The 57,671-nt window shown below is 61.6% G+C and carries 50 protein-coding genes and 1 other RNA gene (2 of these 51 running past the window's edge); 20 read left to right on the top strand and 31 right to left on the bottom strand.

Translation table 11 applies throughout. The features are described from left to right. Positions 1-368, bottom strand: the start of a protein-coding gene (locus HX792_RS04760; protein ID WP_176995009.1) for a LysR family transcriptional regulator. Its footprint begins 490 nt before the window's first position; only the first 368 of its 858 coding nucleotides appear in the window; it begins with the start codon at positions 366-368; the stop codon falls past the left edge of the window. 111 nt (positions 369-479) lie between these two features. On the opposite strand from HX792_RS04760, the gene HX792_RS04765 reads away from it, so the two are divergent. Beyond that, positions 480-1,661, top strand: coding sequence for an MFS transporter (locus tag HX792_RS04765; RefSeq protein ID WP_176995010.1), 1,182 nt, complete (start codon positions 480-482; stop codon positions 1,659-1,661). Continuing rightward, positions 1,658-2,059, top strand: a complete 402-nt coding sequence (locus tag HX792_RS04770; protein ID WP_176995011.1) for a DUF4440 domain-containing protein — start codon at positions 1,658-1,660, stop codon at positions 2,057-2,059. The genes HX792_RS04765 and HX792_RS04770 overlap by 4 nt, the downstream gene beginning before the upstream one ends. A 117-nt stretch (positions 2,060-2,176) precedes the next feature. On the opposite strand, the gene HX792_RS04775 is transcribed toward HX792_RS04770, so the two are convergent. From HX792_RS04775 to HX792_RS04790, 4 genes are read right to left on the bottom strand one after another with little or no spacing between them, the layout of a single operon-like run. Next, the gene (locus HX792_RS04775) at positions 2,177-3,037 is read right to left on the bottom strand and encodes an HlyD family secretion protein (RefSeq protein WP_176995012.1); all 861 of its coding nucleotides are present in this window, start codon (positions 3,035-3,037) and stop codon (positions 2,177-2,179) included. Positions 3,038-3,047: 10 nt separating this feature from the next. After that, on the bottom strand, positions 3,048-3,248 hold the full coding sequence (locus HX792_RS04780; RefSeq protein ID WP_176995013.1) for a DUF1656 domain-containing protein: 201 nt from the start codon (positions 3,246-3,248) through the stop codon (positions 3,048-3,050). Beyond that, on the bottom strand, positions 3,238-5,415 hold the full coding sequence (locus tag HX792_RS04785) for an FUSC family protein (protein WP_176995014.1): 2,178 nt from the start codon (positions 5,413-5,415) through the stop codon (positions 3,238-3,240). The genes HX792_RS04780 and HX792_RS04785 overlap by 11 nt, the downstream gene beginning before the upstream one ends. A 10-nt stretch (positions 5,416-5,425) precedes the next feature. Continuing rightward, the gene (locus HX792_RS04790) at positions 5,426-6,937 is read right to left on the bottom strand and encodes an efflux transporter outer membrane subunit (protein ID WP_176995015.1); all 1,512 of its coding nucleotides are present in this window, start codon (positions 6,935-6,937) and stop codon (positions 5,426-5,428) included. A 182-nt stretch (positions 6,938-7,119) separates the two neighbouring features. Between HX792_RS04790 and HX792_RS04795 the strand changes: the two genes are divergently transcribed. The 5 genes from HX792_RS04795 (at position 7,120) to HX792_RS04815 (ending at position 11,724) form a co-directional block, all read left to right on the top strand. Then, positions 7,120-8,088, top strand: coding sequence for a LysR family transcriptional regulator (locus tag HX792_RS04795; RefSeq protein ID WP_176995016.1), 969 nt, complete (start codon positions 7,120-7,122; stop codon positions 8,086-8,088). A 212-nt stretch (positions 8,089-8,300) separates the two neighbouring features. Then, positions 8,301-9,275: a D-glycerate dehydrogenase gene (locus HX792_RS04800; protein WP_176995017.1), complete on the top strand. Its 975-nt coding sequence runs from the start codon at positions 8,301-8,303 to the stop codon at positions 9,273-9,275. A 208-nt stretch (positions 9,276-9,483) separates the two neighbouring features. Beyond that, on the top strand, positions 9,484-10,386 hold the full coding sequence (locus HX792_RS04805) for a chemotaxis protein CheV (RefSeq protein WP_176995018.1): 903 nt from the start codon (positions 9,484-9,486) through the stop codon (positions 10,384-10,386). 3 nt (positions 10,387-10,389) lie between these two features. After that, a complete protein-coding gene (locus tag HX792_RS04810; protein WP_176995019.1) occupies positions 10,390-10,872 on the top strand; it encodes an N-acetyltransferase in 483 nt (160 codons plus the stop codon). 108 nt (positions 10,873-10,980) lie between these two features. Further along, positions 10,981-11,724, top strand: coding sequence for a YkgJ family cysteine cluster protein (locus HX792_RS04815; protein ID WP_176995020.1), 744 nt, complete (start codon positions 10,981-10,983; stop codon positions 11,722-11,724). 109 nt (positions 11,725-11,833) lie between these two features. Here the strand turns inward: HX792_RS04815 and HX792_RS04820 are convergent, their stop codons facing one another. The 3 genes from HX792_RS04820 to HX792_RS04830 all read right to left on the bottom strand — a co-directional run bounded on the left by HX792_RS04820 (position 11,834) and on the right by HX792_RS04830 (position 14,690). Then, positions 11,834-13,402, bottom strand: coding sequence for a PAS domain-containing methyl-accepting chemotaxis protein (locus HX792_RS04820; RefSeq protein WP_176995021.1), 1,569 nt, complete (start codon positions 13,400-13,402; stop codon positions 11,834-11,836). Between the two features lie 107 nt (positions 13,403-13,509). Beyond that, positions 13,510-14,292 (bottom strand): transporter substrate-binding domain-containing protein, encoded by a 783-nt coding sequence (locus tag HX792_RS04825; RefSeq protein WP_176995022.1) that lies wholly within the window; start codon positions 14,290-14,292, stop codon positions 13,510-13,512. Positions 14,293-14,456: 164 nt separating this feature from the next. Beyond that, a complete protein-coding gene (locus HX792_RS04830) occupies positions 14,457-14,690 on the bottom strand; it encodes a hypothetical protein (protein WP_176995023.1) in 234 nt (77 codons plus the stop codon). Positions 14,691-14,905: 215 nt separating this feature from the next. On the opposite strand from HX792_RS04830, the gene HX792_RS04835 reads away from it, so the two are divergent. The 7 genes from HX792_RS04835 (at position 14,906) to HX792_RS04865 (ending at position 26,064) form a co-directional block, all read left to right on the top strand. After that, positions 14,906-16,072, top strand: coding sequence for an efflux RND transporter periplasmic adaptor subunit (locus HX792_RS04835; protein ID WP_176995024.1), 1,167 nt, complete (start codon positions 14,906-14,908; stop codon positions 16,070-16,072). Next, positions 16,069-19,164 (top strand): multidrug efflux RND transporter permease subunit, encoded by a 3,096-nt coding sequence (locus HX792_RS04840; RefSeq protein ID WP_176995025.1) that lies wholly within the window; start codon positions 16,069-16,071, stop codon positions 19,162-19,164. Before HX792_RS04835 ends, HX792_RS04840 begins: the two co-directional genes overlap by 4 nt. A gap of 9 nt (positions 19,165-19,173) precedes the next feature. Continuing rightward, entirely contained in the window at positions 19,174-19,851 is a 678-nt protein-coding gene (locus HX792_RS04845) for a heavy metal response regulator transcription factor (protein WP_176995026.1), read from the top strand. After that, complete coding sequence (locus tag HX792_RS04850; RefSeq protein WP_176995027.1) at positions 19,841-21,205, top strand: heavy metal sensor histidine kinase; 1,365 nt, start codon at positions 19,841-19,843, stop codon at positions 21,203-21,205. Before HX792_RS04845 ends, HX792_RS04850 begins: the two co-directional genes overlap by 11 nt. Before the next feature lie 393 nt (positions 21,206-21,598). Next, positions 21,599-22,921, top strand: a complete 1,323-nt coding sequence (locus tag HX792_RS04855; protein WP_176995028.1) for an OprD family porin — start codon at positions 21,599-21,601, stop codon at positions 22,919-22,921. 76 nt (positions 22,922-22,997) lie between these two features. Next, a complete protein-coding gene (locus HX792_RS04860) occupies positions 22,998-24,491 on the top strand; it encodes a sensor domain-containing diguanylate cyclase (protein WP_176995029.1) in 1,494 nt (497 codons plus the stop codon). A gap of 76 nt (positions 24,492-24,567) precedes the next feature. Next, positions 24,568-26,064: a sensor domain-containing diguanylate cyclase gene (locus tag HX792_RS04865; RefSeq protein ID WP_176995030.1), complete on the top strand. Its 1,497-nt coding sequence runs from the start codon at positions 24,568-24,570 to the stop codon at positions 26,062-26,064. A gap of 203 nt (positions 26,065-26,267) precedes the next feature. Here the strand turns inward: HX792_RS04865 and lpxC are convergent, their stop codons facing one another. The 18 genes from lpxC to rsmI form a co-directional block, all read right to left on the bottom strand. Next, the gene (lpxC, locus tag HX792_RS04870; protein ID WP_003171886.1) at positions 26,268-27,179 is read right to left on the bottom strand and encodes a UDP-3-O-acyl-N-acetylglucosamine deacetylase; all 912 of its coding nucleotides are present in this window, start codon (positions 27,177-27,179) and stop codon (positions 26,268-26,270) included. A 112-nt stretch (positions 27,180-27,291) separates the two neighbouring features. Further along, positions 27,292-28,497, bottom strand: coding sequence for a cell division protein FtsZ (ftsZ, locus tag HX792_RS04875; protein WP_046070969.1), 1,206 nt, complete (start codon positions 28,495-28,497; stop codon positions 27,292-27,294). A gap of 82 nt (positions 28,498-28,579) precedes the next feature. After that, positions 28,580-29,842: a cell division protein FtsA gene (gene ftsA / locus HX792_RS04880; protein ID WP_137199717.1), complete on the bottom strand. Its 1,263-nt coding sequence runs from the start codon at positions 29,840-29,842 to the stop codon at positions 28,580-28,582. Positions 29,843-29,857: 15 nt separating this feature from the next. Continuing rightward, a complete protein-coding gene (locus HX792_RS04885) occupies positions 29,858-30,727 on the bottom strand; it encodes a cell division protein FtsQ/DivIB (RefSeq protein WP_176995031.1) in 870 nt (289 codons plus the stop codon). 4 nt (positions 30,728-30,731) lie between these two features. Beyond that, positions 30,732-31,688 carry a D-alanine--D-alanine ligase gene (locus HX792_RS04890; protein ID WP_176995032.1) on the bottom strand — a complete coding sequence of 319 codons (957 nt, stop codon included), beginning with the start codon at positions 31,686-31,688 and terminating at the stop codon, positions 30,732-30,734. Then, positions 31,685-33,133, bottom strand: a complete 1,449-nt coding sequence (gene murC / locus HX792_RS04895; RefSeq protein WP_176995033.1) for a UDP-N-acetylmuramate--L-alanine ligase — start codon at positions 33,131-33,133, stop codon at positions 31,685-31,687. The genes HX792_RS04890 and murC overlap by 4 nt, the downstream gene beginning before the upstream one ends. Further along, positions 33,126-34,196 (bottom strand): undecaprenyldiphospho-muramoylpentapeptide beta-N-acetylglucosaminyltransferase, encoded by a 1,071-nt coding sequence (gene murG, locus HX792_RS04900; RefSeq protein ID WP_176995034.1) that lies wholly within the window; start codon positions 34,194-34,196, stop codon positions 33,126-33,128. The genes murC and murG overlap by 8 nt, the downstream gene beginning before the upstream one ends. After that, complete coding sequence (gene ftsW / locus HX792_RS04905; RefSeq protein ID WP_176995035.1) at positions 34,186-35,409, bottom strand: putative lipid II flippase FtsW; 1,224 nt, start codon at positions 35,407-35,409, stop codon at positions 34,186-34,188. Before ftsW ends, murG begins: the two co-directional genes overlap by 11 nt. After that, positions 35,406-36,752: a UDP-N-acetylmuramoyl-L-alanine--D-glutamate ligase gene (gene murD / locus HX792_RS04910; protein ID WP_176995036.1), complete on the bottom strand. Its 1,347-nt coding sequence runs from the start codon at positions 36,750-36,752 to the stop codon at positions 35,406-35,408. The genes ftsW and murD overlap by 4 nt, the downstream gene beginning before the upstream one ends. A gap of 6 nt (positions 36,753-36,758) precedes the next feature. After that, positions 36,759-37,841 (bottom strand): phospho-N-acetylmuramoyl-pentapeptide-transferase, encoded by a 1,083-nt coding sequence (gene mraY, locus HX792_RS04915; RefSeq protein ID WP_123714635.1) that lies wholly within the window; start codon positions 37,839-37,841, stop codon positions 36,759-36,761. After that, on the bottom strand, positions 37,841-39,211 hold the full coding sequence (gene murF / locus HX792_RS04920) for a UDP-N-acetylmuramoyl-tripeptide--D-alanyl-D-alanine ligase (protein WP_176995037.1): 1,371 nt from the start codon (positions 39,209-39,211) through the stop codon (positions 37,841-37,843). Before murF ends, mraY begins: the two co-directional genes overlap by 1 nt. Next, the gene (locus HX792_RS04925) at positions 39,204-40,667 is read right to left on the bottom strand and encodes a UDP-N-acetylmuramoyl-L-alanyl-D-glutamate--2,6-diaminopimelate ligase (protein ID WP_176995038.1); all 1,464 of its coding nucleotides are present in this window, start codon (positions 40,665-40,667) and stop codon (positions 39,204-39,206) included. Before HX792_RS04925 ends, murF begins: the two co-directional genes overlap by 8 nt. Next, complete coding sequence (locus HX792_RS04930) at positions 40,667-42,409, bottom strand: penicillin-binding protein 2 (RefSeq protein ID WP_176995252.1); 1,743 nt, start codon at positions 42,407-42,409, stop codon at positions 40,667-40,669. The genes HX792_RS04925 and HX792_RS04930 overlap by 1 nt, the downstream gene beginning before the upstream one ends. Beyond that, entirely contained in the window at positions 42,409-42,702 is a 294-nt protein-coding gene (ftsL, locus tag HX792_RS04935) for a cell division protein FtsL (protein WP_003188663.1), read from the bottom strand. Before ftsL ends, HX792_RS04930 begins: the two co-directional genes overlap by 1 nt. Beyond that, positions 42,699-43,646, bottom strand: coding sequence for a 16S rRNA (cytosine(1402)-N(4))-methyltransferase RsmH (gene rsmH, locus HX792_RS04940; protein WP_371319325.1), 948 nt, complete (start codon positions 43,644-43,646; stop codon positions 42,699-42,701). Before rsmH ends, ftsL begins: the two co-directional genes overlap by 4 nt. Next, positions 43,643-44,098: a division/cell wall cluster transcriptional repressor MraZ gene (gene mraZ / locus HX792_RS04945; protein WP_004371993.1), complete on the bottom strand. Its 456-nt coding sequence runs from the start codon at positions 44,096-44,098 to the stop codon at positions 43,643-43,645. The genes rsmH and mraZ overlap by 4 nt, the downstream gene beginning before the upstream one ends. Positions 44,099-44,453: 355 nt before the next feature. Beyond that, positions 44,454-44,807, bottom strand: an RNA gene (gene rnpB, locus HX792_RS04950) — RNase P RNA component class A. A gap of 96 nt (positions 44,808-44,903) precedes the next feature. Then, positions 44,904-45,809 carry a 16S rRNA (cytidine(1402)-2'-O)-methyltransferase gene (gene rsmI / locus HX792_RS04955; protein WP_176995039.1) on the bottom strand — a complete coding sequence of 302 codons (906 nt, stop codon included), beginning with the start codon at positions 45,807-45,809 and terminating at the stop codon, positions 44,904-44,906. Between the two features lie 176 nt (positions 45,810-45,985). Here rsmI and HX792_RS04960 point away from each other — a divergent pair, with 176 nt between their 5' ends. The 4 genes from HX792_RS04960 (at position 45,986) to HX792_RS04975 (ending at position 49,432) form a co-directional block, all read left to right on the top strand. Further along, entirely contained in the window at positions 45,986-47,797 is a 1,812-nt protein-coding gene (locus tag HX792_RS04960; protein ID WP_176995040.1) for a penicillin-binding protein activator, read from the top strand. Beyond that, positions 47,797-48,168, top strand: coding sequence for a YraN family protein (locus HX792_RS04965; RefSeq protein ID WP_176995041.1), 372 nt, complete (start codon positions 47,797-47,799; stop codon positions 48,166-48,168). Before HX792_RS04960 ends, HX792_RS04965 begins: the two co-directional genes overlap by 1 nt. Before the next feature lie 92 nt (positions 48,169-48,260). Next, on the top strand, positions 48,261-48,854 hold the full coding sequence (locus HX792_RS04970) for a phosphoheptose isomerase (RefSeq protein WP_024073509.1): 594 nt from the start codon (positions 48,261-48,263) through the stop codon (positions 48,852-48,854). Beyond that, positions 48,851-49,432 carry a BON domain-containing protein gene (locus HX792_RS04975; RefSeq protein WP_176995042.1) on the top strand — a complete coding sequence of 194 codons (582 nt, stop codon included), beginning with the start codon at positions 48,851-48,853 and terminating at the stop codon, positions 49,430-49,432. The genes HX792_RS04970 and HX792_RS04975 overlap by 4 nt, the downstream gene beginning before the upstream one ends. A 65-nt stretch (positions 49,433-49,497) precedes the next feature. On the opposite strand, the gene HX792_RS04980 is transcribed toward HX792_RS04975, so the two are convergent. The 3 genes from HX792_RS04980 to HX792_RS04990 form a co-directional block, all read right to left on the bottom strand. Then, positions 49,498-50,265 (bottom strand): OmpA family protein, encoded by a 768-nt coding sequence (locus tag HX792_RS04980; protein ID WP_176995043.1) that lies wholly within the window; start codon positions 50,263-50,265, stop codon positions 49,498-49,500. Positions 50,266-50,497: 232 nt separating this feature from the next. Beyond that, the gene (locus HX792_RS04985) at positions 50,498-51,142 is read right to left on the bottom strand and encodes an MBL fold metallo-hydrolase (protein ID WP_176995044.1); all 645 of its coding nucleotides are present in this window, start codon (positions 51,140-51,142) and stop codon (positions 50,498-50,500) included. A 490-nt stretch (positions 51,143-51,632) separates the two neighbouring features. After that, on the bottom strand, positions 51,633-51,911 hold the full coding sequence (locus HX792_RS04990; RefSeq protein WP_176995045.1) for a hypothetical protein: 279 nt from the start codon (positions 51,909-51,911) through the stop codon (positions 51,633-51,635). 130 nt (positions 51,912-52,041) lie between these two features. Here HX792_RS04990 and HX792_RS04995 point away from each other — a divergent pair, with 130 nt between their 5' ends. Both HX792_RS04995 and HX792_RS05000 read left to right on the top strand, forming a co-directional pair. After that, the gene (locus tag HX792_RS04995) at positions 52,042-52,713 is read left to right on the top strand and encodes a response regulator transcription factor (RefSeq protein ID WP_176995046.1); all 672 of its coding nucleotides are present in this window, start codon (positions 52,042-52,044) and stop codon (positions 52,711-52,713) included. Next, the gene (locus HX792_RS05000) at positions 52,710-53,972 is read left to right on the top strand and encodes a HAMP domain-containing sensor histidine kinase (protein ID WP_176995047.1); all 1,263 of its coding nucleotides are present in this window, start codon (positions 52,710-52,712) and stop codon (positions 53,970-53,972) included. Before HX792_RS04995 ends, HX792_RS05000 begins: the two co-directional genes overlap by 4 nt. Positions 53,973-53,983: 11 nt before the next feature. Here the strand turns inward: HX792_RS05000 and HX792_RS05005 are convergent, their stop codons facing one another. Together HX792_RS05005 and HX792_RS05010 are read right to left on the bottom strand one after the other, a co-directional pair. Then, positions 53,984-56,713 carry a LuxR C-terminal-related transcriptional regulator gene (locus HX792_RS05005; protein ID WP_176995048.1) on the bottom strand — a complete coding sequence of 910 codons (2,730 nt, stop codon included), beginning with the start codon at positions 56,711-56,713 and terminating at the stop codon, positions 53,984-53,986. Positions 56,714-56,968: 255 nt separating this feature from the next. Next, on the bottom strand, positions 56,969-57,671 hold the 3' portion of the coding sequence (locus HX792_RS05010) for a DUF1329 domain-containing protein (protein ID WP_176995049.1). It continues 662 nt past the right edge of the window; only the last 703 of its 1,365 coding nucleotides appear in the window; its start codon lies off the right edge, out of view; its stop codon occupies positions 56,969-56,971.

Raw genomic sequence — 57,671 nt, forward strand, 5'->3', positions numbered from 1 at the left:
ACGTTGAGTTCCGGGTGCAGGCGGCGGAAGGCTTCAACGGCCGGGGCAACCACCGCCAGCGCGTATTCCAAGGTGGTGGTGATGCGCAAAGTGCCCTTGAGCTGGGCGTGTTCGGATCGAGCTTCTTCCACCGCCAGCCGTGCCTCTTCGAGCATACGCGTGCACCGCAGGTAAAAACGTTCGCCGGCGTCGGTCAGGGCCAGTTGGCGGGTGTTACGGGTCAGCAGGGTTACACCCAGCTCGGCTTCCAGGCGCTTGAGGTTGAAGCTGACCACGGCCCGGGTCTGGCCCAGGCGGTCGGCGGCGGCCGTCAGCGAGCCGGCCTCGACCACGGCCTTGAAGGTATCAAATCGGTCCAGGCTGACCATGGGCCGGGCACTCCTTTGTCAAAATATTTTTGACAAACTAGCAGCAGAATCGGCGTATCCCAAACGGTGTATGCGGCCTACCCTGCCCGCTTCACTCGCAGGATCGCGTTCATGACCTACCGCTCGAAAGTCGCCTGGATCTTTTTGCTGGGCTTCGCCCTGGACCTGGTGAACATGTTTGTCGCCACCGTCGCCTACCCAGATATCGCCCGCGAGCTGCACGCCTCGGTCACGCAATTGGCCTGGATCAGCAACGCGTACATGCTCGGGTTGACCCTGATCATTCCCTTCAGCGTCTGGCTGGCGGCGATCCTGGGCGAACGCGCACTGATCGCCGCCAGCCTGCTGGTCTTCGCGGGAGCGTCCATCATGGTGGGCCAGGCCAGTTCGATAGACGCCTTGATCGGCTGGCGAGCGCTGCAGGGCTTGGGCGGTGGCTTGCTGATTCCCGTGGGGCAGGCGATGGCTTATCGGCAGTTTCCACCGACCGAACGCAGCCAACTGACGGCGCGGGTCATGTCGGTGGCGTTGCTGGTGCCAGCGTTGTCACCGGCACTGGGCGGGCTGGTGGTCGACACCGTGTCGTGGCGTTGGATCTTCTATGCCAACCTGCCGCTGGCCCTGGGCACCCTTGCACTGGCCCTGCTGTGGATAAAACCTGATGGGCCTGCAAACGGGCGCCCGACGCTGGATGTAGCGAGCATTTTCAAACAGGTGCGCAGCCCAATGCTGCGAGTGGCGATGCTGGTGTACCTGTGCATCCCCGGCATCTTTATCGGCACCAGCCTGATTGCCATCCTCTACCTTCGCGACACGGGTTACGACGCCGCCCACACCGGCGCCTTGATGCTGCCTTGGGCACTGGCGTCGGCGTTGGCGATTTATCTCAGCAAACAACTGTTCAATCGCTATGGCCCCAAACCTCTGCTGCTGGCAGGCATGGCGTTGCAATGCATCGGCATCCTGTTGCTCAACACCGACTTGATCATTCCCGCCTACCTGCTGATGGGTCTGGGCGGCAGCCTGTGCAGCAGCACCGCGCAGACCCTGGCCTTCCTCGACATTCCCGCCGAACGCATGGGCCATGCCAGCGCACTGTGGAACATCAATCGGCAAATCAGTTTTTGCCTGGGTGCGGCATTGCTCAGTGCGTTGCTGTCGGCCTTGGATTCCTTCGCCATAACCTTCACGATGGCGGCAGCCCTGACACTGCTCCCTGTTTTCGCAGTGCTGCGCCTGGACACTTCCAGAGTACGGACACTGCTTCACCCTGCCAGCGAGGCACGCCGATGATTGACTACAGCGACTTTTTTGAAGAAGTGATCCAGACCCACGTCGAGATCGAACAATGGTTTGCCGGCGTTGCGCCTGAGGGCACGTTGGAAAACCTGCTGGCGCGCTTCTCCCCCGAGTTCAGCATGGTGGCGCCCGCGACGGGGACGCGGGTCAATGCGGCCGGCGTTAAAGCGCTGTTCACGCGACTAGGCGGCATGCGCCCGGGGTTGAAGATCACCTTGAGCGAGATGGCCGGGATCGACCGCCATGCACGGGGTGCGACGGTGACTTACCGCGAACATCAAGTGGATGACAGCAGCACCCAGACCGATCGCCGCGCCACCGTAGTGTTTGAGAAACAGGCCAGCGGCGCACTGCTGTGGCGCCACCTGCATGAAACCTTCATCAAGGCCTGACACGGTCAAACTGTAGGAGCCGGCTTGCCGGCGATAGCGGTGGGTCATTGACGAATCTGTTGACTGCCCCTGCGCATTCGCGAGCAAGCCCGCTCCCACAAAAGCCGGGGCCCACCATCAATTTAGTGTTGGGTTGACGATAACGGTGCAGGTGATGCCCGCCGCCAGCAATACGCCTTCCGGCACTTCATCAATGTGAATCCGCACCGGCACGCGCTGGGCCAAACGCACCCAGTTGAAGGTCGGGTTCACATCGGCCACCAGTTCGCGACTCTCGGGGTTGTCACGGTCGTAGATGCCGCGCGAGATGCTTTCTACGTGGCCCTTCAAGGTCTCGCCGCTCATGAGTTGCATGTCGGCTTTGTCACCGACTTTAACGTGAGGCAGCTTGGTTTCTTCGAAGAAGCCATACACCCAGAACGAGTTCATATCGACCACGGCCATCTTGGCCTCGCCGATGCGCGCGTAGTCACCTCGATGCACATTCAGGTTGGTGACATAACCGTCCACCGCCGCCACCACTTGGGTGCGTTTCAGGTTCAGTTCGGCCGCTTCCAGTTGCGCCAGCGCGTGCTGGTAATCGGCGAGTGCCGAGTCGGCGATGTTGCTGGCGTCGTCGCGGTTTTCCCTGGAGATCACCAGGGCGTCGAGATCGGCGCGGCGGTGGGCGTTGACCTTGCGCATCTCCCAGGTGGCTTTGCGTGATGCCACCAGTGACTGCGCCTGCTTGACGGCAATGCGGTAGTGCTCGGGGTCGATCTGCATCAGCAGGTCGCCCTTCTTCACCAACTGGTTATCGCGCACCGGCACGTCGACCACTTCACCGGTGACGTCGGCGGCGACGTTGATAATGTCGGCGCGCACACGGCCGTCGCGGGTCCACGGGGTTTCCATGTAGTGCACCCACAACGTGCGGCCAATCCAGATCGCCAACGCCAGTACCAGCAAGGTGGCGAGCAGGCTGAAAAACTTTTTCATCAGGGCATTCTCAACGGTAGACGGTCAGCGCCAGCGCGCCGAACAGACAAACGAACAGGCTCAGGCGCAGCAACGCCGGGTGCCAGAAAAAACGGTACAGGTCGTACCCGGCCAGGAAGCGGTCCACGCCCCAGGCCAGCCCTGCCGCGATCAGGAACATCAGGGTCATGGTCGGCATATAAATGCCGTGGAACGCGATTTCACGGGGCATGCGCAGCTCCTTTGAGGGCAGCGAGGGGCGATTGCGGGTCGAGCAACGAGGTGCGGATAAAGTGCAGGTAGCTTTTCACCCGGCGCAGGGCCGAGGTATCGAAGTGCGGAGCGAAGGGTTCGTCGGTGGCCTGCACGCGGCTGATCGCATGGTCTACGGCGATCAGGCCGCGCTCCAGGTTGCTGGCGCTGGGTTGCAGGAACAACCGCACCAGCGAGCGGCCCATCACGCGGATCGCCTGGCGCCACGGCTGGGATTCGGCATACGCCGGGTGCACCGGCAGGATCGCCTGCTCCTTGCGCAGTTCGATGATCGCGTGGCCGACTTCCAGCACCACGAACATCCAGCGCAGCAGATCGCGCTGCACCTGCGGCTGGCCGACGGCGAGGCCGTAAGCCTGGTGCAGCAGGTCGCGGGTGCGGCTTTCAAAGCTCGACGCCAGGCCCTTGAGCTTGCCGCTGATGGCATACACCACCTGCTCACGCAGGTCCTGCTCCAAGCGGCGCCACAACCAGCGGCTGTTGGGCGGCAAGATGATTGCCCCCGCTGCCGCGCACACCAGCATGCCGATGACCATGGCGATGTAGTCGTTGATGAAAGTGTAGGGGTTGTAGACCGTGAGGTTGTCGGGCACCGAGCCGGTGCTGAAGAAGATCAGCAGGCCCACGCCAACACCGGCGTACTGCGGGCGCGAGGCCAGGAACGAACCGAAGATGATCACCGGCGCAAGCATCACGCACAGCAGCGGGAAGCCGTCGATCCAGGGGAACACGAAGAACATTTCGACAAAGCCCACCAGCGCGCCGATCAAGGTGCCGCAGGCCATCTGGAAGGCCATGCGTTTCGGGTTAGGCGTGGCGGCAGACAAGCCCACGGTGGCGGCGGCGATCAGGGTCATGGTCGCGCCGCTGGGCCAGGCCGTGGCCACCCAGTAACTGCCGAGCACCACCAGAATGAATGACGCGCGAATGCCCGACGCAGCGCAGGCCAGCCAGTTGGTCTTGGGGATAAAGGTTTCGTCCCACTGTTCGCGTTCGTGGCTGTGGTCGGCCAGTGACGCGTGGGTTTGCGCGTAGTTGTGCAGGTCGTCGACAAAGCGGTAAAGCAGCTCGTAGGCGGTGTGGAAATCCAGCTGCTCGGCTTCGCTGGGGTCGCCTTCCTGGAAGGCCGTGCGCAGGGCACGCACCTTGGCGGGCAAGCCGTCCTTGTAGGCGCTGAGTTGGGCCACCAGCCCTGCGGCGTCGGGGCTGGTGAGGGCGCGGCCGGAAAAACCATCGAGCAGTTCGGCCAGGTCCTGCAACCCCGGTTTGATCGCGGCGACCACGTGATCCGCCGCATCGGCGCGCAAGCGTTCGAGCAACTGGTGCAAGGCGTTGAAGCGCGTGGTGATGCTCATGAATTCGCTGTTCAAGCGGCTGAGCCGGCCATTGCGCCGACGCATGTGCGGGTCTTCAAACACCGTGACACTGCGCAGCCCTTCCAGGCCCACGGCTTCAGCGATAAAGCGTACGTTGCTGGCCTCGAAGCCCTCGCGCTGGCTACGCCCACGTAAACCGTCAGTGACGAACAGCGCGAACACGCCAAAACGCTGGTACAAGGCGTTGCGCATCGCGGCGCTGGAGGTCTGCGGCAAAATCGCGGCGCTGATCAGCGTGGAGCACAGGATCCCCAGGGAAATTTCCAGCACACGCCACACCGCCGCCATAAAGGCACCGTCCGGATGGGCCAACGCCGGCAAACCAACCATCGCCGCCGTATAGCCGGCCAACACAAAACCATAGGCGCGGAAGTTGCGGTTACGCGTGGCGCCAGCGGTGCAGATACCCACCCAAATCGCCAATGCGCCGAGGAACAACTCGGTGTTTTGCGCAAACAAGGCGATCAAAAACACCATCACCGCCGACCCCGCCAGGGTGCCGAGGAAGCGATAGAAACTCTTGGCGAACACCTGGCCGCTCTGGGGCTGCATCACGATGAACACGGTGATCATCGCGGTGCGCGGTTGCGGCAATTCCAGGCGCATGGCCAGCCACAGCGTGAGGAACGCGGCGATCAGCACCTTGAAGATATACACCCAGGTCACGCCGTCGCTGCGTGCCCAGTCGAAAAAGCCACGGCGCCACTCAAGGGAATGCAGCCAGCGCAGCGGTGCAGGCAAGGGAGTCATCGACACCTACTCAGTGATCAAACACGGCCAGCGCCGCCGGGGTCTTGCTCGGGAGCGTCTTGGCGTCCTGCGGTACATCGTTGCCCGCTCCCAGGCCGCCGCCCAGGGCAGTGACCAGTTCAGCATGGGCACTCAGCCGCGCGGCCTGCACTTGCTGCTCGATCTGTTGCTGATGGAACAGCAAGGTCTGGGCGTTCAGCACATTGAGGTAATCGGTGAGGCCGCGCTGATAGGCGATCATCGCGATGTCGTAGGTTTTCTGCGCCGAGGCCACCGACTGCGCGGCGAAGGCGGCTTGCTTGTCCATCGATTCGCGGCGGATCAACTGGTCGCTGATGCCCTTGAGCGCATTGACCAGGGTCTGGTTGTACCTGGCGACGGCAATGTCATAACCCGCGCTGGCTTCGCCCAGTTCGGCCCGCAGGCGGCCGCCGTCGAAGATCGGCAAGGTGATCGCCGGGCCCACGGTGTAGTTGAATTTCTTGCCGGCCAGGAATTCCAGCATGCCGCCGCCAGTGGCCATGTAGCCCAGACTGCCGACCAGGTCGACGTTGGGGTAGAAGCCGGCGTGGGCCACGTCGATGCCACGGGCCTGGGCCGCCACCTGCCAGCGACTGGCGACCACGTCCGGGCGTTGGCCGAGGAGTTGCGCGGGCAGGCTCGACGGCAGTGTCAGCGGGGCGGCCAGGGCCAGTGTCGGGCGCTGCAAGTGCGCGCCCTCCCCCGGCCCCTTGCCGGCCAGCGCCGCCAATTGGTTGCGGCTCAAGGCGATTTCTTCGTCGAGGGCGTCCAGTTGGCGATGGGTTTCCGGCAACGGGGTCTCGGCCTGGCTGACGTCGAAGTGGGTGCCGATCCCGGCATTCAGCCGTTTGTTGGCCAGGTCCAGGATCTGCTGTTGCTGGGCCAGGGTGGCGGCGACGATGTCGCGGTTGGCGTAGTGCAACGACAACTGGATATAGGCGCGCACCACGTTGTTCTGCAGCTCGAGCTGGGCCTGGCGCGCTTCGGCGACGCTCATGTGCGCCAGGTCGACGGCGCGCTCGGTGGTGTTACTTTCGCGGCCCCACAGGTCCAGGGCGTAGCTCAGGCCCAGGGACGCATTGTTGTCCCAAGTGTTGGCACCGCTGAGTTCACCCGGGCCGTAGAACTGATCTTTCGGCCAGTTGTGGCGCTTGAGGGTAGTGTCGCTGTTGACCTGCAACGACTCGGCCGACTCGGCAACCCCGGCCATGGCGCGGGCCTGGCGCACGCGGGCGGCGGCCATGGCCAGGCTCGGGCTGTTTTGCGTGGCGAGGTCGACCCAATGGTTCAGTTGCGGGTCGCCGTAGGCTTGCCACCATTGCGCGGTGGGCCAGCGGGCATCGCGGGCGGCGCTCTGGATCGCTTCGTCGGTGGCCAGGGTATTGGCGCTGAGGGCCTGGCCTTGGGGGGCGATTCCTCCGGTTCCGATGCAGCCGCTGATTGCTAACGATAAGGCCCAAACACTGAGAGTCTTCAGCTCTCTGCTGATGCGAAGCGGCACGGCACGCGTATTCCTGAGAGGGTGGAGCGGGAAAGGTGGCGCAATTCTAGGCGGCGGCATGGAGGACGATAAGCTGGCATTCCTGTGAATCTTTGTTACCGTTCAGGCGATAATCCGTTGGTAGGGATCACTGGACGGCGTAACTTTCTGTCACAATTTGTTATCTCCCCTGAGAACACTCCATGGACACTTTGCAAAACATGCGCGCCTTCAGTTGCGTGGCCGAAGCCGGCAGCTTCACCGCCGCCGCCGTGCAACTGGACACCACCACGGCCAACGTCTCGCGCGCGGTCTCCAACCTTGAGGCCCACCTGCAAACCCGCTTGCTCAACCGCACCACCCGCCGAATCGCGCTGACCGAGGCTGGCAAGCGCTATTTGCTGCGCTGCGAGCAGATCCTGGCCTACGTCGAAGAAGCCGAGGCCGAAGCCAGCGACGCCCACGCGCGCCCGGCCGGGCAGTTGAAAGTGCACACCATGACCGGTATCGGCCAGCATTTCGTCATCGACGCCATTGCCCGCTACCGCCGCACCCACCCCGACGTGACCTTCGATCTGACCCTGGCCAACCGCGTGCCGGACCTGCTCGACGAGGGCTACGACGTGTCCATCGTGTTGGCCAGCGAACTGCCGGATTCGGGGTTTGTGTCCCAACGCCTGGGCATCACCTACAGCATCGCCTGTGCCTCGCCGGACTACGTCAAGGCCAAAGGCTGCGCGCAACGCCCGCAAGACCTGCTCAACCACGCCTGCCTGCGTCTGGTGAGCCCGGTGATCCAGCTGGACAAATGGACCTTCAACGGCCCCGAAGGCCAGGAAAGCGTGGCGATCAACACCTCGCCGTTCCTGGTGAACTCCGCCGATGCGATGAAAACCGCGATCACCAGCGGCATGGGCGTCGGCCTGTTGCCGGTGTACGCGGCCATCGAAGGTTTGCGCAACGGCACGCTGGTGCGGGTGATGCCAACCTACCGCTCGCAGGAACTGAACCTGTACGCCATCTACCCGTCGCGCCAGTACCTGGATGCGAAGATCAAGACCTGGGTGGAATACCTGCGCGGCTCGCTGCCGGAAATCCTCGCGGCGCACCAGGCGGAGTTGGCCGCCTATGAACTGAGCGGCGGCCTCGGCGGCGTGCGCATGGCCACCTGATTTTTATCAGGTAACCGAATTCAAATGTGGGAGCTGGCTTGCCTGCGATAGCATCAACTCGGTCTGACTGACGCACCGAGTTGTCTGCATCGCAGGCAAGCCAGCTCCCACATTTTGAGCAGTGTTCACATTGGTTCAGCGGTGTCCTGACAACTCTGGATAAGAATGTTAGCGTGCTTGGCATTCTCCCGTAGTCGATGAGCCCGCCTGCAATGAAAAAGACTGTTCTCGCCTTCAGCCGTATCACCCCGCCAATGATCGAACGCCTGCAACAGGAATTCGAGGTGATCGTGCCCGACCCCAAGCGCGGGGACATCAACGCTCAATTCAATGAAGCCCTGCCCCACGCCCACGGACTGATCGGCGTCGGCCGCAAGCTGGGCCGCGCGCAACTGGAAGGTGCGAGCAAGCTGGAGGTGGTGTCCAGCGTGTCGGTGGGCTACGACAACTACGACGTGCCCTACTTCAACGAGCGCGGGATCATGCTCACCAACACCCCCGACGTGCTCACTGAAAGCACCGCCGACCTGGCCTTCGCCCTGCTGATGAGCAGCGCACGCCGGGTGGCAGAACTGGACGCCTGGACCAAGGCCGGCCAGTGGAAAGCCAGCGTCGGCGCACCGCTGTTTGGCTGCGATGTGCACGGCAAGACCCTGGGCATCGTCGGCATGGGCAATATCGGCGCCGCCGTGGCCCGACGTGGGCGCCTGGGCTTCAACATGCCGATCCTGTACAGCGGCAACAGCCGCAAGACTACGTTGGAACAGGAACTGGGCGCGCAGTACCGCAGCCTGGAGCAACTGCTGGCCGAGTCGGATTTCGTGTGCCTGGTGGTGCCGTTGAGCGAAAAAACCCGCCACCTGATCAGCACCCGCGAGCTGGGCTTGATGAAGTCCAGTGCGATCCTGATCAACATTTCCCGTGGCCCGGTGGTCGATGAACCGGCGCTGATCGAAGCCTTGCAGACCCAGCGCATTCGTGGCGCCGGGCTGGATGTGTACGAGCAGGAGCCGTTGGCGGAGTCGCCGCTGTTCCAACTGAGCAACGCGGTGACCCTGCCGCATATCGGTTCGGCGACGAACGAAACCCGCGAAGCCATGGCCAACCGCGCCCTCGCCAACCTGCGCAGCGCCTTGCTGGGCGAGCGTCCGCAGGATCTGGTGAATCCGCAAGTCTGGAAGGGCTGACCCATACCTCTTTTGGAATGGGGTTTATGTGGGAGCTGGCTTGCCTGCGATAGCATCACCTCGGTGCAACTGAAAGACCGAGGTGCCTGCATCGCAGGCAAGCCAGCTCCCACACATATCTATTCCGCCACAAAATCCGGTTAAAGCCTGGCTTTTCCAAGTCGATAACTCTGTATAGATCGTCATCCCTGATCCACAGAAGGTTTTTATGTCCACCACCAAAGCCCGCGCAGACTCACTCTCGCTTCTGCTCTTTACCTTGCGCAGCGGCAAGCTGATGGCGATCAACCTGCTGAAAGTCAGCGAAATCATCCCCTGCCCACCCCTGACCCGGCTGCCGGAATCCCACCCGCACGTCAAAGGCATCGCCACCCTGCGCGGCGCCTCGCTGTCGGTGATCGACCTGAGCCGTGCCCTGGGGGAAATGCCCCTGCAGGACCCCGACGGCGGCTGCCTGATCGTCACCGACGTGAGCCGCTCCAAGCAGGGCCTGCATGTGCAGGCGGTGAGCAAGATCGTGCACTGCCTGACCACTGACATTCGCCCACCGCCCTATGGGTCCGGTGGCAACCGTGCGTTCATCACCGGCGTTACCCAGGTGGAGGGCGGGCTGGTGCAGGTGCTCGATATCGAAAAAGTTATCCATGGCATCGCACCGGCACCGATTGAAGCAGCGCCCACCGACCTGACCATGGAAGAGGCTGAAGTGCTGGGCAATGCGCGGATCCTGGTGGTGGACGACAGCCAGGTCGCCCTGCAGCAATCGGTGCACACCCTGCGTAACCTCGGCCTGACCTGCCACACCGCCCGCAGCGCCAAGGAAGCCATTGATGTGCTGCTGGAGCTGCAAGGCACGGTGGAGCAGATCAACGTGGTGGTATCGGACATCGAGATGTCTGAAATGGACGGCTATGCCCTCACCCGCACCCTGCGCGAGACCCCGGATTTCAAGGACCTCTACGTGCTGTTGCACACCTCCCTGGACAGCGCGATGAACAGCGAGAAAGCCCGCCTGGCCGGGGCCGATGCGGTGCTGACCAAATTCTCCTCGCCCGAGCTGACCAAGTGCCTGGTGGTCGCCGCCCAGACTGTGGCGCAGAAGGGCCTGTAAGCCTTGGCCGAATACTTCCAGCTGCTGCGCCGCGACCTCATCGGCAGCCTGCCGGCACCGCAGTGGCCGGCAGGTACACAGCTGGACCACTACCGCGAGGAACTGGCCCCGGCAATTCATGCCGTGTTGAGCATGACCCAGGCGCAAGGCGGTGGTCGTGTGGCCAGCCTGGAAGAATGGCGCCAGCAATTCACCACCGATGCCGAGTTCGACCCCAGCCTGTGCCTGGTGGCCAGCAACCGTGACGGTATCCTTGGCGTGGCCCAGTGCTGGACCAGCGCCTTTATCAAGAACTTGTCCGTACACCCCTGCGCCCAAGGCCAGGGGCTGGGTCGCGCCTTGTTGCTGCACACCTTCCAGGTGTTCAAGCACCGGGGCGAACCCTACGTGGACCTGAAGGTGCTGGAGAGCAATCTCCGTGCGCGGCAGTTGTATGAAAGCGAGGGCATGCGGTTTGTGCTGCGCGATGTCGTGCAAGAACACTGACAGGCACTGGCGCACAACTTGCTTCCAGAGAGCCTGAACGGTGGATAGAGGTAAAAACCCGCCGCCGTTCGAGAGTGCCCTCTGACCTTGCCTGGTGACAGATCCTCAATGAATACTCACTTTTCCTGCGTGGGTTGCGGCAAATGCTGCACCGACCATCACGTGCCCCTGACCCTCGACGAAGCCCGGCAGTGGGCGGCTGACGGCGGTAATGTCATTGTTCTGGTGGAAGGTTTCCTGGGCAATGGCCTGGGCCTGCCACAGGCGCAACGCGAGCATGCCGAGCGCCGTTCGGTGGTGGTGCCCAGCGGCAATACCGAGGCGTTTGTGGCAATCACCTTTGCCGCTTACAACGCCGGGCGCTGCCGGAATCTTGACGAAGACGACCGCTGCCGCATCTACGAGCGCCGGCCATTGGTGTGCCGTATCTACCCGATGGAGATCAATCCACACATTCCATTAAACCCGGCCGCCAAGGACTGCCCGCCAGAATCCTGGGAGCAAGGGCCGGCGCTAATTGTTGGCGGCGAACTGATGGACCAGGAGTTGGCGGAACTGATTCGCCGTTCACGCCAGGCCGACCGTGATGACGTGCAAACCAAAGAGGCGGTTTGCGCCTTGCTGGGCATTCGCACTACGGCCCTCAAGGGCGACGGGTTTACCGCCTACCTGCCGGACATGAATGCCTTTGCCCAGGCGATCGCCTTGGCCGTTGACCAGCCCGCTGTGGCCAATGAGTGGGTGTTCCATGTGTCGGGGATGGACATCGCCGAACAGTTGCTGGATGCCGGCGCTCAGATTGCAACGGAGGTGCCGGCCAACTATGCGTTTATTTCGTTGAGGGCTGCGTAAGGCCGACTGGCCTCATCGCGGGCAAGCCCGCTCCCACGGGGAATCGCATTCCAAAATGTGGGAGCGGGCTTGCCCGCGATGAGGCCAGCACACTCAACGCAAACCCGGATCAGTGTCGCTTGCCCCAGAACTCCTGCGCCAGCTGGCGCAAGTCATCGGCCAGTGTCGCCACATCGCCAGAACTGAGCTGGCTTTGCTGACCAGCGCTGACGGTGGCTTCACCGGCATTGCGAATGCCGACAATATTGCGATTGATGTCTTCGCTGACCGCGCTCTGTTCTTCCACCGCCGCCGCAATCTGCTGGCTCATGGCGGTAATTTGGGTGACACGCTGGCTGATACCGTCCAAGGCCGCCGCCGCCCGCTGCGCCTGCTGGACACTCGCCTCGACATGCTCACTGCTGTGGGCCATGGCTTGCACGGCATCGCGCGCGCCGCTTTGCAGGGTGCTGATCATGCGCTGGATTTCGTTGGTGGATTGCTGGGTGCGCTGGGCCAGGCCGCGCACTTCATCGGCAACCACGGCGAAACCTCGCCCCTGCTCACCCGCACGCGCCGCCTCGATGGCGGCGTTGAGGGCCAGCAGGTTGGTCTGTTCGGCAATCGTGCGGATCACTTCGAGCACGCCGCTGATTTCGCCGCTGTGGCTTTCCAGTTGGTGGATCACTTGCGTGGCGCGCGCCAATTCATCGGACAGGCGCAGCACCGCATCGCGGCTATCGTCGACGCGCTGATGACCTTTACGGGTTTCGCTGCCGGCCTGATCGGCGGCCTTGGAGGCTTCCAGCGCATGGTTGGCCACTTCGGCGACGCTGGCGGCCATCTGGTGGATCGCTGCCGCCACCTGGTCGGTCTGGGTCTGCTGGCCCTGGCTGCTGGCCTGGCTCGCGTCCAGATGCTCCACCAGTTGCGCCGCGTGCCCGGACAAGCGCAACGACGCATCGCCGATGCGCCCCACCACCGCGCCCACCTGGGCTTCGAGCATCTGCAAGGCGAACTCGATCTGCCCGCACTCGTCGCTGCGCCCGGTGTAGATCGCCTGGCTCAGGGGGTTGTCTGCAATCAGCCGCGCCCGCTGATTCAACTGTGCGAGCGGGCGCAGGATCACGTTGACCCCCGCTGCCCCCACCGCACACCCCGCCACCAGGGCCAGCAGTTGCCAAGCGAGAGAATAGGTGACCAAGCCCAAGGCCCAGGTCATACCACTGGAGCCAATCACCCAAGCCGATAACTTCACCCCCATGCCGAACGCCGGCAGTTTGCGGCGTTTGCCCGCCCGCAACTGCGCATACGCGCGCTCCGCTGCCGCCACCCGGTGCGTGGCAGGTTTGGTGCGTACCGATTGGTACTCCACCGTTTTCCCCTCGCGCGTCACCGGCGTCGCGTAGGCGCTGACCCAATAATGGTCGCCGTTCTTGCAACGGTTTTTCACCATCCCCATCCACGAGCGACCGCTCTTCAGGGTTTGCCACATGTGCGCAAACGCAGCAGGCGGCATATCCGGATGACGCAACAGGTTGTGTGGCGAACCGAGCAGTTCTTCGCGGGTATAGCCGCAAACGTCGATGAAGTCCCCGTTGGCGTAGGTAATCGCGCCTGTCAGGTCCGTGGTCGAAAGGATGTTGGCGTCAGGGGCAAAGTCCACACCTCGACCGGTGACCGGCAGATTGATCTTCATGGATAAGCGCGCTCGTAATTGTTGGAGGAGTCGGCAGGGCGTCGACTCTAAGCGCACCGAAAGGGCAAAGATTGATCCAGCTCATGTTCCGAGCAATTAATTAGCCATCATGGATGGGCAAGCGGGGCATCGAGACGATAGGGCTGGAGGATGCGTTGGTATTCACCGCTTTGCATCAGTTGTTCAAGCGCGCGGTTGAGCTGTTCGCGCAACGCCGTATCAGGCTTGCGCAGCGCTATCGCCACGCCGTCCCCCAGCAGGTCCGCTGAAACGGCGGGGCCAAGAAAACCGAAATCCTGGCCGTCGGGGGTGTCGAGCAACGCCTCACGGATTTCTACCGTGCCTTGCAGCGTCGCGTCGATATCACCGGCGATCAGACTGCGGATCAATTCCTGATTGAGCCAGAAACTCTTGATGATGACGCCCCTGGGCGCCCATTGTGACTGGGCAAAGGCTTCACGATTGCTCCCCAGCAGCACCCCCACGCGCTTGCCCTTCAGAGAGCGTGCGGTGGGCATCAAGCAGGATGTTCTGCGGCCGACCAGTTGCGTGGTGAAGGGATACAGGCTGTCGGTGAAGCTCACCCATTGGCGCCGCTTCGGCGTAGAGGCAATGCCCATGATCGCGTCGAATTGCCGGGCTTCAAGTGCGGAAAAGTCTTCGACAAGCATCTGGTCGACCCAGGTGCAACGCACGTTGAGTTGCGTGCACAGGGCGTTACCCAGCTCGATGTTCAGGCCAACCAATTGCCCCTGGGGGTTGCGGCTTTGAAAAGGAGGAAAGAGTGCTGCCACGCCGAAACGGATTTCATCACGGTTTTTTTCGGCACAGACAACGGCGTCAGCGCAAAGCAGCAGGGCAAACGCTACACAAATGCGTATCAAGGCCACCGGAACATCCTTTCCCTAAAAGTGCTGCATCACACGCCCCGGTAAAAATTGACCGGAGCGAAGCCAATGCTGCGCAAGCTTTCAAGAAATGGATGCGGCCCTACAATCGGAAATATCGACGGACGACGTAGGCAAAAGTCGACACAGGTTGCGACCTTTTACTCTCAGCGTTTACCCATCGAACGACGAGTACCTGGCGGGGCCATGCCTGGAGTCTTGGTATGACCGTTCTTCGCGCCACCTTTGTACCAAGGCTGAGTGGCATTCTTGGCCCCGGCCAGTTCACCCGGCTTGAACGGAAACTTAAACGCCGGGATCTCGGCTTTTTCAACGCGTTGAGCGTCGGCCGGATCGACGAGGTCGGCCGCTTCAACAGGGGGTTGTGTCGGGGAAGTCATGGAAGCTCCGGGGCGTGCAGAAAATGAGGCGCGGCCAGCTTGCGGGCCGCACTGGGGCGCAGTATACCTGCGCGCTTCAGATCTTTAACCACCGCCTGTACGAATGGTCTTCAGTTTGCTGACAGCCCTGTCAGTTAGCAGTCACCGTGCTGACCGGGTTGGCGGGCTATAAAGCACCTACATTCTCCCAACCCTCTGCCCCGGCGCCCCACCCCATGCACATTCAACGAAAAACCGCCCTTATCGTGGGTGTCCTCGTGGTATTGGCGATAGCTGCCTGGGCGTTGACCCGGCCGGCCAAGACCAAACTGGTTGCGTCCACAGCCGTGCCAGTACGGGTCGTGAAAGTGGTGGAGCAGGACTTGCCGCGTTATGTCACGGGCATCGGCTCGGTGCTGTCGCTGCACAGCGTGGTCATTCGCCCGCAAATCGATGGCATCCTCACCAAACTGCTGGTCAAGGAAGGCCAACTGGTCAAGGCCGGCGACCTGTTGGCCACCATCGACGACCGTTCGATCCGCGCCAGCCTCGACCAGGCCAAGGCGCAGTTGGGCGAGAGCCAGGCGCAGTTGCAAGTGGCGTTGGTCAACCTCAAGCGCTACAAGGAATTGAGCATCGACGATGGCGTGTCGAAGCAGACTTACGACCAGCAACAGGCTCTGGTCAACCAGTTGAAGGCCACGGCGCAAGGCAATCAGGCCGCGATCGACTCGGCCCAGGTTCAGCTTTCGTACACGCAGATTCGTTCACCGGTTACAGGCCGTGTCGGCATTCGTACGGTGGACGAGGGCAACTTCCTGCGCATGAGCGACACCCAAGGGTTGTTCTCCGTCACCCAGATCGCCCCCATCGCCGTGGAGTTTTCCCTGCCACAGCAAATGCTGCCGACCTTGCAGGGGCTGATCGCCGCCGAGCACCCAGCCAGCGTCGATGCCTTTCTCGGTGCCGATACCGAAGGCGAACACAGCGAGCTGCTGGGCGAAGGCCGTCTGAGCCTGATCGACAACCAGATCAACAGCACCACCGGCACTATCCGCGCCAAGGCCGAGTTCCGTAACAACACGCAGAAGCTCTGGCCGGGCCAACTGGTGACGATCAAGATCCAGACCGCCCTCGACCGCAACGCCCTGGCCGTGCCGCCAACCGTGGTGCAACGAGGCCTGGACTCGCACTTCGTGTATCGCGTCAATGGCGACAAGGTGGACATCGTGCCGGTGCAGGTGGTGTACCAGGACAGCGAACTCAATATTCTCAAGGGCATCCAGGCCGGTGACGTGCTGGTCAGTGATGGCCAGTCGCGCCTCAAGTCCGGTGCCAAGGTCGAGATTCTCAAGGAGCCACCCCAGGTGATCCAGACCGCTGACGCCAAGGTGCAGCCATGACGTCGCGGGGGTCGGTTTCCGCGTGGTGCATCGACCGCCCGGTCGCCACCTTGCTGCTGACATTTGCCCTGGTGCTGTTGGGGCTGATCGCGTTCCCCAAATTGCCTATCGCGCCGCTGCCGGAAGCCGAGTTCCCGACGATCCAGGTGACCGCCCAGCTACCCGGCGCCAGCCCCGACACCATGGCGTCTTCTGTGGCGACGCCGCTGGAAGTGCAATTCAGTGCCATTCCCGGCATGACCCAGATGACCTCCAGCAGCGCCCTGGGCTCAAGCCTGCTGACCTTACAATTCACCCTCGACAAGAGCATCGACACGGCCGCTCAAGAGGTGCAGGCCGCCATCAACACCGCGGCCGGCAAGCTGCCCAGCGACATGCCAAGCCTGCCGACCTGGCGCAAGGTCAACCCGGCAGACAGCCCGGTGCTGATCATCAGCGTCAGTTCCCATGACATGCCCGGTACCGAGTTGAGCGACCTGGTAGAAACCCTGCTGGCCCGGCAACTCAGCCAGGTCGACGGCGTCGGCCAGATCAACATCACCGGCCAGCAACGCCCGGCGATCCGCGTGCAGGCCTCGCCCGACAAGCTCGCAGCCATCGGCCTGACCCTGGCGGATGTTCGCCTGGCCATCCAGCAATCCAGCCTGAACCTGGCCAAAGGCGCGCTGTACGGCAAGAACAGCGTGTCGACCCTGGCAACCAACGACCAGCTGTTTCACCCGGATGAATACGGCGACCTGATCATCTCCTACAAGAACGGCGCACCGGTGCAACTACGGGATGTGGCCAAGGTGGTCAATGGCTCGGAAAATGCCTACGTCCAGGCCTGGGCGGTTGACACCCCCGGCGTCAACCTGGTGATTACCCGCCAGCCCGGCGCCAACATTGTCGAGACCGTAGAACGTATCCAGGCCGAAATGCCGCGCCTGGAAGCCATGCTGCCGGCCTCGGTCCAGGTCAGCGTGCTGATGGACCGCACCACCACCATCCGCGCCTCGCTGCACGAAGTGGAAATGACCCTGCTGATCGCCATCCTGCTGGTGGTGGGGGTCATGGCGATCTTCCTGCGCCAATGGTCGGCCACGGTCATTGTGTCCAGCGTGCTGGGCGTGTCACTGGTCGCCAGCTTTGCGCTGATGTACGTGATGGGCTTCAGCCTGAACAACCTGACCCTGGTCGCCATCGTGGTGGCCGTGGGGTTTGTGGTGGACGACGCGATCGTGGTGGTGGAGAACATCCATCGCCACCTCGAGACCGGCCTGGACAAGCGCGAGGCGGCGATCAAGGGGGCCAGCGAGATTGGCTTCACTGTGGTGTCCATCAGCGTGTCGCTGGTGGCCGCGTTTATTCCGCTGCTGTTCATGGGCGGCGTGGTCGGCAGGCTGTTCAAGGAGTTTGCCTTGACCGCCACGTCGACCATCCTGATTTCCGTCGTGGTGTCCCTGACCCTTGCGCCGACCCTGGCGGCACTGTTCATGAAAGCGCCAAGCCATCGCCCCCACGACAAACCCGGCTTTGGCGAACGCCTGCTGGCAGGTTACGAACGGAACCTGCGCCGCGCCCTGGCCCACCAGCGCACGATGGCCGGCATTTTCCTGCTGACCCTGGGCCTGGCCGTGGTGGGTTACGTGTTTATCCCCAAAGGGTTTTTCCCGGTGCAGGACACCGGTTTCATCCTCGGAACCAGCGAAGCGGCGGCGGACGTGTCGTACCCCGACATGGTTGCCAAGCACAAGGCACTGGCCGAAATCATGAAGGCTGACCCCGCCGTGCGGGCGTTCTCACACTCTGTTGGCGTCACCGGCAGCAACCAGACCATCGCCAACGGCCGCTTCTGGATCTCCCTCGTGGACCGGGGTGACCGGGACGTGTCCGCCAGCCAGTTCATCGACCGCATCCGTCCCAAGCTGGCCGCCGTGCCGGGGATCGTCCTGTACCTGCGCGCCGGCCAGGACATCAACCTCAGCTCGGGCCCCAGCCGCAGCCAGTACCAATATGTGCTCAAGAGCAACGACGGGGCGACGCTCAATACCTGGACCCAACGCCTGACCGAAAAGCTGCGCTCCATTCCGGCGTTCCGCGATATCTCCAACGACTTGCAGCTGGGCGGCAGCATTACCCACATCACCATCGACCGCCGCGCGGCGGCACGCTTCGGCCTGACCGCCACCGATGTCGACCAGGCGCTGTACGACGCCTTCGGGCAACGCCAGGTCAATGAGTTCCAGACCGAAATCAACCAGTATCAGGTGGTGCTGGAACTGGACACCCGCCAGCGCGGCAAGGCCGAAAGCCTGAATTACTTCTACCTGCGCTCGCCACTGACCAATGAAATGGTGCCGCTGTCGGCGGTGGCCAGCGTCGATGCGCCCACCGTTGGCCCGTTGTCGATCAGCCATGACGGTATGTTCCCGGCGGCCAACCTGTCGTTCAACCTGGCGCCCGGCGTGGCGCTGGGTGATGCGGTGATCCTGCTCAACCAGGCGAAAAACGAGATCGGCATGCCGACCTCGATCATCGGCAATTTCCAGGGCGCGGCCCAGGCGTTCCAGAGTTCACTGGCCAGCCAGCCGTGGCTGATCCTCGCGGCGCTGGTGGCGGTCTACATCATTTTGGGGGTGCTGTATGAGAGCTTTGTGCACCCGCTGACCATCATCTCGACCCTGCCCTCGGCCGGCCTGGGCGCGCTGATCATGTTGTGGCTGCTGGGCCAGGACTTCTCGATCATGGCGCTGATCGGCCTGGTGCTGCTGATCGGGATTGTGAAGAAGAACGGTATCCTGTTGATCGACTTTGCCCTGGAGGCGCAACGTACGCGTGGCCTGACACCTCATGATGCGATCTTCGAAGCCTGTATCACGCGGTTCCGCCCGATCATCATGACGTCCCTGGCCGCCCTGCTCGGCGCCCTGCCGCTGATGCTCGGCTATGGCGCCGGCGCCGAGTTGCGCCAGCCACTGGGTATCGCCGTGGTCGGCGGCTTGCTGGTAAGCCAGGCGCTGACGCTGTTCACCACACCGGTCATATACTTGTACCTTGAGAAGTTTTTCCACCGGCCCACACCTGCGCCTGCGTTGGCGACCACACACTGAGGCGGTGTCATGCGCGTCCTGATTATTGAAGATGAAGAAAAAACCGCGGACTACCTGCACCGCGGCCTGACCGAGCAAGGCTACACCGTCGATGTGGCCCGTGAGGGCGTCGAGGGTTTGCACCTGGCGCTGGAGAACGATTACGCCGTGATCGTGCTCGACGTGATGCTGCCGGGCCTCGATGGCTTTGGTGTGCTGCGCGCCTTGCGTGCACGCAAGCAGACGCCGGTGATCATGCTCACCGCCCGCGAGCGCGTCGAAGACCGCATTCGCGGCCTGCGTGAGGGCGCCGATGACTACCTGGGCAAACCGTTTTCGTTCCTGGAACTGGTGGCGCGCCTGCAGGCGTTGACCCGGCGCAGCGGCGGCCATGAGCCGGTGCAGGTGACCGTCGCCGACCTGTGGATCGACCTGATCAGCCGCAAGGCCAGCCGCAACGGCCTGCGCCTGGACCTGACGGCCAAGGAGTTCTCGCTGCTCAGCGTGTTGGCGCGGCGCCAGGGTGAAATCCTGTCCAAGACCGCCATCGCGGAAATGGTCTGGGACATCAATTTCGACAGCGACGCCAATGTGGTCGAAGTCGCGATCAAACGCCTGCGCGCCAAGCTCGACGGGCCGTTCGAGCAGAAACTGCTGCACACCATTCGCGGCATGGGTTATGTGCTGGAGAGCCGAAGTGTCGTCTAACTCCATCGCCCTGCGCCTGAGCGGCATGTTCACGCTGGTGGCGCTGTTGATCTTCATGCTGATCGGCGGCGCGCTGTACCAGCAAGTGGACCGTGGCCTGGGGTTGTTGCCGGGTGCCGAATTGGACGCGCGCTACAGCGTGCTGGAGTCGTCGGTGAACCGCTTCGGCACGCCGGACCATTGGGCAAAGATCACCGCCAAGCTCAAGCTGCTCGGCGAAGAAGACAAGCGCATCCGCTTCTGGGTGGTGAGCAGTGACCCGACGTACGAGTACGGCAACCCCGACGCCCAGATCCGCGCATTCGCCGAAGGGCCGACCGGCAAGCGCGACCTGCGCCTGCCCGGGCATGAGTACCCGTTCAAGGTGCTGCTGAGCCAGTTCCCGGCGAAGGAACAACGCCCGCCCCTGCGCTTCATGATCGCCATCGACACCGAGAACTTCCGCGCCACCCAGCACCAACTGCTGATGGCCTTGATCGGCCTGGCCTGTATCGGCGTAGCGCTTGCGGCGCTGCTGGGGTTCTGGGTCTCGCGCATCGGCCTCAAGCCACTGGGCAAACTCTCGGACGAAGCGCAGAAGCTCGCCCCGCCCAAACTGTCCGGGCGCCTGCACTTGTCGCCGCTGCCGCCGGAACTGAGCCAGTTCGTCAACTCGTTCAACTCCACCCTCGACCGCGTGGAACAAGCCTACTCACGCCTTGAATCGTTCAATGCCGACGTGGCCCACGAACTGCGCTCGCCGCTGACCAACCTGATCGGCCAGACCCAGGTGGCGCTGACACGTGGGCGCTCGGCCGAGCACTACTTCGAAGTACTGCAATCGAACCTTGAAGAATTGGAACGCCTGCGTTCGATCATCAACGACATGCTGTTCCTCGCCAGCGCCGACCAGGGCAGCAAGGCCACCAAGCTGATCGAAAGCTCCCTGGCCGATGAAGTGGCAACCACCCTCGATTACCTGGACTTCATCCTCGAAGACGCCCAGGTCAAAGTGCGCGTACGTGGGGATGCCTTGGTCCATATCGAAAAAGCCCACCTGCGCCGTGCATTGATCAACCTGCTGAGCAACGCGGTGCAGCACACCGCGCCCGGGCGGGTCATCGAAGTGAACATTGAAGTGCAGGATCATCAGGTGGCAATCGGGGTCACCAACCCGGGTGACGAGATTGCCAGCGAGCATTTGCCGCGTCTGTTCGAGCGCTTCTATCGGGTGGATGCCTCGCGCAGCAACAGCGGCGCCAACCACGGCCTGGGGCTGGCCATCGTCAAGGCGATTGCGCTGATGCATGGCGGGGATGTGTTTGTGCGCAGTGATGGCGGCGGCAATACCTTTGGCATCACCCTGCCCGTATAGCCCCAAAACACCTTGGCCCAAATGTGGGAGCTGGCTTGCCTGCGATGGCGGTGTTGAATTCACCGACGCTATCGCAGGCAAGCCAGCTCCCACATTTGGATCGCGGTGTATCAGGTAAGCCCTCCACGTCTCTAACTGTTGCGATTTGGGCAACAGTAATTATCTTGTTACACTCTGTATCGCACCGCTCACCTGCGTTAATTTGACGCACCGATGAGCGAGACGGCAAGGCAGCTTCCCGCTCACCCGAATTCCCCTCGACTTATTTCCAGGGCTCTACACTGGGAATCTGTTCAAAGCCGCTGACTTCAGCGGCTTTTTTTTGCCGTAAAAAAGGCCAGGCACACCCCCACGACATTGGCCGTTTTTGATTGACCCAAAGGAGCTCCACCGGTGAAGAACTCGCTGACGTTCACCCCGCTATTCCTCGCTATTGCAGCAACGATTGCCCCTCTTGCCCACGCGGCAGACTCCACCCCCGCCGACGGTTTCGTCGAAGGCGCCCACCTCACGATCAACACCCGCAACTACTACATGAACCGCGACCGTCGCGACATCCACACCGATGACAGCAAGGAATGGGGCCAGGGCTTTCTCGGCACCTTCGAATCCGGCTACACCCAGGGCACCGTCGGCTTTGGCCTGGACGCCCACGCCATGCTCGGCCTCAAGCTTGACGGCGGTGGCGGCACCGACGGTTCCAGCATCCTGCCCGTGGGCTCGGGCAACGGCAAAGCCCCGGGGTCGTTTTCGACCGCAGGCGGCACGCTGAAAATGCGCGCGTTTGACACCGAATTGAAAGCCGGCGACCTGTTCCTCAACAACCCGGTGATCGCTGGCGGCATGACCCGCATGTTGCCGCAGACGTTCCGCGGTGTGAGCCTGACCAACCACAGTTTCGATGGCTGGATGTTCGAAGGCGGCCAGGCCAGCTTCACCAAGCTCTACAACCAGAGCGGCCACCGTCGCATCGGCACCAGCTACGGCACCCTGCCAGACCACGCCGACAGCCAGCACCTGGACTGGGCCGGCGTGTCCTTCAGCGGCATTCCAGGCCTGACCAGCAACCTGTATGCGTCCGAACTCAAAGATGTGTGGCACCAGTACTACTACGACCTGGACTACACCTACGCCCTGAACGACCTGGTCAGCCTCAACCCAGGCCTGCACTACTACCACACCCAGGACACCGGGCAATCGCTGCTGGGCGCGATCAACAACAACACCTACAGCCTGCATTTCACCGTGGGCGTGGGCAACCACAGCGTTACCGCCGCCTACCAGCGGGTGAACGGCAACACGCCGTTCGACTACATCACCCAGGGCGACAGCATCTACCTGGACAACTCCCAGCAGTACTCGGACTTCAACGGCCCCAACGAGCGCTCCTGGAAACTCAAATACGCTTATGACTTTGCCGGCCTCGGCCTGCCCGGCCTGACGTCTGCCGTGTCCTACATCAGCGGCAAGACCGACCTGACCAAAGTCGACCCCAATAGCCGTGGCTACAGCGCCTGGTACAGCGCCGATGGCAAGGATGCCAAGCATTGGGAACGCGACATTGACCTGAAATATGTGGTGCAGGGCGGCAAGGCCAAGGACCTGGCGGTACGCCTGCAATGGGCGACCAACCGGGGTGGCAATGGCTACTCGGCGGTGGACCGGGACGTGGACGAATACCGGGTGATCGTGGACTACCCGATCAACGTATTCTGATTTCCTGTTAACCAATCATTTAATTTTCATCGCGCAGCACTAAACTGCCAGCATCTACTCCGTTGAAGTCTGCGCGATGAGTCAACCCCGTACTCGTAACCTGCCCTCCCGCTCAGAGCTGTTGCTGATGTTGGGCAGTGGCTTCACCGTCCTCCTGATCGTGATCATCGTGACTGCCCTGCTCAGCCGCGAACATGCCAGCACCCTGCTGGCCGCCAAGCGATCGACCACCAACATTACCCAACTGATCAATGCCGATGTGCTGCGCAACGTCGAACTCTACGACCTGGCGCTGCAAGGGTTGATCGCCGCCACCACGCGCAATGACCTTGCGCATGTGTCAGCCGATATTCAGCATCTGGTGCAGTTTGATCAATCCACCGCCGCGCCCTTCAAGGGCGAAGTGCTGTTGCTGGATGCCAACGGTGCGGTCATCGCCGACTCCTCGACGCTGCACCCGACACCGCGCAATTTCGCCAATCGTGATTACTTCCTGGCCCACCAGAACAACAGCCAGGTTGGGCTGTTCATCAGTCGCCCGTTCAAGATTCGCTGCGATTGCGACCAGGTGTGGCGCATTGCATTCAGCCGCCGAGTGTCGGGGCCCAATGGCGAGTTTGCCGGCGTCGCGGTGGCGACCATGCGCCTGGCGTACTTCGATCAACTGTTCAACCGGCTCACCATCGGCAATGGCAGCTCGGTGAACCTGCTGAACACCCACGGCATTCTCCTGGCCCAGCAACCGCTGCTGGAACGCGACATGATCGACAAGGACCTGAGTGATCGGCCCAACTTCAAGCGCATGCTGCACGAAGGTGAAGGGAGTTTTCGCGCGATCTCATCCCTGTCGGGTACAGAACGCCTGTACACGTTCAGCAACGTTGGCGAGCTGCCTTTGATCGTGGTGGTGGCACTGGCCAGCGAGGATGTATTCGCACCCTGGCAACGCGCCGCGCTGCTGACCAGCGGCGCCACCGGCGTACTGTGCATTGGTCTGTTGTGGCTGGCCTGGATGTTGCGCCGGGAGTTGCGCCGTCGCCATCGTGCCGAACAAGTGCTGTCGGAACTGGCCGCCACCGACGCCCTCACCGGCCTGGCGAACCGCCGAACCCTGGATGATCGCCTGCGCCTGGAATGGGACCGCGCACAGCGTTCGACCGAGCCGCTGACCCTGCTGATGATCGATGTGGACCACTTCAAGGCGTTCAATGACCGCCACGGTCATCACGGTGGCGACGCGGCACTGCGCACGGTGGCCCAGGTGATCGGCAGCAATATCCGTCGCCCCGCCGACCTGGCTGCCCGCTATGGCGGCGAGGAGTTTGCGGTGGTGCTGCCCGATACCGACGCCAAGGGCGCCCGGGTCATTGCCGAACACATCCGCAGCAGCATCGAGCTTCTGCCCCGCGTGGCCGGCGCCGACCGGCCGATCACGGTGAGTATCGGCATGAGCACCTGGCATAAACGCAACCGCCAACCGCTCGAGGCGCTGTTGCTCAGTGCCGACCAGGCGCTGTACGAGGCCAAGCACAGCGGGCGCAACCGGGTGGCAGAGGCCGGCGCTTGCTGAATGGGACCATTGGCGTTACCCGGCAAGGTGATTCAAGGGCTACGCTATGGGCATCCTTGCAGCAGAAGTACGCCCGATGAGCCCAAGCCTGCCCCGCCCTACACGTCGCCCGGAACGCTTGCTGATCCTGGGCAGCGTCCTCACGGTGCTGCTGATCGTGGCGATCGTGACGGCCCTGCTGGTCCGCGAACACGCCAACACCCTGCAGACCGCCAAGCGCACGGCGAACAACATCACCCAATTGATCGATGCCGATGTGCTGCGCAATGTCGAGCTGTACGACATGGCCATCAAGGGCCTGATCGCCGCCACCGAGCGCAATGACCTGCAAGGCGTCTCCGCGAGTATTCGCCACCTGGTGCTGTTCGACCGCTCCGCTGCTGCGCCCTACAAGGGCGACATCTTGCTGCTGGACGCCAATGGCGAGGTGATTGCCGACTCTTCGCTGCTGACGCCCAAGACCGGTAACTTCGCCGACCGGGATTATTTCCAGGTGCACCGGGCAACGCCCGATATCGGCCTGTACATCAGCCGCCCATTCATGGCGCGGTGTATCTGCGATGACCAATGGCGCATCGCGTTCAGCCGGCGTATCTCGTCAGCGGATGGGCACTTCCAGGGCGTCGCGGTGGCATCCATGCGGCTCTCATACTTCCACCAGTTGTTCAGCAGCCTGAACATCGGCAGCAACAGCACCATCAACCTGATCAATCACCAGGGCATCCTGCTGGCGCAGCAACCGATGCTGGAGCTGGACATGGTCGACAAGGACCTCAGCCAGCGCCCGAACGTGGCACGCATGCTCAAGGAACGCGACGGCAGCTTCCAGGGCATCTCCAGCGTTGACCGGCAGGAGCGGCTGTACACCTTTTCCACCGTGGGCACCTTGCCGTTGATCGTGGCGGTGGCGCTGTCCAGCGATGAAGTATTCGCCCAATGGAAGCGCGCCGCCGTGCTGATCAGCCTGGCCACCGGGGTGTTGTGTGCGGGGCTGTTGTGGCTGACGTGGATGTTGAGCAAGGAACTGCGCCGCCGCCATCGCGCCGAACAGGTGCTGTCAGAACTGGCAGCCACCGACGCCCTGACCGGCCTGGCGAACCGCCGCACCCTTGATCAACGCATGCGCCTGGAATGGGACCGGGCACAGCGCTCAACCGAACCGCTGACCCTGCTGATGATCGATGTGGACCACTTCAAGGCCTTCAACGACCGCCATGGTCATCATGGCGGTGATGAGGCATTGCGCAGCGTCGCCCAAGTGATCGGCGACAACATCCGCCGCCCTGCCGACCTGGCGGCGCGCTATGGCGGAGAGGAATTCGCGGTGGTGCTGCCACATACCGATGCCAAGGGCGCCTGGGTGATTGCCGAACACATTCGCTGCAGCGTCGAGCGACTGCCCCGGATGGCGGGTGATGCGCAGCCGATCACGGTGAGCATTGGCATGAGCACCTGGAACAAGCGCAGCCGTGTGTCGCTGGAGGCGCTGTTGTTGAGTGCCGACCAGGCGCTGTATGAGGCCAAGCACGCGGGGCGTAATCGGATCGTGGATGCTGCGGCACTAGAGCCTTAAGCAGACTTCAAGTCTTGTGAAATCAAATGTGGGAGCGGGCTTGCCCGCGAAAGCGGAGTGTCAGGCAACAAATGTGTAGCTGACACGTTGCCTTCGCGGGCAAGCCCGCTCCCACATTTTTGATCTTCATAAGCCTGAACTGCAGGCATAAAAAAAGGCCACCCGAAGGTGGCCTTTCAAAACTAAAGAAAGAGAGTTGTTACTTACACCGCCGCAACGGGACGCATGTAAGAGATCGGTGCGGTGCTGGCATCTTCGAAGGTCACGACTTCCCAAGCGTCTGTCTGCTCAATCAACTTGCGCAGCAGCTGGTTGTTAAGGGCGTGGCCCGACTTGAAGCCTTTGAACTCGCCTATCAGGCTATTGCCCAGCAGGTAGAGGTCACCGATTGCATCGAGGATCTTGTGCTTCACGAATTCGTCTTCGTAGCGAAGGCCGTCTTCGTTCAGTACACCATCCGCGTCGACCACGATGGCGTTTTCAACGCTGCCGCCGAGTGCGAGGTTGTGCTTGCGCAGGTACTCGATGTCACTCATGAAACCAAAGGTACGGGCGCGGCTGACTTCTTTTACGAACGAAGTGCTGGAAAAATCCACGCTTGCACTTTGGGTGCGGTCACGGAATACCGGGTGATCGAAATCGATCTCAAAGCTCACTTTAAAGCCTTCGAACGGGACGAAGGTGGCGCGCTTGTCGCCGTCTTCTACTGTCACTTCCCGCAGAATGCGAATGAACTTCTTGGCTGCGTCCTGTTCTTCCAGGCCGGCAGATTGAATCAAGAATACGAAGGGTCCAGCGCTGCCATCCATGATCGGGACTTCGGACGCGGAGAGCTCGACGTAGGCGTTATCGATGCCCAGGCCAGCCATGGCCGAGAGCAAGTGCTCCACCGTGTCCACTTTGACGTCACCGTTGACCAATGTGGTCGACATCGTGGTTTCGCCAACGTTTTCCGCGCGAGCAGGAATCTGCACCACAGGGTCCAGGTCGGCACGAACAAACACGATGCCGGTGTCGACAGGTGCAGGCTTGAGGGTCAGGTATACCTTCTCCCCGGAGTGCAGACCTACACCTGTGGCACGGATAATATTCTTCAGGGTGCGTTGTTTAATCATGGCTTGGACCGCTTGAGCGCAAATTGCGAACTGGTATCAACAAAGGCTGGCGATAATAGCAGACCAGACCTTTGCTGAACACCAATCACCTTCATAGCCCTGATACATTCCATTAATCGGCCTGACGACGCAAGAATGCCGGGATGTCCAGATAGTCCAGATCATCTTGCGGATTCGGGCTACGGGACGCGGCAGCACCGGCCTGAGCCTGGTTGCGCATCACGGTCGGACGGTCCAGGTCACGGTAGTTCACCGACGGCAGTTCCTGGCGCGCAGGCGCTGGAGCGGCAGCCGCTTGGCTGGCGTGGCTGGCTTGGCTGTTGTGCAGGGTGTTATCGATGACCTTCACAGGCTTCTCGATTTTTGCACCCAGGCCGGTCGCAACCACGGTGACGTGCAGCTCGTCGCGCATGTCCGGATCGATCACGGTACCGACTTTGACCATGGCGTGCTCGGAAGCAAAGGCTTCGATGATGCTACCCACGTCGGAGTACTCACCCAGGGACAGGTCAGGACCGGCGGTGATGTTCACCAGGATGCCGCGTGCACCTTGCAGGTTCACGTCTTCGAGCAACGGGTTGCGGATGGCCGCTTCAGTGGCTTCACGTGCACGGTTCGGACCGCTGGCGCAGCCAGTGCCCATCATCGCCATGCCCATTTCGCTCATGACAGTACGTACGTCGGCAAAGTCGACGTTGATCATGCCTGGGCGCTTGATGATGTCGGAGATACCGCGAACGGCACCGGCCAGTACATCGTCAGCCTTGGCAAAAGCGGACAGCAGGCTTGCGTCCTTGCCCAGGATGGTCAGCAGCTTCTCGTTGGGAATGGTGATCAACGAGTCGACGCTTTCAGACAGCAGACGGATGCCTTCGTCGGCGATCTGCATGCGCTTGCGACCTTCGAACGGGAACGGACGGGTCACGACAGCAACCGTCAGAATGCCCATTTCCTTGGCCACTTCGGCAATGATCGGCGCAGCACCGGTTCCGGTACCACCGCCCATGCCCGTGGTGATGAACACCATGTTGGTGCCTTGCAGCACTTCAGCAATACGCTCGCGGTCTTCCAGGGCGGCTTGACGGCCGACTTCCGGGTTCGCGCCAGCACCGAGGCCCTTGGTCACAGCGGTGCCCAATTGCAGGATGGTCCGCGCGCCGATGCTTTTCAGCGCCTGGGCATCAGTGTTGGCGCAGATGAATTCAACGCCTTCAATGTTGCTCTTGACCATGTGGTTGACAGCGTTGCCGCCGCCACCGCCGACACCGATCACTTTGATGACCGGGCTTGCGGGGATGTTGTCTACGAGTTCGAACATGTTCCCTCTCCTTTCATTTCTCTAGTTTTTTCGCCTACTGCTTACAACGGTGTTGCGGTGTGTCGGTGTTGCGGTAAATCGCTTAGAAGTTGCCCTTGACCCAGGCCTGCAAACGCTCGAACAACGGCGCTTTCGCCTCGTCGTCGCTGCGGTAGCTGTCTCGGATGCTCGGGCCCGACAGGGAAATGCCGTCGGTCTGCTTTTGCAGCCCGTACAACAGCAAGCCCACGCCAGTGGAATAAATCGGGTTGCGCACCACGTCGCCAAGGCCTTTGACGCCATGGGGCACGCCCAGGCGAACCGGCATGTGGAAGATTTCCTCGGCCAGTTCGACCGCGCCTTCCATCTTCGAGGTGCCACCGGTCAGCACGATGCCGGCCGGGATCAAATCTTCGTAGCCGCTGCGGCGCAGTTCCGCCTGGATCAGGGTGAACAGCTCGTCGTAGCGCGGCTCGACCACCTCGGCCAGGGCCTGGCGCGACAGCTCGCGCGGAGGACGGTCGCCCACGCTTGGCACCTTGATGGTCTCGCCGGCACCGGCCAGCTTGGCCAGGGCGCAGGCGTAGCGGATCTTGATTTCTTCGGCGTACTGGGTAGGTGTGCGCAACGCCATGGCGATGTCGTTGGTCACCTGGTCGCCGGCAATCGGGATCACGGCGGTGTGACGGATCGCACCCTCGGTGAAGATCGCGATGTCGGTGGTGCCGCCGCCGATGTCCACCAGGCACACGCCCAGTTCTTTTTCGTCGTCGGTCAGTACCGAGTAAGCCGAGGCCAACTGCTCGAGAATGATGTCGTCGATTTCCAGGCCGCAGCGGCGCACGCATTTTTCAATGTTCTGCGCGGCGTTGACGGCGCAGGTCACTACGTGGACCTTGGCTTCCAGACGTACGCCCGACATGCCCAGGGGCTCGCGAACGCCTTCCTGGTTGTCGATCACGTAGTCCTGCGGCAGGGTGTGCAGCACGCGCTGGTCAGCCGGGATCGCCACGGCCTGGGCGGCGTCGAGGACGCGCTCCAGGTCGGCCGAGCTGACTTCGCGGTCGCGAATCGCCACGATGCCGTGGGAGTTCAGGCTGCGGATATGGTTGCCCGCCACGCCGACGAACGCCGAGTGGATCCGGCAACCGGCCATCAGCTGCGCTTCTTCAATGGCGCGCTGGATCGATTGCACGGTGGACTCGATGTTCACCACCACGCCCTTCTTCAGGCCCCGGGACGGATGCGTGCCAATACCGACGATTTCGATCGTGCCGTCTTCCCCGACCTCGCCGACCAGCGCCACCACCTTGGAGGTGCCGATATCGAGACCGACGATCATTTTGCCGCTTTGCACGTTTGCCATGGGTCCTGCCTCTTCTTAATTCTTCGCGACAGCGGGTTGGGCTGCCGTGGGCGCAGCCGGTTCACGCCAGCCGACGGCAAGGCCGTTGGCGTAACGCAGGTCGACGCTCGCAATGTTCGTAATCTGTTCTTTCAAGGTCTTGTCATAGATGGCAATGAAGCGGCGCATCTTTTCCACCAAGCGGTCGCGTCCCAGCAACAACTGGATGCCCGGGCCGGAACTGCCTGCCCCGGTCGTCAAAAACCAGCTACCCCGTTCACGCAGTTCCAGGCGTGCAATGGAGAAGCCCAGCGGCCGCAGCATCTGGCTCAGGGCCTGGTACTGCTGCATCACTTGCTGCTGCGCCCGCTGCGGCCCGAACAGCTGCGGCAGGTGCTCGTAATTGGCCAGCTCACGCGGCGTAAACGCCTGGCCCTGGTTGTTCAACAGCGCTTCGTCACCCCAGCGGGCCACGGGCAGTTGTTCTTCCAGGCGGATCGTCACCTGGTCCGGCCATACGCGGCGGACTTCGGCGTGGGCGATCCACGGCATCTGCTCCAACTCCGAGCGCATGCCGGCCAGGTCGATGGTGAAGAAGCTCGCCGCCAAGTACGGGCCGATGCGCTGTTGCACGGCTTGCTGGCTGATGTAGCTCAAGTCGCCCTGCACGCTGATCTTGGTGATCGGCCGGTCGGCATACGGCAACAGACGCTGCGCGCCCTCGTAGGTTCCGAAGCCCAACACCACCAGCAGCACCGGCCAGAACAGCGCCTTGAGGAAACCAAAATTGGCTTTCGGCAGGCGCGCCGACATCGGCTCTTTAGCCACCATCCGGCTGGCACCCCGGGGCACCGGCTTGCGGCTCGGTGCTTGTGGGGGCTGATGACGAAGCGATGCGCCGTTCATGTGCTTAGCCTCGAGGCTCAATGCTGGCTGCAAGGATCGCCAGCACCAACTGCTGGAAGTCCAAACCGGCGGCACGAGCTGCCATAGGAACCAGGCTGTGGTCGGTCATCCCTGGCGCGGTGTTGACTTCCAGGAACCAGAAATTCCCTTGGTCATCCTGCATCACGTCTGCCCGCGCCCAACCGGCGATACCCAGCGCCTCACAGGCTTTCGCCGTGAGGTCCATCAATTCCTGTTCTTTGGTTGCGTCAAGGCCGCACGGGATCCGGTACTGGGTATCGGAAGCCAGGTACTTGGCGTCGTAGTCGTAAAAGGTGTGGGGCGTGCCCAATGCGATAGGCGGCAATACCTGGCCACGCAGGGTGGCGATGGTGTACTCGGGACCGGAAATCCACTGTTCCACCAACACTTGCGAATCGTAGGTACTTGCCGCTTTCCATGCGTCGATCAATTCGGCGGCCGAGTTCACTTTAGCCATGCCGATACTGGAGCCTTCATGGGCAGGTTTGACGATCAAAGGCAGGCCCAGTTCCTTGGCTGCAGAAATACAATCGTCTTCGCTGCACAGAACACTGTGACGCGGGGTTGGAATGCCCAGGCTGTGCCATACCTGCTTGGTGCGCAGCTTGTCCATCGCCAGTGCCGACGCAAGAATGCCGCTGCCGGTGTAAGGGATGCCAGCGCATTCCAGCAGGCCTTGCATGCTGCCGTCTTCACCGCCACGGCCGTGGAGAATGATGAAGGCGCGGTCGATCTTCTCAGCCTGCAGACGAGCGAGGAAATCATCGCCTACGTCGATGCCGAAGGCGTTCACGCCGGCGCTTAGCAGGGCTTCAAGCACGGCATTGCCGGACTTGAGCGACACTTCGCGCTCAGCGCTCTTGCCGCCGAACAGCACGGCTACGCGGCCGAAGTCAGCAGGCGAAACAGTCGAAAACAGGGAGGCGTAGTCAGTGATCATTTCGACGCTCCCTTTTCAGCCGCGGCGAACAGCGGGCTCGCCAGCAATTTAGGCGCAAGGCCACCAATGTCACCGGCACCCTGGCACAGCAGGATGTCGCCGGCACGCAGCAGCGGTTTGACCAGCGGCGCCAGGTCCACACCCCGCTCGATGTAGATCGGGTCCAACTGGCCACGCTGACGGATGCTGTTGCACAGCTTGCGGCTGTCGGCGCCCGGGATCGGTTCTTCACCGGCCGGGTACACCTCCATCAGCAGCAGTACGTTGGCATCGGCCAATACATTGACGAAATCGTCGTACAGATCGCGGGTACGGCTGTAGCGGTGCGGCTGGTAGACCATCACCAGGCGGCGCTCAGGCCAGCCACCGCGCACGGCCTTGATCACAGCGGCGACTTCGGTCGGGTGGTGACCGTAGTCGTCCACCAACATCACGTCGCCGCCTTCTACCGGCAGTTGGCCGTAGACCTGGAAGCGACGGCCCACGCCGGCAAAGCGCGACAGGCCTTCAACGATGGCCTCATCGCTGACGCCTTCGTCGGACGCGATGCAGATGGTCGCGAGGGAATTGAGCACGTTGTGGTTGCCCGGCATGTTCACCGAAACATCCAGCGGTTCGCGGTCCGGGCGCAGCACGGTGAAGAAGGTCTGCATGCCTTCCTGGCGCACATTGATGGCGCGCACATCGGCGTCTTCACTGAAGCCATAGGTCACGGTCGGACGCTTGACCAGCGGCAGGATCTCGCGCACCACCGGGTCGTCCAGGCACACCACGGCCAGGCCGTAGAACGGCAGGTTGTGGAGGAATTCGACGAAGGTTTTCTTCAACTTGTTGAAGTCACCGTCGTAGGTGGCCATGTGGTCTTCGTCGATGTTGGTGACCACAGCGACCAGCGGTTGCAGGTGCAGGAAGCTGGCGTCACTTTCATCGGCTTCGGCGATCAGGTAGCGGCTAGTGCCAAGCTGGGCATTGGTGCCGGCTGCATTCAGGCGGCCACCGATCACGAACGTCGGGTCCAGGCCACCGGCCGCGAACACCGAAGCGATCAGGCTGGTGGTGGTGGTTTTGCCGTGGGTACCGGCCACGGCAATACCGTGGCGATAACGCATCAGTTCGGCCAACATCTCGGCGCGAGGCACCACGGGAATGCGACGCTCAAGGGCAGTGGCCACTTCCGGGTTGGAGGTGTTCACGGCGCTGGACACCACCAGCACGTCGGCCTCGGCAGCGTTCTCGGCGCGGTGGCCGATGAAGATCTGCGCGCCAAAGGTTTTCAGGCGGTCAGTGACCGGCGACTCTTTCAAGTCGGAGCCGGACACCTGGTAGCCCAGGTTCAGCAAGACTTCGGCGATACCGCACATGCCCACGCCGCCGATGCCGACGAAGTGGATACGACGGATGCGGCGCATCTCGGGTTGCGGCATGGCTTTCTGATTCTCAACCATGGGCCACCTCCAGGCAGATATCGACCACGGTGCGGGTTGCGTCAGGTTTGGCCAGGCGGCTTGCGGTGCTCGCCATGCTGTTGAGTCGTTCCGGTTGCATCAAAACCTCGGTCAGGCGTGCGGCCAAATCGGCGGCGCCAGTCGTTCTTTGCGGCAGCAGGAAGGCAGCGCCCTCCCCGGCCAAATATTCGGCGTTGCGGGTCTGGTGATCGTCGATGGCATGGGGCAGAGGCACCAGCAAGGACGGCAGACCGGCGGCAGCCAGTTCACTGACGGTCAGCGCACCGGAGCGGCAGACCACCAGGTCGGCCCAGCCATAGGCTTGGGCCATGTCTTTGATGAAGGGCTGTACGTTCGCCTCCACACCGGCCTCGCGATAACGCGTGGCGGTGACTTCACCGTGGTGCTTGCCAGCCTGATGAAAGACTTCCGGACGCAATTCCACCGGGAGTTGCGCCAGCGCTTCGGGCAGCAATTTGTTCAAGGGCTCGGAGCCCAGGCTGCCGCCCATGATCAGCAGGTGCGCCTTGCGCCCGGCCAACGCGTCACGGGCGATGTCCATAAACAGTTCAGTGCGCACCGGGTTGCCGGTGGTGCGCAGTTTGTCGGATGCGCCAAAGGTCTTCGGGAAGGCCTCGCACACCCGGGCGGCCAAGGGCACCAACAGGCGGTTGGCGGTACCGGCCACGGCGTTCTGCTCGTGAACGATCACCGGCACGCCGGCAAGCTTGGCGGCAACACCACCCGGCCCGGTCACGTAACCACCAAAACCAAGCACACACACAGGCTTCAATTCACGGATGACCTTGCGCGCCTGCCACACCGCCTTGAGCAACACGAACGGTGCTTTAAGCAGGGACAACTTGCTCTTGCCGCGCAGGCCAGAAACATTGATCAGGTGCAGCGGCAAACCGGCATTGGGCACCAGCTCGTTTTCAATGCCACGGGGTGTACCCAGCCAGTGCACGGTGTAGCCACGGCTCTGGAATTCCCGCGCACACGCCAGGGCCGGGAACACGTGGCCCCCGGTGCCGCCGGCCATGATCAGCACATTAGCGCCCATGGGTCGGCTCCTCGGCGAAGTCGCTTTCGCTGAACTCCATCTCTTCGCTGCCCAGGTGGGTTCGACTCTCCCACTCGATGCGCAGCAACAAGCCCAGGCACGCGCAGCAGATCACCAACGAACTGCCGCCGTAACTGAGGAACGGCAAGGTCAGGCCCTTGGTCGGCAGCAGGCCGACGTTCACACCGATGTTGATCAGGAACTGGCCGATCCACAGGAACGACAAGCCGTATGCCACATACGCGGCGAAATACTGTTTGGCCTTCTCGGCCCACAAGCCGATGTACATGCCACGCACACACACGAATACGAACAGTGCGACGGTGCACAGCGAACCGACCACGCCGAGCTCTTCGGCGAGCACCGAGAACACGAAGTCGGTGTGCGCTTCCGGCAGGTAGAACTGCTTCTGTACGCTGTTGCCCAAGCCCACGCCCAGCCACTCGCCGCGACCGAAGGCGATCAACGCCTGGGTCAACTGGTAGCCAGAACCGAACTGGTCGGACCATGGGTCGGTAAAGGTGATCAGACGAGCCATCCGGTAGGGTTGCGCCTGGACCAGAATGGTCACGGCCGCCACCGCCAGCACCACCATCAAGGTGAAGCGGAACAGGCCCACGCCGCCGAGGAACAGCATCGCCGCCGCAGCGCCCATCATCACGACGGTGGCACCGAAGTCGGGCTCCATCAGCAACAGGCCGGCCATGGGCAGCAGCACGATGAACGGCTTGAAGAAGCCCATCCAGCTTTCGCGCACTTCTTTCTGGCGACGCACCAGGTAACCGGCCAGGTAGATCACCACGAACACCTTGGCGATTTCCGATGGCTGTACGTTGAACGCGCCGAAGCCGATCCAGCGCATCGAACCGTTCACCTCGCGCCCGATGCCGGGCAGGATCACCATGATCAGCAAGCCAAACGCACCGATCAGCATCAACCAGCCCAGGCGTTGCCAGGTGGCGATTGGGATCATCATGGTGACGATGCACGTGCCGAGGCCGATCACCAGGTACACCAGGTGACGGATCATCATGTACAGGGTGTTGCCCGACTGCACCGCGGCCACTTCGGACGACGCCGAGGTGATCATCACCAGGCCCAGGCCCAGCAGCGCGAGGCAACCGGCGAGCATCGGGAAATCCAGGTCGATGCCACGGCCAGTAATGATCGGCGACGGGTAGGGCTTGATGATGTTACGGAAGTTGATACTCATGCCAAGGCCTCCACGCCGCGGGCGAACAGCTGGCCGCGCTCTTCGTAGTTCTTGAACATGTCGAAACTGGCGCACGCCGGCGACAGCAACACGGCATCGCCGGGCTGGGCCAGGGCGTGGCACTGGGCGATGGCATCGTCCAGGGAGGTGGCACGTACCTGAGGCACGCCGTCACCGAGGGCGGCGGCGATCAGGTCGGAGTCACGGCCTATCAGCACCACGGCGCGGCACTGAGCAGCCACCGGGCCTTTAAGGTCTTTGAAGTCGGCGCCTTTGCCGTCACCACCGAGGATCAGCACCAGCTTGCCTTCGATATCGGCACCCAGGCCTTCGATAGCGGCCAATGCAGCACCGACGTTGGTGGCCTTGGAGTCGTTGTAGTAGCTCACGCCGTTCAAGTCGCGCACCCACTGGCAACGGTGCTCAAGCCCGGCGAAGGTGCGCAGGCTCGACAACATGGCATCGAACGGCAGGCCCACGGCATGCCCCAGCGCCAACGCCGCCAGGGCATTGGACTGGTTATGCGCGCCACGGATCTTCAGCTCGCGCACGGGCATCAGGTTCTGGAATTCGAAGGCCAGGTATTTCTCGCCGTTCTCTTCACGAATGCCAAAGGCTTTGAAATCGGGTTTGCCCAGGCCAAAGGTCCAGCACGGCAGGCCTTCGCCCATCAGCGGACGGCTCAGGGCATCCTGGCGGTTGACCACCACTTGCCTGGCACCCCGGAAGATCCGGTGCTTGGCCAGGTGATACGCCGGCAGGCCGCTGTAGCGGTCCATGTGGTCTTCACTCACGTTCAGCACGGTCGCCACTTCGGCGCCGAGGTCGTGGGTGGTTTCCAGCTGGAAGCTCGACAGCTCCATCACGTACAGCTCGACATCGTCGCTGAGCAGGTCCAGCGCCGGGGTGCCAAGGTTGCCGCCCACGGCCACGCGCTTGCCGGCCGCAGCCGCCATCTCGCCGACCAGGGTGGTCACGGTGCTTTTCGCGTTGGAGCCGCTGATGGCCACGATCGGCGCCTTCGCGTTACGCGCGAACAGGTCGATGTCGCCGGACAGCTTCACGCCACGGGCCGCAGCGGCTTGCAGGGCCGGTGTCGCCAGGGCCAGGCCGGGGCTCACGTAGAGCTCATCGGCGCGGCACAGAAACTCGACATCCAGCTCGCCACAACGCACTTCCACGTGCGGGTAGTCACGGCGCAGCGTGACCAGCTCCGGTGGATTTTCCCGCGTGTCGGCCACGGCAAACGACGTGCCCCGGGTCGCCAGGAAGCGAACCAGGGACATGCCGCTCTTGCCGAGGCCGACAACGATGCGGAAGTGGTCTGAAGCGATCAGGGACACTCGTTTCTACCTCAGTTTCAGGGTGGCAAGGCCGATCAGCACCAGAATCACGGTGATGATCCAGAAGCGGACGATCACGCGTGGCTCGGGCCAGCCCTTGAGTTCAAAGTGGTGGTGAATCGGCGCCATGCGGAATACGCGGCGCCCGGTCAGTTTGAAAGAGGCCACCTGGATGACCACCGACAGGGTTTCCATCACGAACACACCGCCCATGATGAACAGCACGATTTCCTGGCGAACGATCACCGCGATGGTGCCCAGGGCCGCGCCCAGCGCCAGTGCGCCGACGTCACCCATGAAGACTTGTGCCGGGTAGGTGTTGAACCACAGGAAACCCAGGCCGGCACCGATCAGCGCGCCGCAGAACACGATCAACTCACCTGCGCCCGGTACGTAGGGGATCAGCAGGTATTCAGCGAATTTCACGTTACCCGACAGGTAGCAGAAGATGCCGAGCGCGCCGCCCACCATCACCGTCGGCATGATCGCCAGGCCGTCGAGGCCGTCAGTCAGGTTGACCGCGTTGCTGGAGCCCACGATCACGAAATAGGTCAGCACCACGAAGCCGATGCCCAGTGGAATGCTGGCGTCCTTGAGCATCGGGATGATCAAGGTGGTTTCAACCGCGCTTGGCGCCGTGGTGTAGAGGAAGATCGCTGCGGCCAGGCCGAACACCGACTGCCAGAAATATTTCCAGCGGCTCGGCAGGCCCTTGGAGTTTTTCTCGATCACTTTGCGGTAGTCATCGACCCAGCCGATGGCGCCGAACAACAGGGTCACCAGCAGCACCACCCACACGTAGCGGTTGTGCAGGTCGGCCCACAGCAGGGTGCTGATACCAATGGACGACAGGATCAACGCACCGCCCATGGTCGGAGTGCCGGATTTGGACAGGTGAGACTGCGGGCCGTCATTGCGAACCGATTGACCAATTTGCAGGTTCTGCAGGGTGCGGATCATCCACGGCCCCAGGAACAGCGACAGAGACAGCGCGGTCAGCACACCCAGGATCCCGCGCAGGGTCAGGTACTGAAAGACCGCGAAGCCTTTGTAGAACTGTTGCAGATACTCAGCCAGCAGCAGCAGCATTAATGTTTCTCCGTACTTGAACCACACAAGGCCGCGACGACGTTTTCCATCACCGCGCTGCGCGATCCCTTGATCAAAATGGTTGTCTGTTTGTCTTGTTCAGCCGCGACCAGCGCCTGGATCAGCTCGGCCTGGCTCGCAAAATGCCGCGCGCCGAGGCCGAAGGCGTCGACGGCATGGGCCATGTTCGTGCCGACGGCGTACAGTGCGTCGACTTTGCCAGCGGCGTAGGCACCCACTTCGCGGTGCCCTTGCTCGGCCCAATCACCCAGCTCGCCGATGTCACCCAGCACCAGCACTTTGCGCCCGGCAAAGGTCTTGAGCAGGTCAACGGCGGCATTGATCGAGGACGGGTTGGCGTTGTAAGTGTCATCAATGACGCGCATGCCATTGCTGGCCAGTTGCGCGACGGTGCGCCCCTTGACCGGCTGCACGGCGCCCAAGCCTGTGGCGATGCCGAACAGCGACACGCCCAAGGCGTAAGCCGCAGCCGCAGCCGCCAAGGCGTTGGCGACGTTGTGATTGCCCAGCAGGTTCAACTGCACGTGCTCGCTGCCTTGCGGGGTATGCAAGGTGAAAGACGGGCAACCACGGGCATCCACGGTGATATTGGAGGCATGGAAATCGGCGGCAGCGTTGAGCACGGCAAAGGTCAGAACCTTGCGCCCGGCTGCACGTACACGCCAGGTTTCGAAGGCCTTGTCGTCCAGGTTAAGTACAGCGGTGCCCGACGCATCAAGGCCTTCGAGAATTTCACCCTTGGCCTCGACGATCTTTTCCGGGCCACCGAACTCACCCACGTGGGCGGTGCCGGCATTGTTGATGATTGCCACGTGAGGCTTGGTCAACGCCACGGTGTAGGCAATTTCGCCGATACGCGAAGCACCCAGCTCGATGACGGCCGCCGTGTGTTCCGGGGCCAGTTCGAGCAGGGTCAGCGGTGCGCCGAAATCATTGTTCAGGTTGCCACGGGTGGCGAGTACCGGCCCGCGCGTACGCAGGACACCGGCAAGCAGTTCCTTGACGGTGGTCTTGCCACTGGAACCGGTAACGGCGGCCACCGGCTTGTCAAAGGCGGCGCGGTTGAGCGCGCCCAGTTGACCCAGGGCCAAACGGGTATCGGCCACCAGCAACTGCGGCAAGGAGGAATCTGCCACTTCACGCTGCACCAAGGCACCCACGGCACCTTTGGCCGCAACGTCATTCAGGTAGTCGTGACCATCGAAACGCGGGCCGGCCAGTGCCACAAACAGCTGGCCCGGCTTGATGTTGCGACTGTCGATACTGACGCCGTCGAAGCTGCAATCGCTCGACTGCGCACGGGCCGACAGGGCCCCGGTCAGTTCGCTGAATGTCATCGCTTTAAGCATGGGCGACCTCCCAGGCGGTCAAGGCGTGATCGGCCTCTACCAGGTCGGAGAAGGCATGACGCTCGCCGTTGATTTCCTGATAGTCCTCGTGACCTTTCCCGGCCAGTACCACCACATCGTCAGCACTGGCGCTGGCGATCAATTGGGCGATGGCAGCACCGCGGCCGGCAACGAAGGTCGCGTGGGAGGCGTCTTTGAAGCCGACACGGATGTCATCGAAAATCTGGCTCGGGTCTTCGCTGCGCGGGTTGTCGTCGGTGACGAGCACACCGTCGGCCAGGCGCTCGACAATCTCGGCCATCAGCGGACGCTTGCCGCGATCGCGATCACCGCCGCAGCCGAACAGGCACAGGAGCTTGCCCTTGGCGTGTGGGCGCAGGGCGACCAAGACTTTTTCCAGGGCGTCCGGGGTGTGGGCGTAATCGACCACCACCAGTGGCTGCTTGCCGCCGCCCAGGCGCTGCATGCGACCTACCGGGCCTTCCAGCTTCGGCAGGACACGCAGGATTTCGTCCAGGGCGTAATCCAGGCCGAGCAAGGCGCCGATGGCCGCCAGGGTGTTGCTCAGGTTGAAGCGACCGAGCAAGGTGCTGCGCAAATGATGTTCGCCCTGCGGCGTTACCAGGGTAGCGAGCACACCCTCGTCATTGAAGTGCGCATCACGGCAATACAGGTACGCACTGGAATCTTCCAGGCTGTAGCTGATCAGGCGCGACTCGCGGTCTTCGGCAGCCAGTTGGCGGCCAAATTCGTCATCCAGGTTCACCACGCGGCACTTGAGGTCATTCCAGGCAAACAGCTTGGCCTTCTCGGCAGCGTAGGCCTCCATGGTGCCGTGGTAATCCAGGTGATCGCGGGACAGGTTGGTCATCACTGCCACATCAAAGGCCAGCGCCGCAACGCGCCCCTGATGCAAGCCGTGGGACGACACTTCCATGGCAACCGCCTTGGCACCGGCCTTTTTCAGGTCAGCCAGGGTCGCTTGCACGGCAATCGGGTTTGGCGTGGTGTGCAGGCCGCTTTGCAGCGCGCCATAGAAGCCAGTGCCCAAGGTGCCGACGATGCCACAGTGCTGACCCAGCAGATCAAGGGCCTGGGCGATCAATTGGGTCACGCTGGTCTTGCCGTTGGTGCCGGTGACGCCGACCAGATTCAGCTGGCGACTCGGGTCGCCATAAAAACGCCCGGCGATATCCGACAGTTGTGCAGCCAGGCCCTTGACCGGAATCAACGGCACGTCAGTGATCGGCAGTACGGTGGCGCCTTCCACTTCATATGCTACGGCAGCGGCACCGCGCTGCAACGCGTCGGCGATGTGCGCGCGACCATCAACTTTACCGCCGGGTACCGCCAGGAACAGGTCACCGGCGCGTACGTTACGGCTGTCCAGGCTCAACTCGCGAATCAGCAGATCACGACCGGCGTGGGCAAAAATCTTATTTAGGCTAAGAGACATCAGCCGCGCCCTCCATTGGCTTTTGCAGCAGCGGCCGGTGGTCCGGCGTTCGCTTGTTGGGTCGGCGGCAGGTTGTCCGGCGTGATGTTCATCAGGCGCAGGGTGCCGGACATCACTTTGCTGAACACCGGCGCCGATACCAGGCCACCGAAGTAGCCCGCTTTACTGGGTTCATCGATCACGACGACGATGGCATAGCGTGGGTCGCTCATCGGGCCGAAGCCGGCGAACAGCGAACGGTAGGAGTTCTCGGCGTAACCCTTGGTGCCCACCGACGTCTTACGCGCAGTACCCGACTTGCCCGCAACGTGATACGCCGGCACCTGGGCACGGAACACACCGCGTGGCGCTTCGATCACTTGTTGCAGCATGCCCTGCATGGTCTTGGCGACGTTTTCCGGAATCACCTGGGTCGATTTCGGTGCTTCGTCAACATGGATCAGGCTCAGGGGAACCATGCGGCCATTGTTCGCCAGTACCGAGAAGGCGTGAGCCAGTTGAATCGCGGTCACCGACAGGCCGTAGCCGTAGGACAGCGTGGCGGTCTCGGCTTTTTTCCAGTCGCGGTAGTTCGGCAGGTTGCCGACGCGCTCACCCGGGAAATCGAGGCCGGTGGGTTGGCCCAGGCCGATTTTTTGCGCCAGGTGGTAGATGGTCTCGCCGCCGATATCGAAGGCGACTTTACTCATGCCCACGTTACTGGAGTTGATCAGGATACCTGTCAGATCCAACACCGGGCCTTCGGTACGCGATACGTCACGAATGGTGTATTTGCCCAACTGCAGGGTGCCTGGGTACACCTCGACTTTGTCGCTGGGTTTCCAGCGGCCGGTTTCGAGGGCGGCGCTCATGGAGATGGCTTTCATGGTCGAACCCGGCTCGAACACGTCGATCATGGCGCGGTTACGCATCATCGCCGGCTGCAGGTTGCGACGGTTGTTCGGGTTGTAGGTCGGCTGGTTGACCATGGCCAGAATCTCGCCGGTCTTCACGTCCATGATCACCAGGCTGCCGGCCTTGGCGCCGTTCTCGATGATCGCGTTACGCAGCTCGCGGTTGGCCAGGTATTGCAGGCGCAGGTCAATCGACAACGCCAAGGGCTTACCGGCCTTGGCGTTTTTGGTGACTTGGACATCCTTGATCAGTCTGCCGCGCCGATCCTTGATGACTTGCCGTTTGCCGGGAACCCCGGCGAGCCATTCATCGTAGGCCAGCTCCACCCCTTCGCGACCGTGGTCATCGATGTCGGTAAAGCCGACCATGTGGGCGGTGGTTTCACCGGCCGGGTAGAAACGACGGAATTCCTCGATGCCATAGACACCGGGGACTTTAAGGTCGAGCACTTGCTGGCCTTGCTCGGGGGTCAGCCCACGAACGAGATAGATGAATTCTTTGTTGGCCTGAGCTTCCAGACGCTCGGCGAGTGCCTTAGGGTCCTGGCCAAGGGCGGCAGCCAGTTCTGGCCACTTGTCCTTGGCCACCTGCAATTCCTTGGCGTTGGCCCACAGGGTCGTCACCGGGGTACTGACGGCCAGGGGCTCGCCGTTACGGTCGGTGATGAGGCCGCGGTGCGCAGGAATAGGAATATGACGCAGGCTACGGGCATCGCCCTGGCCGATCAGGAAGTCGCGGTCGACCACTTGCAGGTCGATGATGCGCCAGGCAATCGCGCCCACCATCAGCGCGAGCAAGCCCAGCACTACGCGGAAGCGCCATGGGTAGAGTGCGCCTTCAAGTTTCATCATGGCGCCACCATGCGGACTTCGGCAGCGCCCGGGATGTGCATTTTCAGCTGTTCGGTGGCCAGCACTTCGATACGGCTGTGGGCCGTCCAGGTGCTTTGCTCGAGGATCAACCGACCCCATTCCGCTTGCGCCTTGTCACGCACACTCAATTCCCCATACAGGGTATTGAGCAACTGACGGTTCCAGTGGGCGCTGTAGGACACCGCAATCGCGGACACCAGCACGCCGACAAACAGCAGCAACATGAAGAAGCTGCCGCCCGGGAGGGGCTTGGCGAAAAGCTTGCTCACCGCAACTTCTCCGCGACACGCATGACAGCGCTACGGGAACGTGGGTTGGCCTTGAGTTCGGCTTCGGAAGCGAACTGCGCTTTGCCATGGATTTTGATTTTCGGCACAAAGGCTTCGAAACGTACCGGCAGGTTGCGCGGCAGGTTGTCGGACTCGCCCTTGACCAGACGACGCATGAACAGTTTGACGATGCGGTCTTCCAGGGAGTGGAAGCTGATCACCACGAGGCGACCGCCCACTTCCAGCGACTCGAGGGCAGCTTCGAGGCCAGCCTCCAGATCGCCCAATTCGTTGTTGACGTGAATGCGCAGGCCCTGAAACGCACGGGTCGCCGGGTTCTTGCCTTTTTCCCACGCTGGGTTGGCGACCTTCAGCACTTCGGCCAGGTCGGCGGTGCGCTCAAACGGCTGGATCTCGCGGCGTTCGACCACGGCACGGGCCATGCGGCCGGCGAAGCGTTCTTCACCGTATTCCTTGAAGACGCGGGCGATTTCTTCCACCGGCGCGGTGGCGATGAACTGTGCAGCACTGATGCCCCGGGTGGGGTCCATGCGCATGTCGAGCGGACCGTCGTTCATGAAACTGAAGCCGCGCTCCGGGTCATCGAGCTGTGGCGAAGACACGCCAAGATCGAGCAGAACCCCGGCCACCTTGCCTGCCATGCCACGTTCGGCCACTTCGGCGCCCAGCTCGGCAAAGCTGCGCTGCACAACGACAAAGCGGCCGTCTTCGGCCGCTAGCGCTTGCCCGGTGGCAATCGCTTGAGGGTCTTTGTCGAACCCGAGGAGTTTGCCGTCGGACCCGAGCTGGCTGAGTATCAACCGGCTGTGCCCACCCCTGCCGAAGGTGCCATCCAAATAGCAGCCATCCGCGCGTACGGCGAGAGCCTCAACGGCTTCGTCAAGCAGTACGGTGATGTGGTTAAAGCCGCTATCAATAGTCACAGGATCAAATCACGCAGTTCATCAGGCATGGCGCCCGGTTGTTGAATAGCAGCCAGGTCCGCTGCAGACACAGCATCCCAGGCATCTTCGTCCCACAATTGGAACTTGTTCAGTTGGCCCACCAGCATTGCGCGCTTATCCAGCCTGGCGTACTCGCGCAAACGCGGCGGCACCAGGAAACGACCACTGCCATCGAGCTCGAGGTCGACGGCATTACCAATCAGCAAACGCTGGAGGCGGCGGTTTTCTTCACGCAATGAAGGCAGCGCGCGCAACTTGGTTTCAATCAACTCCCACTCATCGAGGGGGTAAACACACAAACAAGGGTCAACGGCATCAATGGTGATGATTAACTGTCCGGAACTTCGCGAAATGAGCTCGTCACGATACCGGCTCGGCATGGCGAGACGGCCTTTTGCATCGAGACTGATAGCGTTAGCTCCGCGAAACACAGATGCGTTTCTCCAAATTCTAGCGTTTTACGTTCAAAAAACCCACTTTGTGCCACTTTCCGCCACTTGCGCACACTATAGGAATGCGCCCACCACACCGTCAAGGCGCGGATTCAAGGAAAAGCCTTACAGAACGGAGATTTAGGAGCGTAAAAGGAGGAGAAACCAGAGTTCGGCGATGTTTTTGGCCCAGCAAGCGCAAATAGCTCAAAGAGCTATGACTTAAAGTTAAAGTGATTTATTAAGAGTAAGATCTTTTTGGTATTACGAAGATGCATCTGCCAATGATTCGGCAGGGAGGGATTCTTGCGTTACTACCGGGTTTCTGCTCGAGATTCGGACAGAAGGAAAAAAGGTGGAGAGTCGATCTATAAGCCGGGTTCTGTCTTGAACAGTCATTCGTCTACGATGGCCATCACTGGACATCTTTAGCAACCTACCCGGTCCCAGCGCGGGCCACGCCTTGGGACCCTATTTGGTCTTGCTCCAAGTGGGGTTTACCTAGCCACGAACTGTTGCCAGTCGTGCGGTGCGCTCTTACCGCACCTTTTCACCCTTACCGGCACCGAAGTGCTTAGGCGGTTATTTTCTGTGGCACTTTCCGTAGGCTCACGCCTCCCAGGCATTACCTGGCACTTCGCCCTATGGAGCCCGGACTTTCCTCCCCCCCCTAATTTTCATAGAGGGCAGCGACTGTCCAATCGACTCTCCGCCGCGCAGGTTAACGGCACGGCGGACTTAGGACAAGTAATAAAAGTTCAGATTGGCCATCACGTTCAGACGGAATACCGGTTTAACGCCGGAACTATTCGCCTTTTTGTTTATCCAGCGCAGCTTGATATAAGAGATTCTTGCGCACACCGGTAATTTCCGCTGCCAACGCTGCTGCTCTTTTAAGCGGCATCTCCGCGAGCAATAGATCCAGGATACGCATGGCCTCGCTGCCGACCGCGTCTTCATTCTCGGGAGCGGCCCAGCCCGCCACCAGCACCACACACTCGCCACGCTGCTGGTTGCTGTCCCCCTCGACAAAGGCCCGCAGCTCTTCAAGCGGCAGGCCTTTAAGGGTCTCGAAGGTCTTCGTCAATTCGCGCGCCAGCAACGCCAGGCGCTCACCCCCGAACACCAACTCCATGTCCCGCAGGCATTCAAGGATGCGATGGGGGGCTTCGTAGAAGATCAGGGTGCGCGGTTCTTCCTTCAACGCCTGCAGGCGAGCACGCCGCCCCACCGCCTTGGCTGGCAGGAAACCTTCAAAGATAAAGCGGTCCGAAGGCAACCCCGCTGCCGATAACGCGGCAATCAGTGCGCACGCTCCCGGAACAGGCACTACATTGATACCAGCGGCCCGCGCCTGGCGAACCAGGTGGTAGCCCGGGTCGGAGATCAGCGGCGTGCCCGCATCGGAGATCAACGCCACATCGTCACCGGCCAACAGGCGCACGATAAAGCGGCTGCCTTCTTCACGCTCGTTGTGTTCGTGACAGGCAGCTAATGGCGTGCTGATACCAAAATGCTGCATCAGGCGTTGAGAGTGACGGGTGTCTTCGGCCGCGATCAATTTTACGTCGCGCAACACTTTCAGCGCCCGGGCACTGATGTCGTCCAGGTTGCCAATGGGCGTCGCCACGACAAAAAGCGAGCCAGCAGTGGAATTCAAAGGACCTGGAGCAGTCAAAACGCACACCTCGATGGTTGGCAAAAGCGCCATTGTAGCGCGTAGATGAATTGAAAATATGCCATCACGGCCGATGCCTTTTCAGCCGCCGATCGCCAATAGCAACATTTGCACGACCTAAATCGACGGTTTCACGCCAGTAACATCGCGCCTGGGCCAGTGCTTGGGTACAATTCCACGCTAATTTGATCGGTATCAGGAACACTTACATGATCGCTTGCCTGCGGCTGCTCTCCGCCCTCTGCCTCGCTGCCTTGCTGGCCGCTTGCGCCAGCTCGCCCTCGTCCAGCCTTGGCGACCTTCCACGGACCCCGGATGCCAGTATCGAGCAACTGCTCGAACAGGCTACTACCGCCAAGACGCCAGAAAAGGCCGCCCTGCTGCGCCTGAGCGCGGCAGACATGGCCTACAAACAGAACAACCCGGCCCGCTCGTCGCAGATCCTTGCACAGGTGCCGCTGGATGTTCTCAAGCCAGCTGCGCAAGTCTTTGCCAGCACCCTGGCCGCCGAACTGGCCATGGCGCGCAACCAGCCCAAGGCTGCGTTGACGGCCTTGAGCCACCCGAGCCTGCAAAGCCTGCGTGACCTGCCGGCAGAGCAGCAGGTGCGCACCGGCACTGTGCACGCCCGCGCCTTTGAAGCCGACGGCCAGACCCTGGCAGCCGCGCGTGAACGCGTGGCCATGGCCCCGTTGCTCAGCGGAGATGCTGCAAAAAACAACCATGAAGCCATCTGGGCGCTGATTGCCGCCCTGCCGGCCGAACAGTTGCAAGCCAGCGGCAACCCGACCCTCGACGGTTGGATCACCCTGGCCCAGGCGGTCAAGGGCGCCGGAACCCTGGAACAGCAACAGGCCGCCATAGACACCTGGCGCGCGCGAAACCCAGGCCACCCGGCCGCAGTAGAACTGCCATTGCCGCTGACCAAGCTTAAGGAGCTGGCCAGCCAGCCCCTGAACAAGATCGCCCTGCTGCTGCCACAGGACGGCCCACTGGCCTCCGTGGGCAAAGCGCTACGCGAAGGTTTCATGGCCGCTCACTACCAGGCCGAACAGGCCGGGCAGAAACCTCCGGTCATCGAGTTCTATGACAGCTCGCGCCTGACCTCTCTCGACGACTTCTACACCAAGGCCAAGGCTGCCGGCGTGCAACTGGTTGTCGGCCCGCTGGAGAAGCCGCTGGTCAAACAACTCGCCGCTCGCCCTCAGTTGCCGATCACCACCCTGGCCCTGAACTACAGCGAGACCGACCAGAACCCGGCGCAGCTGTTCCAGTTTGGCCTTGCCGCTGAAGACGAAGCCCGCGAAGTCTCGCGTCGTGCCCGTGCCGACGGCCTGCACCGCGCTGCCGCCATGGTGCCGCGTGGCGAGTGGGGCGAGCGTGTCTACAAAGCCTTCCGCCAGGATTGGGAAGCGAATGGCGGCACCGTCGTCGGCGTCGAGTACGTCGACCAGCCGGTAGCACTCGCCCAGCAGATTGCCGACCTGTTCCAACTGCGCAAGAGTGAAGGTCGCGCCAAGAGCCTACAAAGCACCGTGGGTACCGACGTAGCGGCGCAGCCGTCGCGTCGTCAGGACATCGAGTTCATCTTCCTGGCCGTGACGCCGCAACTGGCTCAGCAGATCAAGCCGACCCTGAACTTCCAGTACGCCGGTGACGTACCGGTGTACGCGACCTCCCACGTGTTCAGCGCCAGCGGCGACAAGAACCAGTACCTGGACATGACCAACGTCATGTTCTGCGAAACCCCTTGGCTGCTGAGCACCACCGACCCACTGCGCAACCAGGTCGCCGCACAATGGCCGCAAGCCAATGGCAGCCTGGGCCGCCTGTACGCGATGGGCGTCGACGCCTACCGCCTGGCGCCACGCCTGGGCCAGCTCAAGGCACTGCCGGACACCCGCGTTGACGGTCTCTCGGGCAGCCTGGGCATCAACGCCAACCAGCGCGTTGATCGCCAGATGCCGTGGGCGAAGTTCGTGGGCGGCGACATCCAGCGCCTGCCAGACACCCCGCGCTGATGCCCGAGCGGTCCAGTGCACAAAGCGGCAAGGATGCCGAACTTCAAGCGCTGAAGCACTTGCAACAACAGGGTCTGCGCCTTCTGGCGCAGAACTGGTTGTGTAAACGCGGTGAGCTTGATCTGGTCATGCTTGACGGCGATACAGTAGTATTCGTCGAAGTCCGCTACAGAAAACACGCACAATGGGGTGGCGCGCTCGCCAGTATCGACGGGCGCAAGCGTCAGAAGCTGATACTCGCCGCGCAGTTTTTCCTGCAAAAAGAGCATCGCTGGGCTGATTCCCCCTGCCGTTTCGATGTGGTTGCCATAGAAAGCACACCGTCTGGTCAGGCTGATCTGAGTTGGCTCAAAGATGCCTTCGACAGCTGATTCACCGGACATCTTCACCACACACTTTTGCTCTTTGCTTTGCGGGCTGCACATTCCTGTGCCAAACAGCCGCGCTACTTAAGGTCACACAGATGGACATGCAATCCCGAATTCGCCAGCTTTTCCAGGCCAGCATCGACACCAAGCAACAGGCGATGGACGTACTTGCACCGCACATCGAGCAAGCCAGTCAGGTCATGGTCAATGCCTTGCTCAACGAGGGCAAAATGCTTTCGTGCGGCAACGGCGGTTCGGCCGGCGATGCCCAGCATTTCTCCTCGGAGCTGCTCAACCGCTTTGAGCGCGAGCGCCCGAGCCTGCCGGCCATCGCCTTGACCACCGATTCGTCGACGATCACTTCGATCGCCAACGACTACAGCTACAACGAAATCTTTTCCAAGCAGATCCGTGCCCTGGGACAACCCGGCGATGTCTTGCTGGCGATTTCCACCAGTGGCAACTCGGCCAATATTATTCAGGCGATCCAGGCCGCACATGATCGCGAAATGATTGTCGTAGCATTGACCGGTCGTGATGGCGGCGGCATGGCGTCATTGCTGCTGCCAGAGGACGTGGAAATTCGCGTCCCGGCCACTGTCACCGCACGTATCCAGGAAGTCCACCTGCTGGCGATCCACTGCCTGTGCGATCTGATCGACAGCCAACTGTTTGGGAGTGAAGAATGACCGTTAACCGCCTCAGCCTTATGGCCATTACCCTGTGCCTCGCTATCAGCGGCTGCAGCACGGCCATCACTGCAACACGTGACACCCCTATCCAGGACGACAAGGGCACCCGCACCTTCGGCAGCAAGATCGATGACTCGTTGATCGAAACCAAGGTTGAAGTCAACGTCGCCAAGGCCGCTACCGACTTGGGCAACGGCGCTTCGCGCATCGTGGTCACCAGCTTCAACGGCGTGGTACTGCTCGCGGGCCAAACGCCGCGCGCCGACCTCAAGGCCCAGGCCGAACAAGCCGCCTCGACCGTGCAGCGCGTGAAAAAGGTGCACAACGAACTGCAGGTCATGGACCCGATCACGCTGCTGGCCATCAGCAACGATGCCTTGCTGACCACCAAGATCAAGGCGCAGATGCTGACCGACAACGCCATTCCCGGCTCGCGGATCAAAGTGATCACCGATAACGGCATCGTCTACATGATGGGCCTGCTGACCCAGGCAGAAGCCACCCGCGCCGCTAACCTGGTACAGGGCGTGTCGGGCGTACAGAAGGTCGTGAAGCTGTTCGAATACATCGACTGATGTAACCGGCAATAAAAAAGGGCGCCGTGCATTGACTGCACGGCGCCCTTTTTAGTGGCCAGCGTTTATTGGTACTGCTGGTACGGGTTGCCCTGGAACTGGTTGTTCTGCTGTGGCGCCTGTTGCTGCTGGGCAGGCTGACCATATTGCTGACCAGGGATCGGGCCCAGGTTCACCTCTACACGACGGTTTTGGGCACGGCCATTGACGTCGGCGTTGCTGGCGATCGGGTTATCCGGGCCGGCACCGCGTGCGCTCAGGTTGGTCGGGCTCACGCCTTGGGACGTCAGGTAGTTGGCCACGCTCTGCGCACGACGCTGGGACAGGTCCATGTTCAGTTGGCGGCTGCCGGTGCTGTCGGTGTAGCCGACGATCTGGATGGTGTTCTGATTGAACTGCTTGAGCGAGTTGGCCAGGTTGTTCAGCGGCTGGTAGAAGCTGCTGGAGATCGCATCCGAGTTGGTCGCGAAGGTAATGTTGCCCGGCATGATCAGCTTGATCTGATCGCCCTGACGTTGAACTTCAACCCCGGTGTTGGCCATGCTGGCTCGCAGTTTCTTTTCCTGCTGGTCGGCGTAGTAGCCATAACCTGCACCACCCAGGCCGGCCACGGCAGCGCCGATCAGGGCACCTTTGCCACGGTTGTTATGGTCGATGGCAGCGCCGGCCAAACCACCGGCCAGTGCAGCCAGGCCGCCATACTTGGCTGTGTTGCTGATACCCGATGAGCCGTTTGCCTGTCCTTGGCTACCATCGTATGGATTAGGAGACGCACAGCCGGACAACAGGGCAACAGCCGTGGCAACGACAAGCAGACGACGCGAAGTGAACATGAAGGAAGCTCCTACTTTTGCATTCTGTGATGCAGAGGACATTGGCAATGGACCTGTGCCGAGCTTGGAACACGACAAACGGCAAAAATTCCCTGCCCGGCAGGCTCCTGCTCTACAACAGGTGAGCACACTAAAACCCTAGCAGACGCTTCCTGAACGGTGATTGTCATTTTCACTCTATGTGCGGTAGGACGGTCGCCTCTTGGTATCCGGAAAAACACCGAGTCGCAGCTTATGCCCGCACAAAAGGGTTCTCGCGCATTTCATCGCCCAAGCGGGTGTCCGGGCCATGGCCGGCCACCACCGTCGCCCCTTCATCCAGTGTGTACAAGCGCTGCTTGATCGACCGCACGATGGTCGCCTGGTCCCCGCCCCACAGGTCGGTACGCCCTACCCCACGACGAAACAGGGTGTCGCCGGCAATCAACAGTTTGGCGTCGGCAAACCAGAAACTCATCGACCCCGGCGTATGCCCAGGGGTATGCAGCGCCACACCGCAGCCGCAGGCCAATTCCTCTTCGTGCTCAAGCCAGCGGTCCGGTGAGGGTACTGGAGTGTAGGGCACACGAAACATCTGGCATTGCATTTCCAGGTTATCCCAGAGGAATTGATCCTCCTTGTGCAGATGCAGGGTAGCGCCGGTCTTCTCTTTCAACTGGCCGGACGCGAGGAAATGATCAAGATGGGCGTGGGTATGGATGATGCTCACCACCTTGAGGCCCAGCGCGTCGAGGCGGGCCAGGATCAGCTCATGATTGCCGCCTGGGTCGACCACGATGGCTTTTTTGGTGATCGGATCGCCAATGATGGTGCAGTTGCACTGCAACGGGCCGACGGGGAACGTTTCGCGGATCAAAGGCGGTCTATCGGTTTGCATGAACATGTCTCGACATATGGAGAAACCATTTTAAACCGGTGACGTGCCTGGCGGCATGTCATCAGCGCCCAGGCAGCTGTCACGCCGTTTCAATACCTGAATCGTGCAACTTGTTTCGCACGCGCGCATGCGTTCCCGGACGTCATCCACCCGAGCATTGAACCAGACAAAATAGATACCCAAGCCAACACTGATGACCAGTATCAAACCTATGCAAAATGTCGACTGCATGGAATAGCTCTCCACCTCTGAATCAACACTCATCGGATCACCTCGCCAGGAGCCTCAAAGACATTTGAGTGGAGTGCCATCGATGAATCCGTGGAAGAGGGATTCACCACGCCCAGCAGCGCGGGCAGCAGCTGCGAAATGAAGAGCGGCATACTTCGCCTCACTGCCGCTTCCGGTTCGCTCTCGACGACGCCACATGAGCCCATCGCCAGAAAAAACATCAGCAAGAGCGTGGTCTCAAGCAATGAGGCCCGGCGCATTATCCTTGCCTCTCAAGCGAGGCCCCTGGAACCGGGCAGAGTTGTACCAAACGGTATGTCCTCTCAGGCGCGTTGAGGCCATTGACGATGAGTTCATTCTCAAAAGCTTCGCTATCAACCTGCTTTATCTGCGAAACATCTTCGAGGCAGGGAGGTTCAACCTCCAAACTAATATCTGCATACAACTCTCTTGCGTCGGAGCGAGCGAAAGGACTGATCATCATCCCTATGATGATGACAACCAGAATCAGGGCCCTGCTAGTACCGTAGCTATTCATGCCGTTACTCCTGTTTCAGGGAAAGACGGGAGCACCGTAAAAGAGCCGAGGTTACTAACCGGTTAACACAGGCGAAGGGGGCTCCAGGGGGCGCTAAGCTGGAGCCCGTTCAACGCAGGGAACACTGCCTATGCATATCCACACCTTGCTGATCGAAGACAACCTCGACCTCGCCGCGACGCTTGTCGAATACCTGGATATCAGCGGAATCATTTGTGACCACGCCGCTGATGGTCAAAGCGGCCTCAACCTGGCGCGACACTCGCCTTACGACGTCATCCTCCTGGATATCATGTTGCCCAGGCTCGACGGCCAGAAAGTCTGCCGCACCTTGCGAGAAGCTGGCGTGCAGACCCCCATCCTCATGATCACCTCCCTGGACAGCCTGCAAGACAAGCTGGACGGTTTTGCCTGCGGTACCGATGATTACCTCGTCAAGCCGTTCGAGCTGCCCGAACTGGTTGCCCGCCTTCGCGCCTTGAGCCAGCGACTCAGCAGCCAGGCCAGCCTGTTGCAAGTCGCCGACCTGCAAATGAACCTCGCAACACGCGAGGCGAGGCGCAACAACCAACGCCTGCATCTTTCGCCCACCGCCTGGCAACTGCTTGAGTGCCTGCTGCGAGCCAGCCCGAACCCTGTCAGCCGAGAACGCCTGGAACGAGCGATCTGGGGCGATGAGCCGCCTGATAGCAACAGTTTGAAAGTCCACCTGTGCCGCCTGCGTCGCAGTGTGGACAAGGGGTTCACCGTGCCCTTGATCCACACGCAAGCCGGTGTGGGTTTTTGCCTCAGAACCCCATGAAACTGACTCTCAGCCTGAAATGGGCCATCGGCGCAGGCGCCTCGCTCGTGCTGGTAGTGAGCTTGTTTGTGTACGTGCACGCTGTCTCGAGCTTCTCACGGCACACGCTGGACTACGTTGTCAGCCGGATGATTGAAGAAGAAGCGCTTTATTTTGCCCAGCGCTATGAAAAAGACCCTCTGACGCCACTGCCCCACGGCTTCGCCTTCTCTGCTGTGATCGGCAAAGACGCCTTGCCCGCACCTTTACGAACACTTCTGCAAACACCCCCATCACGTGTGATCGGTACCGTGCAGGTATTCGACCACCCCGAGACCACCCACATACAGGCGCAACGTTTGTACGAAGGGAAAACCCTTTATCTGTTCGAATCCCCACGAGACGAAGATGCCCGCGATGAACCGCGTCCATCCGACAACTATTGGGAAACCAAATTTCTCGATTTGCTGCTGATCGGCCTTTCGGTTCCAGTCGTTGCCCTCATGGTGATCATCTTTCTGGTCTACCGCGTCGTCAGCCCACTGCATCGCTTGACGCAATGGTCGCAGAGACTCGCAAAGCCATCTTCGGAGCCCACCGCGCGCCCTGGCTTTTGCTACACAGAGTTCAACCTGCTGGCGTCTTCGCTCTCCGAAAGTGTCAGTAGCGTCAAGGCTGCCACCTTAAGAGAGGAGCGCTTGCTGCGTTACACCAGCCACGAATTGCGCACCCCGCTGGCAGTGCTCAAGGCCAACCTGCAGTTGCTGGAAGCCAAGGGCGAACTCTCCAGCGCATTACTGCGTATCCAGCGCTCCGTGCGGGATATGCAGGGCATTACCGAAACGCTGCTATGGATGAGCAGTGAACAGAGCAAGTCTCTCCTGGCGATCAAAGTAAACATGGCACGGCTGCTGGACGAGTTAGTGGAGGATAACCGTTACCTCATCAACTCACGTCACCTGACGCTGACGATGGACGTGGAAGACGCCCCCTACCAGCTTCCCCCCAACGCCTGTCGCATTGTTATTGGCAACCTGCTGCGTAACGCGCTGCAATATGCAGATCAGGGTTGCATTCAAATTGCTTGCAACACCCAAACATTCACCATGGTCAACCACATCGCGGGCACGCCAAAAGAGGCCGAGTCCGCCGACTATGGATATGGCTTGGGGCTGGAGTTGGTACAACTTTTATGTGAAAAACTCGGCTGGCATCTTCATCAGCACAAGGAAGGGCACTATTTCACGGTAAGGCTGATGTTCGCGCAGCGCTCGCCCTGAGAAAGCGGGTCTCAAACCAACAAGCCCATGCTTTGCGCGCGCGCCACCGCCTGCGTCCTGCGCTCTACGCCCAGCTTGCTGTTGATATGGCTCGCATGGGTTTTCACCGTGTGCAGCGAAATAAACAACCGGTTACTGATTTCCTGGTTGGAACAGCCTTGGGCGATCAGTTGCAGCACCGCCAGTTCGCGGGTGCTCAAGGTTTCGTGGCTGGGTGAGGTTTCGGCAACCGCAACCACCGGAAGCAGCCCCAGCAGGCTTTGATTCAGCAAGCCGTGGGGGTCTTTGCCAAGCTGCTCGCGCATCCAGTCGGGGTAGTTTTCCAACAAGCGCTGGAAGGGTTGCAATGCACCACCGGCGCCCGCCTCAAGCGCTTGCACCAACACTGGCCGAGCCTTGGTTTCCTGGCCGTTTTCAAGCAGCAGATGCGCCTGTTGGGTCAGCGCCATCAGAGCAATCATCTGGCGACCGTCGTTGTGCGCCTGCTGCGCCAGTTCTTCGAGCCGTTGCAGGGCGGCGGCAGGTTGATGACGTGTGGCGTCCAGTGCGGCTTGTTGCAGGCCGATATGTTGCGGCAAGTGTGGGTGAAACTCCGGTGCGGCGGCGGCATGCTCGCCGTTGTAGGTCTGCCCCAGCCGCGCCAGCCAGGCATCGGCCAGGTCGGTACGCCCCTGGGCCAGCCACAGTTCGCATTTGATCAAAGTGATCATCGCCAGGTAGTAAATCGGCGGCACGTCCCAGATATGCATCAGGCGCTCTGCTTCGGCCAGCTCGGCGAACGCCTTGGGGAAATCATTACGCCGCCCCTCGAAGTTGGCGATGACGCAATGCCCGATCAGCACACTGATGTCCCGGCAGGCACGCGCTTCAGCCAGGCCGGCACGCAAGCGCGCCAGGCCGGCTTCAGGCTGATAACGCACCAGCAGCAAATAGCCTTCGTAGAGCGATAACCGCGCTCGCACGGCGTACAGCCGCTGGGGCGCCAGGCCATGCAAGCGTTGCAAGCCCTGGCGCACTTCATCGAGGGAGCGCAGGATTTCGCCTCTGGCCTGCAACACGCGGGCGCGATCGTAATGAGCCAGGGCTTCAAACAATGGGTTGCCGACGCGCTGCGCCAGCTCCAGGGATTCACGGTTCAGGCCACGGGCACGCCACAAATCAGCATCGACAATCGCCAGGTTGGAGAGCGTCGACAGGCACATCAGGCGCTGGCCGTAGCGCTTTTGCGGCAGGCTTTCCAGGGCCTCGCTGCAATAGCGCTGGGTCAGTTCGCGATCCCCACGCCCCCGGGCAATAATCCCACTCAGTGCCAGCCACTGGGCCAGCATCGACTTTTGCGCGGTGGCCGACGGTGCCGGCAGGAAGCGACTGAGGTAGCCCGATAATTCTTCTGCCGCATCCAGCTGGCACGCCAGCCCCAGAGCCCAGCTGTACAGCACGATCAAGCGCGGCGTGCTGATCAGCAGGCTGTCGGGCAAGTCCATTTTCCAGCGCAGCAACATGCCCACGTTCTGCTCGGCCAGCAGTTGCTCTTCGGACAGGTTCTGCACCAGGTTCGCCGCCACGTCGAGGTGACCGGCGCGCAGGGCCTGCTCCACCGCTTCATCGATCAGGCCCTGGGCGTTGAACCAGCGGCACGCTCGCAGGTGCAGGCTGGCCACCGGCAATGTGGCGTTCTTTGCGCGACGGGTGCGCAGCAAGTCGGAAAACAAATGGTGATAGCGAAACCAGTGACCCTGCTCATCCAGCGGCACCAAAAATACCTGGTGGGCCTGCAGGTAGCGCAAGGTCTCGGCGCTGTCGTGGGCGTCGCGCACCGCGTCGCACAGTTCGGCGCAAAAGCGTTCCTGGGGGGCAGTGTCGTAGAGAAACGCCTGGACCTCGACGGGCAGGCAGTCAATCACTTCTTCAAGCAGGTAATCGCGAATCAGCCCTTCCCCGCCATGCAGGTTCTGCGGCAAGGCACCTTCATTGCCGGCCTCAGAGGCGGCCAACAACCAGAAACGCAGGCCAGCCACCCAGCCTTCGCTGCGCCGAATCAAGTTATCCAGCGCCTCGCCGCGCAAAGAGTTGCTGTGCTGATCCAATACAGCCAACGACTCATCGTGGGTAAGGCGCAGGTCTTGCTCGTGCAATTCCAGCAGATGCCGTGACAGGCGCAACCGCGCCAGATGCCAATCCGGACGCTGGCGACTGGTGACCAGTACCACCAGGCCGTCGGGCAAATGGTTGAGGAAAAACTGCAGGCAGCGATCCAGCACCGGGCCCTGGGCCAGGTGGTAGTCATCCAGCACCAGCAACAACGGCGCGCGCGTGGAAAGGTGCAGCGTCAGCTCATCGAGCAAGCCATCGAGCCATTCTTCAAAGGCAAACGGCTGGTGACGCTGGCGCATTTTCAGCAAGCCCAGGGATTGGGCGCCGATCTGCGGGAAATATTGCTGCAGACCGTCGAGCAGGCGCTCGAGGAAGCGGCCGGGGTCGTTATCCCGGGGGCTCAGCCCCAACCACAGGCTTTGCCAATGGGCCGGCAGGCCCTGGCAGAACTCCACCGCCAATGAACTCTTGCCGAACCCCGCTGGCGCGCTGACCAGCAGCAACCGCCCTTCCAAGCCTGCACTCAACCGTTCGCACAGGCGAGGCCGCAGCACATAGCCGTCAGGCAGCGGAGGCCTGAAAAAGCGTGCTTCCAGGGTCGGAATCACGACGTTTGCAGGCCCTTGGATTCGGGACAAATCAGTCATCGCCGGGCTCTTGTAGAAGGCTGTTGTCGGCATTGCAGATGTCCGCAGACTAGCGGTAAAAGCGGCGGGTTTGTAGATCTTTGCAACATTTGCCTGAAAAAGAACTGCGACAAAAAATCTCAACACAAACAAATGTGGGAGCTGGGCTTGCCCGCGATGCAGCCACCTCGGTCTATCAGACCTACCGAGGTGATGCTATCGCAGGCAAGCCAGCTCCCACACAAGCCCAACGCCTACAGGGGATGTTGCTGTGGGTTAGCGGACGCCGTCCTGGCGCAAGGCCGCCGGGGTGAAGTCGCTGGTGGTGGCGGTGAAGCCGAAGTCATAGGCCTGTTTCTCTTCGTTCTTCATGCCCAGAGCCAGGTAGCGGCCGGACTGCAGGTCGTAGAGGGTTTCCAGGGCGTACCACGGCACTTGCTTGTCGTAGTAGTTTTCAGCATGGGCTTCGGCGACACGCCACAGTTGGCCACGGCCGTCGTAGTGATCGATCACCGCGGCTTGCCAGGTGTCTTCGTCGATGAAGAAGTCACGCTTGGCGTAGATATGGCGCTGGCCTTCCTTCAAGGTCGCGACCACGTGCCAGACGCGGCGCAGCTCGTAACGCGCCAGGTCCTGGTTGATGTGGCCGGCCTTGATGATGTCGGCGTACTTGAGCTTCGGATCGTCGATCTTGTAGCTGTTGGAGGCGATGTAGATTTCTTTCTTGCCCTCAAGCTTCCAGTCGTAGCGGTCCGGGGCACCGTTGTACATGTCGAGGTTGTCGGAAGTACGCAAGCCGTCAGCGGCAGTACCCGGGCCGTCATACGACACTTGCGGGGCCCGACGCACACGGCGCTGGCCGGCGTTGTAGACCCACGCCGAACGCGGTTCCTTCACCTGGTCCAGGGTTTCGTGCACCAGCAGCACACCACCGGCCAGACGCGCCGGCGCGGTCACTTGCTGCTTGAAGTAGAACAGC

Source organism: Pseudomonas sp. B6002, from assembly GCF_013385985.1.
GTDB lineage: Bacteria > Pseudomonadota > Gammaproteobacteria > Pseudomonadales > Pseudomonadaceae > Aquipseudomonas.

Coding starts and splice junctions, on each gene's coding strand:
- HX792_RS04885 (WP_176995031.1), bottom strand. CDS start 30,727: ATGAACGGCGCATCGCTTCGTCATCAGCCCCCACAAGCACCGAGCCGC.
- HX792_RS04800 (WP_176995017.1), top strand. CDS start 8,301: ATGAAAAAGACTGTTCTCGCCTTCAGCCGTATCACCCCGCCAATGATC.
- ftsZ (WP_046070969.1), bottom strand. CDS start 28,497: ATGTTCGAACTCGTAGACAACATCCCCGCAAGCCCGGTCATCAAAGTG.
- HX792_RS04765 (WP_176995010.1), top strand. CDS start 480: ATGACCTACCGCTCGAAAGTCGCCTGGATCTTTTTGCTGGGCTTCGCC.
- HX792_RS04830 (WP_176995023.1), bottom strand. CDS start 14,690: ATGACTTCCCCGACACAACCCCCTGTTGAAGCGGCCGACCTCGTCGAT.
- lpxC (WP_003171886.1), bottom strand. CDS start 27,179: ATGATTAAACAACGCACCCTGAAGAATATTATCCGTGCCACAGGTGTA.
- HX792_RS04985 (WP_176995044.1), bottom strand. CDS start 51,142: ATGCAAACCGATAGACCGCCTTTGATCCGCGAAACGTTCCCCGTCGGC.
- HX792_RS04990 (WP_176995045.1), bottom strand. CDS start 51,911: ATGAATAGCTACGGTACTAGCAGGGCCCTGATTCTGGTTGTCATCATC.
- HX792_RS04795 (WP_176995016.1), top strand. CDS start 7,120: ATGGACACTTTGCAAAACATGCGCGCCTTCAGTTGCGTGGCCGAAGCC.
- HX792_RS04785 (WP_176995014.1), bottom strand. CDS start 5,415: ATGACTCCCTTGCCTGCACCGCTGCGCTGGCTGCATTCCCTTGAGTGG.
- mraY (WP_123714635.1), bottom strand. CDS start 37,841: ATGCTGCTGCTGCTGGCTGAGTATCTGCAACAGTTCTACAAAGGCTTC.
- HX792_RS04970 (WP_024073509.1), top strand. CDS start 48,261: ATGGACATGCAATCCCGAATTCGCCAGCTTTTCCAGGCCAGCATCGAC.
- rsmI (WP_176995039.1), bottom strand. CDS start 45,809: ATGGCGCTTTTGCCAACCATCGAGGTGTGCGTTTTGACTGCTCCAGGT.
- HX792_RS04805 (WP_176995018.1), top strand. CDS start 9,484: ATGTCCACCACCAAAGCCCGCGCAGACTCACTCTCGCTTCTGCTCTTT.
- HX792_RS04965 (WP_176995041.1), top strand. CDS start 47,797: ATGCCCGAGCGGTCCAGTGCACAAAGCGGCAAGGATGCCGAACTTCAA.
- HX792_RS04960 (WP_176995040.1), top strand. CDS start 45,986: ATGATCGCTTGCCTGCGGCTGCTCTCCGCCCTCTGCCTCGCTGCCTTG.
- HX792_RS04865 (WP_176995030.1), top strand. CDS start 24,568: ATGAGCCCAAGCCTGCCCCGCCCTACACGTCGCCCGGAACGCTTGCTG.
- ftsW (WP_176995035.1), bottom strand. CDS start 35,409: ATGAGTATCAACTTCCGTAACATCATCAAGCCCTACCCGTCGCCGATC.
- HX792_RS04925 (WP_176995038.1), bottom strand. CDS start 40,667: ATGTCTCTTAGCCTAAATAAGATTTTTGCCCACGCCGGTCGTGATCTG.
- HX792_RS04845 (WP_176995026.1), top strand. CDS start 19,174: ATGCGCGTCCTGATTATTGAAGATGAAGAAAAAACCGCGGACTACCTG.
- HX792_RS04775 (WP_176995012.1), bottom strand. CDS start 3,037: ATGAAAAAGTTTTTCAGCCTGCTCGCCACCTTGCTGGTACTGGCGTTG.
- HX792_RS04890 (WP_176995032.1), bottom strand. CDS start 31,688: ATGATCACTGACTACGCCTCCCTGTTTTCGACTGTTTCGCCTGCTGAC.
- HX792_RS04995 (WP_176995046.1), top strand. CDS start 52,042: ATGCATATCCACACCTTGCTGATCGAAGACAACCTCGACCTCGCCGCG.
- murC (WP_176995033.1), bottom strand. CDS start 33,133: ATGGTTGAGAATCAGAAAGCCATGCCGCAACCCGAGATGCGCCGCATC.
- HX792_RS04770 (WP_176995011.1), top strand. CDS start 1,658: ATGATTGACTACAGCGACTTTTTTGAAGAAGTGATCCAGACCCACGTC.
- HX792_RS04820 (WP_176995021.1), bottom strand. CDS start 13,402: ATGAAGATCAATCTGCCGGTCACCGGTCGAGGTGTGGACTTTGCCCCT.
- HX792_RS04980 (WP_176995043.1), bottom strand. CDS start 50,265: ATGTTCACTTCGCGTCGTCTGCTTGTCGTTGCCACGGCTGTTGCCCTG.
- murG (WP_176995034.1), bottom strand. CDS start 34,196: ATGGGCGCTAATGTGCTGATCATGGCCGGCGGCACCGGGGGCCACGTG.
- murF (WP_176995037.1), bottom strand. CDS start 39,211: ATGCTTAAAGCGATGACATTCAGCGAACTGACCGGGGCCCTGTCGGCC.
- HX792_RS04835 (WP_176995024.1), top strand. CDS start 14,906: ATGCACATTCAACGAAAAACCGCCCTTATCGTGGGTGTCCTCGTGGTA.
- HX792_RS04860 (WP_176995029.1), top strand. CDS start 22,998: ATGAGTCAACCCCGTACTCGTAACCTGCCCTCCCGCTCAGAGCTGTTG.
- HX792_RS04840 (WP_176995025.1), top strand. CDS start 16,069: ATGACGTCGCGGGGGTCGGTTTCCGCGTGGTGCATCGACCGCCCGGTC.
- HX792_RS04930 (WP_176995252.1), bottom strand. CDS start 42,409: ATGAAACTTGAAGGCGCACTCTACCCATGGCGCTTCCGCGTAGTGCTG.
- HX792_RS05005 (WP_176995048.1), bottom strand. CDS start 56,713: ATGACTGATTTGTCCCGAATCCAAGGGCCTGCAAACGTCGTGATTCCG.
- HX792_RS05000 (WP_176995047.1), top strand. CDS start 52,710: ATGAAACTGACTCTCAGCCTGAAATGGGCCATCGGCGCAGGCGCCTCG.
- ftsA (WP_137199717.1), bottom strand. CDS start 29,842: ATGGCAAACGTGCAAAGCGGCAAAATGATCGTCGGTCTCGATATCGGC.
- HX792_RS04975 (WP_176995042.1), top strand. CDS start 48,851: ATGACCGTTAACCGCCTCAGCCTTATGGCCATTACCCTGTGCCTCGCT.
- HX792_RS04780 (WP_176995013.1), bottom strand. CDS start 3,248: ATGCCCCGTGAAATCGCGTTCCACGGCATTTATATGCCGACCATGACC.
- HX792_RS04815 (WP_176995020.1), top strand. CDS start 10,981: ATGAATACTCACTTTTCCTGCGTGGGTTGCGGCAAATGCTGCACCGAC.